Origin of the sequence: Polynucleobacter sinensis (genome assembly GCF_001595985.1) — a bacterium.
Taxonomy (GTDB): domain Bacteria; phylum Pseudomonadota; class Gammaproteobacteria; order Burkholderiales; family Burkholderiaceae; genus Polynucleobacter; species Polynucleobacter sinensis.
Window position 1 is genome coordinate 172,227 of record NZ_LOJJ01000009.1, and the last position, 52,489, is coordinate 224,715.

Here is a 52,489-nt window from a genome sequence, read left to right on the forward strand (position 1 = left end):
CATAAATCAGGGTGTTCAGCATTAGCGCCAACATCAGCGGTGTGATGCCAACAACGTCCGCACTTCTTGTATTGACTACTGCGCACCAATACCTCGAGACCTGCATTGCTGAGTTCTAAATTGGCGCTTGAGGTAATCGTCACAAAACGCAAGTCATCGGCTAAAGAGTGCAGGATGGCAAAGTCAACGTCACCTAGCTTGATTGTTAATTCGGCCTGGAGAGATGAGCCAACATTACCGGCTTCACGTTCAATTTCAATTGCCTTGGTGACTTCAGAACGAATTTCTCGAACACGATTCCACTTAGCAAGTAGTTCGGCTGCTTGTGCGATTTTGGGGAACTCGCCAAACTCTTCCATAAAGATGGATTCTTTGGCTTTGTTATTCGCGCCATGTTGGAATGACTGCCAAGCTTCTTCTGCTGTGAAGGAGAGGAAGGGCGCAAGCCACTTCAAGAGATTGCGGGTGATATGGAATAAGGCATTTTGTGCTGCACGACGTTCCTTAGAGTCAGGGGCGCTGGTATACAAGCGATCTTTGAGAATATCCAAATAAAAGCCGCCCAAATCTTCCGAGCAGAAGGTCAGCATACGAGCAACTGCAGGCTGAAACTCGTATGCTTTGTAATGCGCTTGAACTTCATTCTGCAATTCATTTGCAAGAGCTACAGCATAGCGATCAATCTCCAACCATTCATTTGCTGGCATGCTGTGCTTGCTAGGATCAAAGTCTGATAGATTGGCCAGTAAGAATCGCAATGTATTGCGAATGCGGCGATAGCTTTCCACTACCCGTTTAAGAATTTCATCGGAGATCGTCATCTCACCTGAATAATCAGTAGATGCCACCCAAAGACGAATAATCTCCGCACCTAACTTGTCAGCCACTTGTTGAGGGGCAATCACATTACCTACAGATTTACTCATCTTGCGGCCTTGGCCATCCACAGTAAACCCGTGAGTGAGAAGGGCTTTGTATGGCGGCTTGCCATCGAGCATGGCGCCAGTTAATAAAGAGGAGTGGAACCAGCCACGATGCTGGTCCGAACCCTCTAGATAAAGATCGGCTAAACGACCGTCAGATTTTTCTGCATCTGGACGATAGAGTTCATCGCGATGGGAGCCGCGAATGACATGCCAGTGAGTCGTGCCAGAATCAAACCAGACGTCGAGGGTATCGCGATTCTTTTCGTAATGCGCCGCCTCTTCACCAAGTAGTTCAGCAACTTCGAGTTTTTGCCAAGCTTCTATACCTTCTTTTTCAACGCGTTGAGCGATTTCTTCAAGAAGTTCGACTGTGCGAGGATGCGGTTCGCCACTTTCTTTATGAACAAAGAAGGCCATGGGAACGCCCCATTGGCGCTGACGAGATAGAGTCCAGTCAGGGCGATTCGCAATCATGCTATTTAAGCGTTGCTTGCCCCACGCTGGGAAGAATTCAGTGCTCTCGATGCCTGCCAATGCAGCTTCGCGCAAGCTCACTTTGCCATCCGATGGCTTCTGATCCATGCTCGCAAACCATTGCGAGGTCGCGCGGTAAATAATCGGTGACTTATGACGCCAGCAGTGCATATAGGAGTGCGTGTATGTTTTATCTCTGAGCAGGCTGCCTGCCTCACGCATTGCTTCTACGATCTTTGGGTTGGCTTTCCAAATGTATTCATTGGCAAAGAGTGGCAACCAGGATGCGTACACGCCATTGCCCATCACAGGATTCAGGATATCCTTATCAGCTAGTTTATTAGCCTTGCAAGATTTAAAGTCTTCCTCGCCATAGGCGGGCGCCGAGTGCACCACACCTGTACCCGTATCTAGAGTGACGTACTCAGCCGTATAAATTGGTGAGAGACGTTTATATCCTTCATGTAATGGCGCCAGAGGATGCCAGAAGGAAATATTGGCTAATTGACTGCCTAAACAGGTGCCAATAATTTTCCCCTCTAGGCCATAGTCCTGAAGACAGGTTTCAACTCTATCTTTGGCAAGAATCAAGAGCTTATCGCCAACATCCACCAAAGCATAATCGAGTTCTGGATGCACATTCATTGCCTGGTTAGCGGGAATGGTCCAAGGTGTGGTTGTCCAAATCACAATCATTCCAGGTTTTGCTGGAATGTCATTTAGACCAAATGCTTTTGCTAGTTGCGGGCGCTGAGCGTCATCAAAAGCAAAGCCTACGTCTACTGTGGGATCCGTTTTATCTTGGTACTCAACTTCAGCTTCTGCAAGAGCTGAGCCGCAATCAAAACACCAGTTCACCGGCTTTAAGCCGCGAAAGACATAACCCTTCTCCCAAATCTTTCCAAGCGCACGAATTTCATCGGCCTCATTGCGAAAGTTCATGGTGAGATAGGGGTTATTCCAGTCACCTAAGACGCCTAAGCGCTCAAAGTCTTTCTTTTGTTTATCTACTTGAACCTTGGCATAGGCGCGCGCTTTTGATTGCACTTCGGCCGTAGGGAGATTTTTGCCAAATTCTTTTTCAATCTGAATTTCAATTGGCATGCCGTGGCAATCCCAGCCGGGAATATAGACTGAGTCAAAGCCCATGAGCCAGCGGGATTTCACAATCATGTCTTTGAGAATCTTATTTACCGCATGACCAATATGAATATCGCCATTCGCATAAGGAGGGCCATCATGCAAAATGAACTTAGGCTGATTTGCATGGGCCGCACGAATCTTTTCGTAGAGTTTATTTTTTTGCCATTGCGCAACCCATTGCGGTTCACGTTTTGGTAAATCGCCTCTCATTGGAAACGAGGTCTCCAGTAGATTGACGGAGTAAGTATTTTCTTTTTCAGACATAATTTTTTTTCTGGAAATAATTTCTGGCATGCGCTGCATCAGATGCAATCGCTTGAGTTAGTGCGTCAAGGTTTGAATACTTTTCCTCATCACGAATTTTTTCTAGAAGCTCGACGGTAATGATTTTTCCGTATACCTCTTTATTAAAGTCAAAGATGTGCGTTTCGAGCAATACGCGGCCCTGATCTTCGACTGTTGGCCTCACGCCGAGACTTGCCACAGCGGGAAGTGGTTTATCGCTCAAGCCTAGTACTTGGGCTGTGAAGATTCCTGTGCAAGCTGGCTTTCGGTGATGCAGGTGATTTGCAACGGCTAAGTTTAAAGTTGGAAAACCTAGAGTTCGGCCGAGTTTTTGGCCGTGAATAATATGACCCGAAATTCCATAAGGGCGACCAAGTAATTTGGTGGCTTGTTCCATGTCGCCATTCGCTAACGCACCACGTAGTGCTGAACTAGAAATACGCTCTCCGTTTTCAACAACGGTATGAATGCTAGAGACCTCAAAGCCATATTTTTCACCAGCAGCTTTGAGGCTTGCGAAATTACCAGCGCGTTTCGCGCCGTAGCAAAAGTCATCGCCAATGAGGATCCATTTAGCATGCAGTTGCTTGACGATAATTTCAGAAACAAATTCATCTGGAGTGAGACGGGCAAATGCATTATTGAAATGCTCTACAACTACTCGATCGATGCCGATATTGGCAAAAGCGGCAAGCTTGTCACGTAAATTCAAAATACGGGGTGGGGCTTGTTCAGGGGAAAAGAATTCTTTGGGGTGCGGCTCGAAAGTCATCACGCAACTCGCCAAGCCTCGCTCATGCGCGCCATCCTTGAGTTGTTTCAATAGGGCGCGATGACCCCTGTGCACGCCATCGAAATTGCCGATGGTTAAGGCACAAGCTGGTCCTGCAGAAAACTGGGTCGGTCCACGGAATACGTTCACTAAATCGCTTTCAGGGTCGCTTTCGGGGTAACCATCAATTATATTGTGGGCATGCTATCAATCGTCACCTTAATCTCAGGCCGCGGATCAAATTTCGAGGCAATCTTTAAAACTGCTCAAAAAGAGCATTGGCCGGTCAAGTTTGCCGGGGTGATCGCTAATCACTCTGCGGCTAAGGGGCTTGATTTTGCTCGCTCCCAAGGGATTCCAGCCTTTGCTATTGAGCATCGGGAGCACTCCACGCGCGAATCCTTTGATGCTGCCCTTATCGAGAAAATCGATGAATTGGGCGCTAATTTAGTGGTTTTAGCGGGCTTTATGCGCATTCTGACCCCTGAATTTATTCGCCATTTTGAAGGACGCCTGATTAATATCCATCCTGCCTTACTCCCAGCCTTTCCGGGATTACATACTCACGAGCGTGCTTTAGAGGCTGGAGTTGCTGAGCATGGGGCTACTGTCCATTTCGTAACTGAGGGGGTTGATGAGGGGCCCATCATTTGCCAAGCCTCAGTTCCAGTGCTTCCAGGTGATGATGCCGATAGTTTGGCTGCACGGGTTTTGGCCGCTGAGCATCAGATTTATCCGCGGGCCGTAAAATGGTTCCTTGATGGACGATTGCGAATAGAAGGTAATCAAGTTCAGGTTCAACCCCCGGAGTCGCAATTAATAAAATTATGAGTAAAGAACGTTCATCCCGCGGTGCTAGCGCTGGCAGTAAATCTGGATCCAGATCTGGTTCACGCCTAGCCCCACAAAAGAGTTATGCCGCTAAATCCAAGGATCCATTGCGTCGTCCCGAGCGCCGTAATGCTAGCGGCAACATCATTGCGCCCGAAGGTCAAAAGAATTTTTCTAATGCAAAGGCATTGCCACAGCATGCTATTCACTTAGAGCGTTTGCTTCCTGAGCTGCTGAGTTTTGAGCAGCCTGCCGATCGCGTGGTTAGTCGCTATTTCCGCTCTGAGCCACAGCTTGGCAATCGTGATCGCGCTTTGATTGCTGAGAGTGCTTTTGCCATTTTGCGGCGTAAAAATGAGTTCTCTCAATTCGCCTCCAGTGGCGAGGGATCTCAGGCTAGACGCTTAGCCCTATTGGGTTTGCTGTCTGCTCTATCTGAGGGCGGTCTTGGTTCTGCCAACCGTGCAGAGAGCGCTATTGCAGACCTGGCTCACGTGCTAAAGACGGGTGAGTATGAATGGTTACAACGTTTTGCAACGGTCGATCCATCAGCCCTCAATCCCTTGGTTCGGAATAATTTACCCGAGTGGCTTTGGGATGCTTTTGGAAAATATCCTGGCGAAGAGTCACGTGAAGCATTGGCCAAATCATTAATGCATCCAGCCCTTTTGGATTTGCGCGCCAACACAATGAAGACTACTCGTGAGCAATTACTTGCGCAAATGAATGCCTTGGGCGGAAGGTATCAAGCGATCCCGACGCCTTATGCTCCTGATGGAGTTCGTATCATGGGTAAGCCAGCCTTGCAAAATACGGCGGGCTTTAAGGCGGGGATGTTTGAAGTGCAGGATGAAGGTAGCCAACTTTTGGCTTATCTGCTTGCCCCTAAACGTGGTGAGATGGTGGTAGATTTTTGCGCCGGCGCCGGCGGTAAAACTTTAGCGATTGGTGCCTTAATGCGCTCTACAGGGCGCTTGTACGCGCTGGATACATCTGAGCGTCGCTTGGCCAACTTAAAGCCACGACAAGCACGTAGCGGGCTATCAAACGTACATCCCGTATGGATTGATACTGAGAATGACACGAAGATTAAGCGTTTGGCTGGCAAAATTGACCGAGTTCTAGTTGATGCCCCTTGTAGTGGCATGGGTACTTTGCGTCGCAATCCCGATCTCAAGTGGCGTCAAACGCCGGCCGGAGTATTGGAGTTGAATCAAAAGCAGATGAGTATTTTGTCTTCCGCAAGCCGCCTGCTAAAGCCAGGGGGGCGCCTGGTCTACGCTACCTGCAGCCTATTGCCACAAGAAAACCAGCAAATTGCCGAGGATTTTTTGGCAAAACACCCTAATTTTGAAGTGGTACCTGCTGCCGAAGTTCTTAAGCCCTTGTTTCCTAAGGATAAAATTCCATTGGGATGTAGTCCAGATAATCCTTGGTGGCAGTTATGGCCCCATATTCATGGGACTGATGGCTTCTTTGGGGCAGTTTTCCAGAAAAAAGCTGCTGCTCCTGCAATAAGCCCTGAAAAAGACGGGGAAAAAGAGATCAAGGTCAAAACCAAGAAAGTTGTCAAAGAACTAAAATAGAAGCTTAGACATCTTCTCTTTAGGGACACCTTTTGAACACAGCTTCAAGTTTTGATTTATTCCTCAACTGGCTTTCCAGTGGCTATTTGAATTGGGCATGGTGGCAGATTTTGCTATTTACCCTGGCCGTTACCCACATCACGATTGCTGGGGTCACCATTTTTTTGCACCGCTGCCAGGCGCATCGCGCTTTAGAGCTTCATCCTATCATGTCGCATTTCTTCCGCTTTTGGCTTTGGCTAACAACGGGTATGGTGACCAAGGAGTGGGCTGCAGTTCATCGTAAACATCATGCCAAGTGCGAGACAGTGGATGATCCGCATAGCCCACAGGTATTGGGAATTGATACAGTTTTATCTCGTGGGGCCGAGCTTTATAAGATGGAAGCGGCCAATCAAGAAACTTTAGAGAAGTTTGGTCACGGCACTCCAGATGATTGGATCGAGCGCAACATTTATTCCAAGTTTTCTTGGCAAGGTGTTGCACTCATGCTCATCCTTGATGTGTTCTTATTCGGTGCGATTGGTTTGACAGTGTGGGCTGTGCAGATGTTGTGGATTCCGATTACGGCCGCTGGAATTATTAATGGTATTGGGCACTATTGGGGTTATCGCAACTTTGACTGCGAAGATGCTTCAACTAATATTTTCCCTTGGGGCATTTTGATTGGCGGTGAAGAGTTGCACAACAATCACCACACGTTTGCCACGAGCGCGAAACTTTCCAACAAATGGTACGAGTTTGATATTGGTTGGCTTTACATTCAAATGATGAGTGCGGTTGGTTTGGCGAAGGTAAAGAAGACTTCGCCCAAGCCAATGTTGAGCGACTTACGTCCCGCAGATCAAGGTACCTTAGAGGCCATCATCGCTAATCGCTATGAAATCATGGCTCGTTATAGCAAGACCCTGCGCAGCTTCTTTAATAACGAAGTTCAGCATATGCAGGTCTTGGCGGCCCACCTCAAGGACGCGCGAGTTTGGCTAGGCAAAGATGAATCGCGTTTATCTGCAGAAGAAAAAGCGAAGCTCGAGGAACTCATGGCAACGAATGCGCAGTTACGCAAGATGATTGAAATGCGTCGTGACTTACAGGCTATCTGGAGCCGCTCAAATGCAACAGGTGATCAGCTGGTATCTCAGTTGCACTCGTGGTGTCAACGCGCCGAAGAGAGCGGTCTGTCGAGCTTGCGTGACTTCTCTTTAAGGCTGCGCCGCTACGCTTAAAGATGCAAATAATGTGCTCAGGTAAATTACTGGGCAATAAAAAACCCGCTGATGTAGCGGGTTTTTTATTTGCTGCAATTCATAATTAAAAAATCATGAATTACTTCAGCTTTGTTTCTTTGTAAGCAACGTGCTTGCGAATAGTCGGATCAAACTTCATGATCTCCATTTTCTCAGGCTTTGTACGCTTGTTTTTTGAAGTTGTATAGAAGTGACCAGTACCAGCTGATGACTCTAATTTGATTTTTTCTCTGCCGCCTTTAGCCATTTATGCGCTCCTTAAATTTCGCCACGTGCACGGAGATCTGACAAAACAGCATCGATGCCATTCTTGTCGATAACGCGCAAACCAGCATTGGTTAAGCGCAAGCTAATCCAACGGTTTTCAGATTCCACCCAGAAACGACGGTTTTGCAAATTCGGCAAAAAGCGACGCTTCGTTTTGTTGTTTGCATGGGAAACATTATTGCCAACCATCGGCTTTTTCCCAGTGACTTGGCAAACTTTTGCCATGACATGACTCCATTAATTGCGAAAAAAGAAGATTGTATCAGTCTTGACCCTCTTTGAGCTAGCCTTAATTTGCTTTAGCTGAGGGGGTTTGGGCGTTTAAGGTGGGTAAGCGCTTGAAATTAATGAAAAAGTTAGTATTCACTCTTTATTTAAGCCATTTCTCATAAGGCCTGCATCAGAAAATGAGAAAAAACCGCTGCCACTGACAATGCAGTGATCTAAAAGTGGAATATCCACTAATTGGAGGGCTTCTGAAAGAGTCTTAGTCAGCGCTTGATCAGCGGAGCTGGGTAATGGATTGCCGCTAGGGTGATTGTGGGCCACGATAAGGGCGCTCGCGTTGCGAGAGAGAGCTTCCTTGAGGATTTCCCTGGGGTAGACGGCGGTATGGCTCAGGGAGCCTCTAAACAGCTCTTGGCACTCTATGAGATGCAGTCGAGAGTCCAAATACAGGCAAAGAAAGACTTCGTGTGGAAGGCGTCCAAACTTGGCCTGCAAGAATTCTCGGACATAGCTCGGTGAGGAAAAGATAGATTCTTGAGAGAGTTTCTCTTCCAGGCTGCGCTTCACCAACTCATACGCTGCTTGAATTTGTGCCCATTTAGATATTCCCATGCCATGAATGCGGGTTAATTCCTCTGGGGCACACGATAGTAGTCGAGGTAAGTTGCCGAAATGGTCCAAAAGATCTTGGGCGAGGGCGACAGCACTTTTCCCTTTGACCCCTACCCGCAGGAATATGGCAAGTAATTCCGCGTCACTTAGGGCACTTGCCCCGAGCATCCTCAATTTTTCACGGGGTCGCTCTAATTTTGGCCATTCCGATATGGGTGAGTGTGTCTTTTGATCTGGTCTAGATACAATTACCGTATGACTAAGCTTACGGTTTTGCCCAACTCCTTTTTGACCCTCAACTATCGACTTACTTTGCCCAGTGGTGAGGACTACATCAATACTTTTATTGATAGGCCTGCGACGGTTTTGATGGGTTCTGGACAATTTGCACCTTGTTTTGAAAAAGTGTTGATGGGGTTGGCGGTTGGCGAAAAGAAAAGTGCTTTACTGGCCCCTGGGGAAAGTTTTGGTGAGCGCAAAGAGGATCTGATTCAGTGGGTTTCCTTGGGCGCGCTTAAGGAGGGCCGCGACGATGATGTGGAATTTAATCCTGGAGATGTAATTGAGTTCAATGCACCTGGAGGTGCGCAATATGCTGGAGTATTGCAATCGATCAATGAAGAGGGTGCTTGGTTTGATTTCAACCACCCGCTTGCTGGCAGGTCTGTGACCTTTGAAGCTGAAATCATCGCCATTCTCTAACAGATGAAGACACAATCTATCGCCCAAGATTCCGCAGAAATTTTGATGGCCCAGCCACGCGGATTTTGCGCGGGAGTAGATAGGGCTATCAATATTGTGAATGAAGCGCTGGCTCGCTTTGGTGCGCCGATTTATGTTCGCCACGAAATTGTTCATAACGCCTATGTAGTTAATGGCCTGCGTGAAAAAGGCGCAGTATTTGTTGATGAATTGCACGAAGTGCCCAAAGGTGGAATTGTTGTCTTCAGTGCTCATGGTGTTTCTCAAGAGGTGCGAAGAGATGCCGAAGCGCGTGGGCTGCAGGTTTATGACGCAACTTGTCCATTGGTAACCAAGGTTCATCTGGAAGTTGCCAAGATGTGTAAAGAAGGTTTCACGGTGTTGATGATTGGCCATGCAGGACATCCTGAGGTAGAGGGTACGATGGGGCAGGTTAAGGAGGGTGTACATCTCGTCGAGAAGGTTTCTGATGTCGCCAATCTGCCTTTCTCTGAGAGCGAAAAAATTGCTTTTGTTACTCAAACCACACTCTCCGTTGACGAGACCAAAGAAATCGTTGATGCCTTAACTAAAAAATTTCCGAACATTGTGCAGCCACGCAAACAAGATATTTGTTACGCCACGCAGAACCGACAAGATGCTGTGAAATTTATGGCGCCTCAAGTTGAGTTAGTGATTGTCGTGGGCAGCAAGGCAAGCTCAAACTCGAATCGCTTGCGTGAATTGGCTGAAAAATTAGGTGTTCCTGCCTACATGGTGGATGCGCCCGAACAACTTGAGGCCGAATGGTTTGCGGGTAAGAAGAGGGTGGGTCTCACAGCGGGAGCATCTGCACCAGAAAGTCTGGCTCTATCAATCGTTGCAAAGATTCAAGAATTTGGTCCCCGCAGCATTCGCAACTTAGAGGGTGTGGTGGAGGATGTCACATTCTCGCTACCTAAAAACTTAGTCGATTAATTTAGTTGATTAACAACTACCTCAAAAAATAAAGCGGCTTAAAGCCCCTTTATTGATTTGAATGCGTTAATTATCAAACCACTTGCTTTAATAGCTCGCGCAAAATATTGCACATCTGATGAATTTCATCATTAGAAACATTGAGTGCTGGCATAAATCGCAAGAGATTAGGTCTTGGAGAGTTAATTAACAAGCCCTCCGGATTGCGATCGCGTGCAAGCTCAACCAACTTTCCACCAATATCGCTGCTGAGCATGAGGGCGCGTAATAAACCTTCGCCACGCTCACCATCGAGATTGAATTCTTGTGAGATGGAGATGAGTTCTTTGCTCAGCAATGCCCCTTTAATGCGAACGGACTCTAAAAATCCTGGTGCTAGGAGTTGCTCAATGACGCTAATACCCACTGCAGTCATGAGGGGATTGCCATTGTAGGTTCCCCCCTGATCGCCTGGTACGAAGCACGCTACGGCATCAGTTGCCATTAGCGCTGCCAAAGGCACGCCACCACCTATGCCTTTACCTAAAGTCATGATGTCTGGCTCGATTCCGAAATGCTGGTAGGCAAATAGTGTGCCGGTACGACCACACCCTGCCTGAACTTCATCCACAATCAACAGGATATTATTTTCTTTGGTGAATTTACGCAGACTTTGCATAAATTCTTTACTCGCTGGGATCACTCCACCCTCGCCTTGGACAGGCTCTAACATTACCGCAACAGTTTTGTCAGTAACGAGTTTTTTAACGGACTCCATATCGTTTAGATCTGCCTTTGGAAATCCTGGAACTTGTGGTGCAAACATCGTATCCCAGCCCGGCTTTCCGGAAGCACTCATCGTCGCTAGTGTGCGACCATGAAAACTATGATCAAAGGTAATGATTTCAAAGGCGCCAGGCTTATTGAGTTGCCCCCACTTACGTGCCAGCTTAATCGCACCTTCATTAGCTTCCGCGCCACTATTAGCAAAGAACACTTTATTGAAGCAGCTGTTATCTGTAAGTAGGTTGGATAAACGAATCATGGGTTCGTTATAGAAAGCAGGACTCGGGTTGATCAGCCTCTTAGCTTGCGAATTAAGCGCCTCAATCATGCCTGGGTTGCCATGGCCAAGACAATTTACTGCCCAGCCTTGCAAGAAGTCTAAGTAGCGCTTGCCGTTGTTATCGGTCAGCCACGAGCCTTGACCTTCGACCATGATGAGCTCTGGTCGTTGGGTAATAAACATCACTGAGTGTGCGTCTACGGATTGGGCTGGCTTGGTCATGTTCTTTAATGGCTTTGATCAAATAAGGTTTCTATTATCCTGCCAAGTCTGCTGCACTGGTAAATGAGTCGGCGAAGAATTCTTCCTCAGGCAGGTGGCACTGAGATACAAAGTCTTGCCGGGCCGCATTTACCATGACTGGCGCTCCACAGGCATAGACCTGAAAGCCTGCCATATCGGGGTGATCAGCAATGACGGCTTGATGTACGAATCCCGTTCTGCCAGTCCAATGGTCTTGGGGGAGAGCATCCGAAATGACTGGGATGTATTTAAAGTCAGGAATTTCTTTTGCCCAAGACTGGCAAAGGGTATCGAGGTAGATATCACTAGGACGACGTCCACCCCAATATAGGTGAATAGGGCGTTGAATTTTCTTGAACTGCATTTGCTCAACGATAGATTTAATTGGTGCAAAGCCCGTGCCCGCCGCAACAAAAATAATGGGCTTCTTAGAGTCTTCTCTTAAAAAGAAGCTTCCCAATGGACCCTCAAAACGCAGGATATCCTTCTCCTTGAGGGCGGGATCTTTTGCGCCAAAGACAAAATCAGTAAAGAGGCCTCCTGGCAAATGGCGAATATGCAACTCAAGAGGCCCCTCTTGTTCCGGTGCATTTGCAATTGAATAGGCTCGACGTTGACCATCTTTCAGAAGAAATTCTAAGTACTGCCCTGCCAAAAATTGAAAGCGTTCGGTTGCCGGTAGTTGTAGCTTGAGAATAGCTACATCTGTGCTGGGCTTGCTAATGGAGTTGACTCGGCATGGAACCTTACGGATCGCGATATCTCCAGCGCCTTGAACTTCACGGGCCTCAATGACGAGGTCTGATTTGGGGTATGCGCAACAAAATAAAGTGGCTCCCGCGGTTTCATCGGCCTTGCTAAGGGCGGCATCACTATGTTGACCATGCTCTACATTGCCTTCAACAATCTTGCCTTTGCAGGATCCGCAGGCACCATTCTTACAGCCATATGGCAAGGTAATGCCTTGCTGTAGAGCAGCCTCTAGCAACGTTTCATCTTTGCCGACAGTAAATTGTTTGCCGCTCGCTTTGAGCGTGACTTGATAAGACACTCTCATTCCTTTCAATAAATCGTTACGATGTTACTTATGCAATCTTTTGGTAAACCTCGAATCCTGATTATTGGCTGCGGCGACATTGGCCTGCGTGTAGCCAAACAGCTTTCGAAAAGTTGCCGCATTTACGCCTTAACTTCCCAGAAGAACCGTTTTCAGGAGTTGAGGGCGGTTGGCGCGATTCCAATTTTAGGGGATTTGGATAAGCCTGATAGCTTGTGGCGCTTGAGCGGACTGGCTCAAACAGTCATTCACTTGGCGCCGCCCCAAAATGTAGGTCATCGCGACTGCCGTACTCGCAATCTCATTCGAATTTTAGCCCAAGGCTCCTCTATCGTCAGGCGACTGATTTACATCAGCACTACTGGAGTTTACGGAGATCATGGGGGTGCTAGGGTGAGCGAGCTGACCCCTCCGAATCCTCAGAGTGAGCGTGCCAAGCGGCGAGTAGATGCTGAAAACTGTTTGCGTCTATGGGCGCCTTCACAGGGTGTGGCATTGACAATATTGAGGGTGCCCGGAATCTATGCTGAAGATCGCTTGCCGGTAGATCGTATTAAATCTAGAACGCCCGCTCTAAATCCTGCCGAGGATGCTTACTCAAATCACATTCAAAGTGATGATTTGGCAAGGTTAATTTGCGCTGCTGTTTATTACGGTAAGCCGCAAAGAGTAATTAATGCCTGTGATGGTGGCGAAACAAAAATGGGTGATTACTTTGATGAGGTGGCAGATGCATTTGGCCTAGAGCGCCCGCCCAGGTTGCCCGCGGCCGTGCTTGAGAAAATAGTCTCGCCTATGCTCTGGTCATTTATGCGAGAGTCGCGACGCGTCAGTAATGCGCGATTGAAAGAATTAAAAACCCCGCTTCGCTATCCCAGCGTAGCGGAATTTTTAAAGACTATTTCCAAGAATCCTTAAGGCCAACGGTTCGGTTAAATACCGGTTGGCCCGGTTTTGAATCTGCTTGGTCTGCAACAAAGTAGCCGTGACGCTCAAACTGAAAACGCGCTTCTGGCTTGACATCTTTCATGCAAGGCTCCAAATACGCAGTAATGGTTTGTTTTGAGTTTGGATTGATTGCGTCCAAGAAATTTTTATCACCGCTATCTGGGTGAGGATCATTAAATAAATAGTCATATAGGCGAACTTGAGCAGGCACGGCTTCTGCAGCACTTACCCAATGAATGTTACCTTTGACCTTGTAGTTATTCGAGCCAGGTGTGCCGCTTTTGCTATCAGGGAAATGGGTGGCGTTCACTTGAATGACATCGCCATTGGAATCTACTTCAAAGCCGGTGCACTCAATCACAAAACCATGACGCAGGCGAACCCGTCCACCAGGCTGATCGCCAGTGGGTGGATGCAGCCTGAAGAATCCTTTGACAGGCTCTTTCATAAAGTCATCCGCCTCAATCCATAATTCACGGGTGAAATTGAACTGGCGATTACCCCACTCTGGATGCTGTGGATGAAATGGCGCAGAGCAAGGTTCGCTAGCGGATATGTCGAAGTTTTGAATCACTAGTTTGAGTGGCTTTAGCACAGCAGTTGCACGTGGCGCCTTGGCCTCAAGATCATCGCGTAAGGCTTGATCTAAGGTGCTCATATCAATCCAACTATCCGCTTTAGAGACGCCAATGCGTTCGCAAAACAAGCGAATGCTCTCTGGGGTGTAGCCTCGTCGACGGATGCCCACGATCGTTGGCATGCGAGGATCATCCCAGCCATCCACATGTTTTTCTTCCACGAGCTGTAAGAGCTTACGTTTACTGGTAATGGTGTAAGTCAAATTCAGGCGTGCGAATTCGTATTGATGTGGAACTGGATTTTTGAAAATACCTAGCTCTTGCAATGAGCCCACGATCCAGTCGTATAGCGGTCGATTGTTTTCAAACTCTAAGGTGCAAATAGAGTGAGACACATTTTCAAGGGCATCTGAGATGCAGTGGGTGAAGTCATATAAAGGATAGATGCACCACTTATTGCCAGTACGGTGATGATCAGTGTGGCGAATACGGTAAACCACGGGATCACGCATCACGATATTCGGATGGGCCATATCAATCTTTAGGCGTAGAACATGCTCGCCATCTTGATATTTACCCTCACGCATTTCGCGAAAGAGCTGAAGGTTTTCTTCTGGAGTGCGGTCTCGATAAGGACTATTTTTTCCAGCTTGCCCGAAGTTGCCACGATTCGTATGAATATCTTCAGCACTTTGACTGTCAACATACGCTTTGCCATTCTGAATGAGGATTTCCGCAAACTCATAGAGGTGATCAAAGTAATCGCTCGCATGGTAAAGATGGGTGCCCCAATCAAAGCCCAGCCATTTCACCGCATCCAAAATGCTATCTGCATACTCAACATCTTCCTTGACGGGGTTGGTATCGTCCAGGCGCATATTGCAACGTGCACCACCCGCTTGTTGGTTGTAATCAGCGGCTAAGCCAAAGTTTAAGCAGATGCTTTTCGCATGCCCAATGTGCAAGTAGCCATTGGGCTCGGGCGGAAAGCGAGTAATGATGGAGGGAATAGGCTGACCATCTTGATTGGTTCTATTTTGGTAGGCGCCACTTGCCAGGTCATGGTCAATGATTTGACGCAAGAAATTAGAGGGCTCAGCAACTGTGCCGGCGGAAGATTTGGATGGTTTGCTATCTTGAGACATAACCTCATTGTAGAGAAAAGCCCCGCCCCTAAAGAAAAAGCCCGCAAACTGCTGCGGGCTTCTTTTCTTTGAGGGGTTTAATGAATATCAATCCTCCACGAACACCTCTTCGCGGCTCTTCTTCACAGAAGGGAGGGCTACAACAATCACCATTAACGCTGCCGCAATTAGGAGGCCTAATGATAATGGGCGTGTAATGAAGGTTGTAAAGTCACCACGGGAAAGGAGTAATGCGCGGCGGAAATTTTCTTCCATCATCGGTCCCAATACGAAGCCTAGGAGCAATGGAGGTGGTTCGCAACCGAGCTTGAAGAAGATGTAACCGATTACACCAAAGGCTGCAGTTACATAAACATCAAATACAGTGTTGTTTACGGTATAGACACCGATACAGCAGAACACCAAAATCGCTGGATAAAGGAGGCGGTAAGGGATCTTCAAGAGCTTTACCCAGATACCAATGAGGGGCAAGTTCAAGAGAATCAACATCACGTTACCAATCCACATGGAGGCGATCAGACCCCAGAACAATGCTGGGTTGCTGGTCATTACCTGTGGACCTGGTTGGATGTTATGAATGGTCATTGCACCAACCATCAAAGCCATTACTGCGTTTGGAGGAATACCCAAAGTAAGCAAAGGAATGAAAGATGTTTGGGCTGCAGCATTATTCGCTGCCTCAGGGCCTGCAACACCCTCAATAGCACCTTTGCCGAATTCAGCACTGTGCTTGGAGGACTTCTTCTCTACAGAGTAGGCGCCGAAAGCAGCCAATGCGGCACCGCCGCCTGGCAAGATTCCCAAAATAGATCCGATAGTAGTGCCGCGGAGAATGGATGGAACCATGCGCTTGATGTCACTCATGCTTGGGATCATGCTGGTGACTTTGTTGAGGAAGCCCTCATCATCACCTTTCTTCTCCAGGTTACCCATGATTTCAGCGAAGCCGAATACGCCCATAGCAACGCTGACGAAGCCGATACCGTCGCTAAGCTCAGGAATATCGAATGCGTAGCGAGACACGCCAGAGTTCACGTCAGTACCAATCAGACCCATAAGCAAGCCCAGAATGATCATACCGATCGCTTTAATAAGCGAGCCAGAGGCTAAAACTACCGCGCCAATTAAGCCTAGAACCATCAGCGAGAAATATTCGGCAGGGCCGAATTTAAACGCCAATTGAGACAATGGAGCAGCAAAAGCAGCCAAGATTAGGGTTGCAACACAGCCTGCGAAGAATGAGCCCATACCAGCAGTAAACAAGGCTACGCCGCCTCGACCATTTTTGGCCATTTGATAGCCATCAATCGCCGTCACCACCGAGGACGTTTCCCCCGGAATATTGAGCAAAATAGCGGTTGTTGAGCCGCCGTACTGAGAACCGTAGTAAATACCGGCCAGCATAATTAAAGCGGCAATTGGAGGAAGCGCATAGGTTGCTGGCAAGAGCATTGCAATAGTTGCTACAGGTCCCAAGCCTGGCAATACGCCGATTAAGGTACCTAAAACACAGCCAATAAAGCAATAAAGTAAATTTTGAAGCGTAAACGCCGTCTCAAAGCCGAGGGATAAATTAGCAAATAATTCCATTTTTCAGTGTCCCGGTTTTATTGTTGTAGGAAGAATGGCAGGAGGGGGAACTGAAGTTTCAGACCCAGCACAAATACAGAGTAGGTAAAGGCGATCAATACAGCAGAGTTAAGTAAAGCCACCTTCCAGTTGAATTCACGGCTGGCGCTTGATGCAACCATCACGAGAACCAATACTGCAACTAAAAACCCCATTTTTGGTAGGAGTATTCCGTACAGGCAGATCGAGCCGGTAATTAAGGCAATGATTTTCCAGTTGAATTTAGGAATTGCCTCGATTGCAGCTTTAGCACCCATTGATTTGACTAAAACTAGCAGGCCCAGTGCAGCCATTAAGAGTCCCAGCCAAAATGGGAAATAACCCGGCCCCATCTTAGCTGCCGTGCCATATTGGTACTGTCTAGCCACAATGGCAAAGAACAGGCCAATCAAGATGTACATGACACCTGCACCAAAATCTCGTTGATTACGAATTTTCAAGTTGCGCTCCTTATTTATCGACTTAATTGCCGATCTATTTATTGATGTTGTGAGATTGTATGTCAGGTTTGGGTTGATTTGCCAAGGGTTTGCCCTGAGGCAGTGCCAATGCGATAATTATTTGCATGAAAGTCACCCAAATTCGCCAGGCGTACCTGGATTATTTCGCCCAAAAAGGTCACCAAATTGTCCCCTCAAGCCCCGTCGTACCAGGGGACGACCCAACCTTGTTGTTTACCAACGCAGGGATGAACCAATTTAAGGACGTTTTTTTGGGTTTTGACAAGCGCCCATATACCCGCGCGACGACTGCTCAAAAATGTATTCGAGCTGGTGGCAAACACAACGATTTGGATAATGTCGGCTATACGGCCCGCCACCATACATTCTTTGAGATGTTGGGCAATTTCTCATTTGGGGATTATTTCAAGAAAGATGCCATCCAATTTGCCTGGGAATTGCTAACAGACGTTTTCAAGCTACCCGAAGAAAAGCTCCTTGTTACTGTCTATGCTGAAGACGATGAGGCTTATGAGATTTGGAATAAGCAGATCGGTGTGCCAGCGGAACGCATCATTCGCATTGGCGACAACAAGGGTGCTCGTTACGCCTCAGATAATTTCTGGATGATGGGTGACACTGGGCCATGTGGTCCGTGCACCGAGATTTTTTATGACCATGGGCCGCATATTGCAGGTGGGCCTCCAGGTAGCCCGGATGAAGATGGCGATCGCTATATCGAAGTCTGGAATAACGTATTCATGCAATTTAATCGCGACGAAGCAGGCAATATGCATCCTCTGCCAAAGCCTAGCGTTGATACAGGTATGGGTCTTGAGCGTATTGCTGCCGTATTGCAGCATGTCCACTCTAATTATGAGATTGATCTCTTTGTCAATTTACTCAAGGCGGCTAAGGAAGCGGTTGATGCTGCTGGCGCTGAGAACTGCGATGCTCAGAGTCCTTCGCTTAAGGTGATTGCCGATCATATTCGCGCCTGCAGTTTTATTGTTGTTGATGGCGTCATTCCCGGCAATGCTGGGCGCGGTTATGTATTACGTCGTATTGCTCGCCGAGCGATACGACATGGGTACAAGTTGGGTGCGCGTAAGCCATTCTTCTACCAACTCGTTCCAGCCTTGGTTAAAGAGATGGGCTTAGCTTACCCAGAGTTACAAGCATCAAAAGATAAAGTAAGCGAAGTTATTAAGCAGGAAGAAGAACGTTTTTTCCAGACCATTGCTAATGGCATGGAAATTTTGGAGAGTGCGTTAGCCGGTGGAGCTAAAACGGTAGATGGTGAAACAGCCTTTCGTTTGCACGATACCTTTGGGTTCCCATTAGATTTGACTGCCGACGTTTGTCGTGAGCGTGGTGTAACGGTTGATGCTGAAGGTTTTGAGTTGGCAATGCAAAAGCAGCGCGACCAAGCAAGAGCAGCAGGTAAGTTCAAGGTTGCACAAGGTTTGGAATACTCTGGCAAGCCAACCCAGTTTCATGGCTATGACACCCTAAAGCATGAGGGTGCCAAGGTCACGGCCCTTTATATTGATGGCTCCTCTGTTCAATCTATCAAAGCTGGCGATGCCGCTGTGATTGTTTTAGACCACACTCCCTTTTATGCGGAGTCCGGTGGACAAGTTGGTGATAAAGGTGAGTTGCGTAATGAGGCTATGCGCTTCAGTGTGGACGATACTTTCAAGATTCAGGCAGATGTATTTGGCCACCAAGGCGAAGTCCTTGAGGGTGAACTAAAAGTGGGTGATGCGCTTAATGCCTTGGTAGATGTACAGCAAAGAACTGAGACGATGCGCAATCATAGTGCTACGCATATCTTGCATAAAGCATTGCGTGAGGTCTTGGGAGATCATGTTCAGCAAAAGGGTTCTTTGGTTGATGCAAGTAAAACCCGTTTCGACTTTACTCATAATGCTCCAATTACTGCCGCAGAGATTCGTCGGGTTGAGGATATTGTGAATGCGGAGATCTTAGCCAATACAGCGACCTCTGGGAAAGTCATGTCTTTAGATGATGCGCAAAAAACGGGTGCCATGATGCTCTTTGGTGAAAAGTATGGCGATGAAGTGCGCGTCTTAGAAATCGGTAGCTCTAAGGAATTATGCGGTGGTACTCACGTTGCTCGTACCGGCGACATTGGTAGCTTGAAGATTGTTTCCGAGGCTGGCGTAGCTGCAGGTATTCGTCGTGTTGAGGCCGTCACCGGTAAGAATGCACTTCATTTCTTGCAAAGCCTGGAAGACAAGATTCATGAAGCTGCCGGTATTCTGAAAACCCATCCTGGCGACTTAGTCAATCGCGTTGCTCAGTTACAAGAAAGTTTACGTAACGCCGAGCGTGAGTTGGATAAGGTGAACTCTAAGCTCGCCGCAAGCCAAGGCGATGAATTGGCAACTCAAGCAATTGATATCAATGGCATGAAAGTCCTAGCTGCTCGCTTGGATGGTGCTGATGCCCAAGTACTGCGTGAGACCATGGATGCCTTGAAGGCAAAGCTAAAAACTGCCGCGATTGTTTTGGCTTCAGTGCAGGGTGATAAGGTGAGTTTGATTGCTGGCGTGACCGCAGATTCTGTTGCGAAAGTAAAGGCAGGCGATTTGGTGAACTTCGTTGCCCAGCAAGTTGGCGGTAAGGGTGGCGGCAAGCCAGAGATGGCGATGGCTGGCGGAACGGATCCTAGTAAATTAGGTGCTGCATTGGCAGGTGTCAAAGATTGGGTGGCTACTAAATGAGTGAAGCCATTCAATTTAATCTCGAGGTAGATGCAGTCGGAATGAATTGCCCATTACCTATTTTGCGCACCAAGAAAGCTTTAGCAACCATGCAATCGGGTGAAATTCTGAAGGTAAGGGCAACGGATGCTGGTGCTGCCCATGACTTCCCGGCATTTGCCAAGCAGACTGGAAATGAATTACTTTCGAGCACTACCGAGGGTGATGTTTTAGTCTTTTTCCTTAAGAGAAGGTAAAGCGAGAAGATAAAGCGCGTCTCAGGATTAGAGAACCCTGGTAGGAAATCAAAAAGGCAGAAAGTAATTTCTGCCTTTTTGTCATCAATCCCCAGAGAGAATGGTGCGGCGGTGCCTAGGTCAAAGAGCGACTCTTGAGATAGGCCGCAAATTCAGTACTGACTTCAGGGTGACGCAGGGCAAATTCCACAGATGCTTTGAGGTAACCCAGTTTGCTGCCGCAGTCATAGCGCACCCCTTCGTATTCATAGGCGAATACTGACTCTTCTTTTAGCAATGAGGCAATCGCATCGGTGAGCTGAATTTCACCACCAGCACCAGGCTTTAGGTTACGGATATGCTTGAAGATATCCGATGAGAGCACATAACGACCGACAACTGCTAAGTTGGATGGCGCATCCTTGGGTTGCGGTTTTTCCACAATTCCATTGAGGCGGTAAACCCCTTTGCTCACTTCAACACCATCCACAATGCCGTATGAACTACTTTTGGCGGGATCAATTTTTTCTACTGCCAATACTGAACCATTTTGTTCATTAAAGACTTTGAGCATTTGACTTAAAACTGGTGGCTGACCATCGAGCAAGTCATCAGCTAGGATGATGGCAAAGGGTTCATCCCGTACTAATTTCTCCGCACATAAAACGGCATGCCCTAAACCCAGTGCTTCTGGCTGGCGTACATAAACACAATCAACATGGCTGGGCTTTACGCTACGCACAATCTCTAGAAGGGATTGCTTATTTTTTGCCTCGAGTTCGGCTTCCAGCTCATAAGACTTATCAAAGTGGTCTTCAATCGCGCGCTTGCTGCGGCCAGTGACGAAAATCATCTCCGTGATGCCGGCGGCAATCGCTTCCTCAACCGCATACTGAATGAGTGGCTTATCCACCACATTGAGCATCTCTTTAGGGCTAGCCTTGGTTGCCGGTAGGAAACGTGTTCCTAGGCCTGCAACAGGGAAGACTGCTTTGGTAACGGCTTTAGTGCTTAATGGCATGTCATTTCCGATCGCTAGTATTTGAGGGCTTTATTTCAGTCGCTCTAATTGTGCAACAAGCTTCTCATGATTTTGCTCAAATCCCGCAAGCCGCTGTTTTTCTTGACTTACGACTTCTGCAGGCGCACGGGCTACAAAGCTCTCATTACTCAATTTGTTGCGCGCTTTGGTGATTTCATTCGCAAGCCGCTCAATCTCTTTGCTTAGACGAATTCTCTCTGCTGCCGCATCCACCTCAATTTTGAGTAGCAACTTGGAGTTACCGACCAGAGCCATTGGGGCGCCTGGAGCATCTTTCTCAAGCGCGGATTCATCATCGTAGACTTTGACCTCAGAGAGTTTTGCTAATGCAGTCAGATAAGGACTTGCCTTTTTCAAGAAATCTTGCGGACCGCTAATCCATAAAGGCACCTTGAGAGCGGGTGAGACTTGCATCTCGCCACGTAAGTTGCGGCAGGCGTCCACAATTGCTTTGATTTGCGCAACCCATGCTTCGCTCTGTTCATCAATCTTATCAAGTTGAGCAACGGGGTAGGGTTGCAGGGCAATCGTTTGTTTTTCTTGCTTAGCCAACTCTTTACCCACTTTAGGTCCAACAGTTTGCCAAAGCGTTTCAGTAATAAATGGAATGAGCGGATGAGCCATGCGCAAGATGGTCTCTAAAACACGCAAGAGAGTGCGACGCGTGGCGCGTTGTTGTGCTGGCGTGCCGGTTTGTAGTTGAACCTTGGCTAGCTCAAGATACCAGTCGCAATATTCGTCCCAAACAAATTGGTAAATGCTACTGGCGATATTATCAAAGCGATAATTCTGAAAGCCTTTGGCAACATCTGCCTCAGTTCTTTGCAATAGGGAGACGATCCATTTATCTGCAGGTGAAAAGTCTAGATAGCCTTCAGGTCCGCATTGGTTATCGCATGGAGCAAAACCATTGTCCTCATCATTCCCAGGGCAGTTCATGAGAACAAAACGAGTGGCATTCCATAGCTTATTGCAGAAATTACGATAGCCTTCACAACGTTTTTGATCAAAGTTGATATTACGTCCAAGTGACGCTAGTGATGCAAAGGTAAAGCGCAGTGCATCTGTGCCGAATGCCGGAATACCATCCGGGAATTCTTTTTTGGTTTTTTTGCTAATACTTTCAGCTTGCTTGGGATTCATTAAGCCAGTAGTTCGCTTAGCGACTAAGTCTTCAATCTTGATGCCATCAATTAAATCGATTGGATCCAAAGTGTTACCTTTGGACTTACTCATTTTTTGCCCTTCGGCATCTCGCACTAAACCATGCACATAGACAGTATTGAATGGCACTTTCCCGGTAAAGTGACAGGTCATCATGACCATGCGGGCAACCCAGAAGAAGATAATGTCAAAACCCGTTACCAATACCGATGATGGCAAGAAATGTTTTAGTGCGGGCGTTTCATCTGGCCAACCTAAGGAGCTAAACGGCACGAGTGCGGAGCTGAACCAGGTGTCGAGGACGTCCGGATCACGATTGAGTTTCCCGGTGTAACCTGCCGCCGCTGCTTTGGTTTTCGCTTCCTCTTCAGAGCGCGCAACAAAAATTTGTCCGTCATCGCCATACCATGCTGGGATTTGATGGCCCCACCAAAGTTGGCGAGAGATACACCAGTCTTGAATATTTTCCAGCCACTGGCTGTAGGTACTCATCCAGTTTTCTGGAACCAGTTTGATATCACCTTTGGTTACAGCATCTAAAGCTGCGCCAGCAATGGATGAGCCTGGTTGATATTTGTTGTCAGGACTAGGTTTGGATACCGCAACAAACCATTGATCTGTGAGCATTGGCTCGATAATGGTTTGGGTGCGATCGCCACGAGGCACCATCAACTTATGGGGCTGTACTTTTTCGAGTAATCCTGCAGCCTCCAGGTCGGCGACAACTTGTTTGCGAGCTGCAAACCGCTCCAAGCCTTGGTAGGCAGCTGGCGCATTCTCATTAATCTTGGCGTCAAGGGTGAGGATGTTGATAAGCGGTAGTTGGTGGCGTTGTCCAACGGCGTAGTCGTTAAAGTCATGCGCAGGTGTTACTTTGACTACACCGGTACCAAAAGCCAAGTCAACATAGTCATCGGCAATGATTGGGATTTCACGATTACAAAGCGGCAAAGTCACAGATTTACCAATCAAATGTTTGTAGCGCTCATCTTCTGGGTTGACCATAACCGCGACGTCACCGAGTAATGTTTCAGGACGAGTGGTGGCAACAGTCAGGTGTCCGGAGCCATCCGCCAATGGGTAGCGGATGTGCCACATCGAGCCATCTTCTTCTTCGCTAACCACTTCTAGATCAGAAACAGCAGTTCCCAAAACGGGATCCCAGTTCACCAGGCGCTTGCCGCGATAAATCAGACCTTGCTCATGCAGGCGAACAAATACTTCCACTACAGCTTTAGACATCTTGCTGTCCATCGTGAAATATTCTTTACCCCAATCAATCGAGGCGCCTAAGCGACGAATTTGTCGTGTGATGGTGTTGCCGGAAGTTTCTTTCCATTCCCAAACTTTTTCTAGGAACTTTTCGCGGCCCAGATCGTGGCGTGAAACTTTTTGCGCATCGAGTTGACGCTCGACAACGATTTGAGTGGCGATACCTGCATGGTCAGTGCCTGGCACCCACAAGGTATTTTTTCCAGACATCCGAGCATGACGAACCAAGCCATCCATGATGGTTTGGTTAAAGGCGTGCCCCATATGCAGGGTGCCGGTCACATTGGGTGGTGGCAATTGAATGGAGAAATCCTCTTTGCCATCGTCTAGGCTGGCTTCGGCAATGCCTCTGCGTTCCCATTCTGGGCCCCAATACGCTTCAATCGGGGCGGGTTCATAGGATTTGGCTAGTTCATCAAGTGAGCTGGCCGCTGGGGAATTGGGGGTATTCGAAGCATTTGGCATAAGAGGCAAATTATAATTGGGGCGATGTACTCAGACTTGCTCGCAAACCTTAATCCAGAACAACGCGAGGCAGTGACCCTCCCGCCGGTAAATGAAAATGGCCAGGCCCAGTCAGCCCTGATTTTGGCTGGTGCCGGGAGTGGCAAAACCCGCGTCCTCACCACCCGTATAGCTTGGTTGATCCAGACGGGTCAGGTTTCGCCTATTGGTGTCTTGGCCGTTACCTTTACCAATAAGGCTGCTAAGGAGATGATGGTACGCCTGGGGGCGATGTTACCCATTAATACCCGGGGGATGTGGATTGGCACCTTTCACGGTCTTTGTAACCGTCTATTGCGTGCCCATCACAAAGAGGCTGGCTTGCCATCCACTTTTCAGATCTTGGATACCCAGGATCAGTTATCTGCGATTAAGCGCCTTTTAAAGGGTTTAAAGGTGGATGATGAGAAATATCCCGCAAAACAGCTCCAATACTTCATTGCTCATGCCAAAGAGCGTGGTCAGCGCGCCAGAGAGTTATCGGCTGGGGATGATTTTCAGGCCAAGATGGCTCAATTGTATGAAGCATACGACGAGCAATGTCAACGCGAGGGCGTAGTGGATTTTGCGGAGCTTTTGTTACGTAGCTATGAATTGCTCAAACATAATGAAGCGATCCGCACGCATTATCAAGAACGCTTTCGCCATATCTTGATTGATGAGTTTCAAGACACTAATGCTTTGCAATACGCTTGGCTCAAATTGCTATCAGGTCATGATGCGAGTCGTGTCAATGTGAGTGGGGCTGGAAGAAGTGCGGTGTTCGCCGTAGGTGATGATGATCAAAGTATCTATGCATTTCGTGGTGCGGACGTTGAGAACATGCGGCTCTACGAAAAGCAATATCACCCGATCATGGTGAAGTTAGAGCAGAACTACCGTTCGCATGGACATATTCTCGATACCGCGAACTATCTCATTTCAAATAACACCGATCGTCTCGGCAAAAACTTGCGTACTGATGCTGGACATGGTGAGCCAGTTCGTATTTATGATGCGCCAAGTGATCATGCTGAAGCTGCATGGCTTGTTGATGAAATCAAAGCGTTGGTAAATAGTGGTATCAAGCGTACTGAAATTGCTTTGCTCTACAGAAGTAATGCCCAATCACGCATTATTGAGCACGCTTTATTTTCCGCTGGCATTCCCTATCGCGTTTATGGTGGACTACGCTTCTTCGAACGCGCCGAGATTAAACATGCTTTAGCCTACTTACGTCTTTTAGAAAATCCTAACGACGATACCTCTTTCTCGCGGGTAGTCAACTTTCCTACGCGCGGTATTGGAGCAAGATCTATTGAGGCCGTGCAGGATGCTGCACGCGCCCAGAATAGCTCTTTGTATTTGGCAGCCTCTACATTAGATGGCAAGGCTGGTGCCGCTCTAGGCGGTTTTGTGCGTTTGGTTGATCACATGCGTGAAGCGACGCGCCACAATACTTTACCCGAGACGGTTGAGTTTGTGATTCAGCATAGCGGTTTGATTCAACACTATCTGTCTGAACGTGAAGGCCAAGATCGTGTTGAAAACTTACAAGAATTAATTAATGCAGCGACAGCATTTATTGCTGAAGAGGGTTATGGCCAGGATGCTGCGGCCGCTTCGCTTCCGGGTGAGAATGCGCCTGGTGTTGTTGAGGTTTCACCTTTAGCAGCATTTTTATCTCACGCCTCATTAGAGGCGGGTGACAACCAGGCGCAAGCAGGTCAGGATGCGGTGCAATTAATGACAGTGCATTCAGCTAAAGGCCTTGAATTTACCTCCGTCTTCATTACCGGTCTTGAGGAGGGGTTGTTTCCTCATGAGAACAGCATCAATGAACACAATGGCCTGGAAGAAGAGCGACGCTTGATGTATGTTGCTATTACTCGTGCCAAAGAGCGCTTATATCTTTCGCATACCCAATCCAGAATGCTGCACGGTCAAGTGCGTTACAACATGCCTTCTCGCTTCCTAGAAGAATTGCCGTCGGATTCTCTCAAGTGGCTCACACCAAAAGCAAAAGATGCTCGTTGGGGTGGCGCTAGTGGTGGAAATAATGGTCGCTCGGGTTCTGCTTGGCAAGATGGGTATACCCGTCAGCGTGAGTATGAGTCTAATGATTTCTTTGACTCTGGTAGCGATCGTCAAAGGCCTGCTAAGCAGCTTGGACGGGTTGGTTCTGCCTCGACATCAGTTACTCGGATGGCCTCACCTCCACGTGGAAACTATCCATTTACTATCGGACAAAATGTTTTCCACACCAAGTTTGGCGAAGGGCGCGTTACAGGCTTAGAGGGAAACGATGCCGATGCACGCGCTCAAGTGAACTTTAAGCGCCATGGCGTGAAGTGGTTGCAGCTCAGCATTGCAAAACTGGCCGCAATCGACTGAGCATGCAATGACTTAAGCTAATAGGGTCGCGGTTTCTTTTTCAGCGAAACACGCTTTCCATGTGGCAAAGAATGAACAGTGCATTACTGTCAGCCCAGCCATTGAAATCGGTGCAATGATGAATGAGGCAATTTGCCCTAAATTTAGGGCATCCAGTATGGATCCAATCGTGAGGGGGATAGCGATTAAGATTGCGCCCCAAATCACGATGTAGATGAAGAATGCGCCACGGTTCGCCCAGCAAGCGATACAGCTGGAGAACATCGCTTGAGGGATTGGCATATCCGCCCACGCTACCAAGATAGGCGAAAACCACATCAACAGCGCTACCGGCACATAGAGCATGCCGCCAAAGAAGAGGATGAGATAAACCTGACGTATCGCTTCGGGAGTAATAGGTTTATCGCTAGTCATGAGTGGTAGTAGTAATTCAAAATCTACCAGCGTACTTAAGATGAAGCTAAGCGCAATGATCAGCCCTGCATAAACCAATCCCAATTGAAGGATGCGCTTGCGAACTAAGGGGCTTGATTGCAATGCAATTAAATAGACCGATGGGCGAATACGCTCTTTCTGAATAGCTTGTCGACAGGCAGTCATAAATCCAACTGAGAGCGTTGGTGTCAGCACCAGTACCGCAAACACCCCAATGACAGGCACCAGCACGGCTAATTGAGCCACAAAAACATACATGAATACCAACATGAGGAAACCCAAAGGATTTTGCTTAAACAGCCAAATACCCTGACGAATCCAGGTATAGCCTTCTTTGGGTGTAACGGTGTTGAGTTTCATATGGCTTTTCGGCTTACAAGAATATTCTCGAAATGGCGTGGATCGTGGGGTGTAAGCATTTGGGCATCTCGAGGTAAATAGAAATCCCATAAGCGAGAGATCCAAAAGCGTAATGCTGCTGCACGCACCATCAATGGCCAGCTTTGCTGCTCAACTTGAGTTAATGGACGAACCGATTGATAAGCATCCATCAAAGCCTTGAATCGAGCAGGATCTAAGTCTTGCTTATTTTCGGCCAGGCACCAATCGTTCACGGTCACTGCCAAATCAAACAACCACTTGTCTGTACCGGCAAAATAAAAGTCAAAGAATCCACCCAGTTGATCTTGGGAGCTATCGTTTGCGCTCTGAGGATCGAAAAGCACGTTATCCCTAAAGAGGTCGCAATGACTTGCTCCTTGAGGCAGGGAGGCATACGCTGTTGAGGCGAAAAATGCTTTTTGTGTGGCTAATTCTTGCGTAAGCAATTCTTTTTGGAAATCATTTAGGTATGGCAGAACTTGCGGGACGGTTTCTTGCCACCAAGAAAGGCTGCGAAGATTCTCTTGGTGAAGATTAAAGTCTGCACTCGCTAAATGCATTTTTGCCAACATCTCGCCAACTAATGCGCAATGCTTCGCTTCTGGTGTGAGCCTTGATAAGCCTGGGAGCTTACTAACAATTGCCGCTGGCTTACCTTTCAGTAAGAAGAGAATTTCACCATTCTTATTTTCTAGTGGCTTAGGCACGGGAATGCCTTTATTGGCCAGATGCCGCATCAACTCTAAGTAATAAGGCAGTTGCTCTGTCGATAATCTTTCAAAAATCGTTAAAACATATTCCTGTTTTTTGCCATCTTTGACGGTGTCTAGAAAAAAGTTGGAATTTTCAATTCCACCATGAATACCTCGAATATCTACGGCCTTACCAATCTCAAAGTCAGTGGCAATCCAGCTGGAGATATCGCTAAGTTCTATCGGGGTAAAAACGGCCATAGTGAATTAAGCGGTCATGTGCGAATGGTTTGCGGTATTGAGATTTAGAAAGGAATTTTGACGCTTGGTACGCTAATTAAATCTGTCTCTTTGGGCACTCCGGGCATTACGGTGGCAGGAGGCGCCATTTCATACGAGGTATACCGTGTTTTCACATCCACTTGGGTGGGCGCGTTGGCATCTTTATATTCAGTAACTTCAGTCCCGGTAACTTCTTTATGCTGAAAGCTGGGTTTGCGGGATTCTGGGGTATTGGTCACTTGTGAGGCGCTTACCGCTGGTGCAAGTGGCTGATTATTGATTTGTTGCAATTCTGACGGGCTCAGTGCTTGGCTATTGCTTTGTGCTTGAGCCGCATGCAGTCCAAAAGCACCAAAAGCCATCAAAAAGCTTATTAGAACAAGGGTGTGACTCATTGAAGAGTGGAGTAAGTTTGTTATTGCGTGCATCATTTTTCACCTTTTTAGGCCTATTTTGAAGGGGATTTAAAACCCGATCTGTAGGCAGTTAGCAACTAGATTGTACGATTGCGGTATGACTAAACATAGACTCTTGTTGGTAGACGGTTCTAGCTACCTTTATCGCGCCTTTCATGCCATGCCAGACCTCAGAAATGGGGCCGGCGACCCAACAGGGGCCATTTATGGGATGGTAAATATGATGCGCCGGGCCAGATCTGAGATCAAGGCAGACCATATTGCCTGTGTTTTTGATGCCAAGGGCAAGACGTTTCGGGATGAAATGTACCCTGAATACAAGGCCCACCGGTCTCCCATGCCTGAAGATTTGGTCAGGCAGATTGAGCCCATTCACTTGATGGTAAAGGCTTTGGGGTGGCCAGTATTGATGGTTTCAGGGGTTGAGGCCGATGACGTGATTGGTACCTTAGCTTGCCAAGCCACACAAGCGGGCTGGGAAACGATTATTTCTACTGGCGACAAAGATTTGGCTCAGTTAGTCAATTCCTCCGTTACTTTAATTAATACGATGACCGATGAAAAGCTGGATATCGAAGGTGTCATTGCCAAGTTTGGCGTCCCACCGGAGCGCATTGTGGATTACCTATCGATCATTGGTGATGCAGTCGATAACGTGCCTGGTGTGCCTAAGGCTGGCCCTAAAACAGCCAATAAATGGTTGGCTGAGTTTGGTGATTTGGATAACCTGATCGCTCATGCAGATCAAGTCAAAGGGGTTGTTGGAGAGAACTTACGAAATAGTTTGCAGTGGTTACCACAAGCGCGTCAGCTGATCACCGTGAAAACGGATTGCGATTTATCTCCTCATCTTCCTGGTTTAGATGATTTGCATGCGAAACCTGAAGATGCACCGCTGTTGCGAGAATTGTTTGAGCGTTATGCGTTTAAAACTTGGTTGCGAGATGTTGAAAAGCAATTGGGGGGCTCAAATACTGAAGTGGCATCTGGTGGCTTTGATTTGGCTGGTAGTCCAATTAAAGATACTGCAGCGTCAGACGAAAAAAAAGGTAGCAAGAAGTTTGGACCTACTGCGACATCCGCTACAACAGCACTATCCCAAGAAACAAGCGACCTTCAAGGCGCCATTACGAAAAACTATGAATGTGTTGTTGATGAATCTGCATTAGATCTCTGGATTAAAAAAATTGAGGCTGCGCAATTAACTGCTGTTGATACAGAAACAACGAGCCTTGATGCACTTGCTGCTGAATTAGTGGGCATCTCACTCTCAGTGTCTCCGGGCGAGGCCTGTTACATCCCAGTGGCGCATCGCAATGGTGAGTCGCAACTCAATCGTGAATTTGTCTTGGCTCGTTTGAAGCCCTGGCTCGAGAGCTCAACACACTTTAAGGTGGGTCAAAACCTCAAATACGACAGCCATATTTTTGCGAACTATGGCATTTGCTTGCAGGGCGTGAAGTTTGATACTTTGCTCGAGTCGTATGTGCTCGAATCTCATATGCCTCACAATATGGATAGCTTAGCTGAGCGACATCTTGGTATGAAGACAATTCGCTATGAAGAGGTGTGCGGCAAAGGCGTTCATCAGATCGGATTTGATCAAGTGGATCTCAAGGTAGCAACAGATTACGCTGCTGAAGATGCTGACATTACCTTGCGTTTGCATTTGGCTCTATGGCCGCAAATTCAGGAGAGTCCTGGCCTTCTTTATGTTTATGAGCAGATCGAAATGCCTGCAATGCGTGTCTTGGGAATCATGGAGCGCAATGGCATTCGGATTGATTCAGGATTACTCTCAAAGCAAGGTCAAGAAGTTGGAAAGCGTCTGCTGGCTTTAGAGGGTGAGATTCATCAACTGGCTGGGCAGCCATTTAATATTCAGTCGCCTAAACAAATTGCGGAGATTTTGTTTGGTCAGCTAGAGCTTCCTGTAATAAAGAAAACACCTTCAGGCGCCCCCTCTACTGATGAAGAGGTGTTGCAAAAGCTAGCGGAAGACTACCCTTTGCCAGCGCGGATTTTGGATTACCGCAGTCTTGCTAAATTGATGTCAACTTATATTGAGAAGTTGCCACGGATGGCTGACCCCAAGACTGGGCGCGTGCATACGAGTTTTTCTCAAGCAACCGCGGTAACAGGGCGCTTAGCTTCAAGCGATCCTAATTTGCAAAACATCCCTGTACGTACTGAAGAAGGGCGCCGTATTCGTGAGGCATTTATTCCAGCTGAGGGCTGTAAATTATTGTCCGCCGACTATTCCCAAATTGAATTGCGCATCATGGCGCATATTGCTGAAGACGAAAATCTGTTGGCCGCATTCGCAGCCGGAAAGGATATTCACCAAGCAACTGCTGCCGAGATTTTTGGAGTGCCTTTAGAGTCCGTTTCCTCTGAGCAGCGTCGCTATGCCAAGGTCATTAACTTTGGACTCATTTATGGCATGAGTGCTTTTGGGTTGGCTGGTAATTTGGGAATTGAACGGTCTGCAGCCCAAAACTATATTGCTAAATACTTTGATCGCTATCCTGGTGTGGCGCAATATATGGAGCGAACTCGTTTGGAAGCGCGTGAAAACGGATATGTTGAGACAGTCTTTGGAAGAAGGTTGTGGCTTCCCGAGATTAAGGGCTCTAATGGACCGCGTCGGCAAGGGGCTGAGCGGGCGGCTATTAATGCGCCGATGCAGGGGACGGCAGCCGACTTAATTAAGCTGGCGATGATTGCAGTGGAGAATTGGTTGGAAAAAGAGCAATTAAAGACCAAAATGCTACTGCAGGTGCACGATGAATTGGTATTTGACGTACCCTTGGACGAGATCGAACTTTTGCAAGCAAAGTTGCCAGACTTAATGTGTAAGGTGGCTGATTTGAAGGTTCCTTTGGTAGTTGGGATTGGGATTGGGGATAATTGGGAAGAAGCCCATTAATAACGGAGACAAGAGATGACTAAAGATCAAGACTCAAAAACTGTATCAGGCGATAGAAGAAGTTTTATGAAAGCTTCGGCCGTAACGGCAACGACGATCGGAATTGGTTTTGTAGCAGCTTCGGAGCCTGTAAAGGCTGCGGCGATTGAAACCGATTTCACTGGTATTAAAGCGGGCGAGCAAATGATCCCTGTGGGAAGCTTTCAATTGCCGGCGTATGTCTCACGTCCTGAAAAAGCAAAAGGCGCATTGCCAGTTGTCATTGTGGTGAGTGAAATCTTTGGTGTGCATGAGTACATTGCTGACGTCACACGACGTTTTGCGAAGCTGGGGTATTTAGCGATAGCCCCTGAATTCTTCGTTCGTGCAGGCGATCCTAATGCATTTGGTACTGTCGCTGAGATTCAAAAAAATATCGTGGCTCCCACTCCAGATGCGCAAGTGCTCAATGATTTACAGGCTGCGTTGGTGTGGGCTGGAAAAAATGGCGGTGATTTGAAAAAAGTCGGCGTAACTGGTTTTTGCTGGGGCGGTCGCATTACTTGGTTGGCAGCCACCTTGCCACAGGTTCGCGCCGGCGTTGCTTGGTATGGTCGCGTAATTGGTGAGAAAACGGAAAATAATCCACGGCATCCCGTTGATATTGCCGCTGAACTGAAGGCTCCTGTCTTGGGATTGTATGGCGGTGCTGACGCCGGTATTTCGCTGGAGAGTGTTGAGCAAATGCGTGAAGCGCTTGCAAAAGCTGCGCCTAAAAATCCAGCGGCTAAAGCCTGTCGATTTGAGATTTATCCAGATACGCCCCATGCCTTCCATGCGGACTATCGAGCCACTTATCGCGAAGGTCCTGCCAAAGATGGCTGGGCAAAGTGTGTAGCCTGGTTTAAGCAATACGGAGTTGTGTAATTTATATGTCGGTTCTGCAAAGCATTCTTTTGGTGACGGCCATGGCAGGCTCTGCCAGTGTTTTGGTTGCCGCTAGCTTTTCCTTGGCTTTGCTGTCTAAGATGGTTCACAACATGGTGAGTGTGTCTGTTGGCATATTGCTGGCAACAGCTTTATTGCATTCATTGCCCGAGGCATTCACCATGGAGGGAACTAGCCCTCAACTGCTATTTGCTACTTTGCTTGCAGGGCTTTTAGGATTTTTCTTATTAGAGAAAATCGCCTTATTGCGACACAATCATCACCATGAAGGCGATGGACATGGACATCACCATGGTCACGATGCTGAAGTAGCTGGACGAAGTGGTTGGATGATTTTAGTGGGTGATGGTCTCCATAACTTTGTGGATGGTGTGTTGATCGCCGCCGCGTTTATGGCGGATTATCAAGTAGGAATTTTCACTGCCATCGCCATCGTTGCTCATGAGATTCCACAAGAGATTGGCGATTTCATTGTGCTACTCAATGCAGGTTTCTCACGCGCACGCGCACTGTTTTACAACTTTGTCAGCGGTTTGGCTGCGGTATTGGGCGGGATATTGGCTTATTTCTTTTTGGAAAAAGCGCACGCAGCAATGCCCTATCTTTTGGTGATTGCTTCTAGTAGTTTTATTTATATTGCAGTGAGTGATCTCATTCCACAAATGCATCGCCGCCCCCATTGGGCGGAGTCATTGCGTCAAACTATTTTGATTGCCTGCGGCGTTGGCTTCGTGATCTCTCTATCGCTGCTCCATTAAAGGGCGACTGGTCTATTGGGATCGGAGCACCACTCGCTCCAGCTTCCCGCGTAAAGGCGCGAGCCTTTCAATCCAGCAATTTCCATGGCTAACAAGTTATGGCAAGCAGTCACACCAGATCCACATTGATGAATGACTTCAGCAGTTTTAGTCGTTCCTAAAAGGTCGACAAAATTTCTATAAAGCTGTTCTGGAGATTTGAAGAGTTTGCCGGTGAGATTATCCTGAAAGCAATGATTGATTGCACCAGGGATGTGCCCGCCAACAGGATCTAAGGTTTCATCTTGGCCATGAAAGCGATTGTTTGCTCGTGCATCAATGACGATATTTTTCTTGCTAAGCAGGTTTTCCATTACCTCTTCGACTGCAACTAAGCCAACAAATGGCATGACCTGAATAGCTGTATTGCTTGGTATGGGTTTAAGCGGCATGGTGCCAATCGGGCCATTCCACGCATCTAGACCGCCGTCTAATACTTGTGCCTTAGCATGGCCAGAGGCTTTGAGCATCCACCATAAGCGACTAGCATATACAGAGCCTTGATTGTCATAAGCGACAACCAATGTTTGAGGAGTGATGCCTAAGCGGATTTTAGTTTGCGCCCATGCTTCGGGAGTGGGGAGTGGGTGACGACCATTTTTTCCAGTCTTGCTACCGGATAAATCTTGATCAAGGTCGACATAGATCGCACCAGGAATATGACCTTCTTCATAAGCTTTTTTACCAGCCAGTGAATTGGCAAGATCAAAGCGACAATCACACAACAAAACATCCTCGCCACTATTAATGATTTCTTCTAGTTGATTTGCGGTGATGAGCGGCGTCATTTGATGCTCCTCTAAAAAGGCTTAGCTCAATTATGCGCCTTGATAATTCATTGCGCGACGGTACCATTCGTGAAAATGTTGCATGCCATCTTCCATGGGACTTTGATATGGTCCCACTTCATTTTGACCGCGCGCTAGCAAGGCTGCGCGTCCCGCATCCATGCGCTCAGCGATTTCATCATCTTCGATGCAGGTTTCCATATACGCTGCGCGCTCTGCCTCTACAAACTCACGCTCGAAGAGGGCAATTTCTTCTGGGTAATAGAACTCCACAATATTGCGTGTTTTATTGGGACCCAGTGGGTGTAAGGTGGATACGCACAGTACGCCGGGATACCACTCCACCATCACGTTTGGATAGTAGGTAAGCCAGATGGCGCCATGGCGTGGGGGCTTGCCATCGTGATGGCGCAATACAGCCTCATGCCATTTTTGATAAACCGGTGAGCCTGGCTTCTCTAAATTTTTATGGATACCAACGGTTTGAACGCTATGCCATTCACCGAATTCCCATTGCAAGTCTTCGCAAGAGACAAACTTGCCAAGTCCTGGGTGAAATGGAACAACGTGGTAGTCCTCAAGGTAAACCTCAATAAAGGTTTTCCAGTTGTAATTGCATTCATGTACTTCAACATGATCAAGAACGTAGCCATCAAATTTGAGATCATCGGCAACGCCAAGTTTTGCTAGGTCGGTGCGCACATCACGAGGGCCTTCGAAAAGGAGGCCTTGCCAATTTTGTAATGGAGATTTGCCAAGATTGAGACAAGGTTTATCTTCAAAATGTGGAGCGCCTAATAGACCCCCATTTAAATCATAGGTCCAGCGATGTAATGGGCAAACAATGTTGTCTGCTTTGCCTCGTCCATTGAGCATGAGTGCTTGACGATGACGGCATACATTTGAGAGCAGTTCTATTCCTTCATTATTGCGAACCAGTAGGCGACCTTCATTTTCTGAGGTCAAGGTCTGATAAGAGCCAATTTCAGGCACCATTAATTCATGGCCTACATAGCCAGGACCCTGCTTGAAAAGCAGTTCAAGTTCACGCTGATATAGCTCAACGTCAAAATATGCCGAAACCGGCAGTTGTAGATTGGACGGCGCAAGCTGCTGCGCGGTAGCCAGATTAGTCATTCTCCCCACCCCCGAAAACGTCAGCCGAAGCTAAGCGGAATAACCAATCCAACCATCGACGGATCGATATTGGAAAGGAAGCTGGGGATTATACCCATCTGACCCCCATCTCGCTTTAATATGTAGGGCTATATCTGTGTGAAATTTGAGGGAAATGAGTCAATGCCAGCCAAGAAATCTGAGAGTCAAAAGCCCGGTCTTGAGGTTCAGATCGACCCTAATTTGCGCTATGAGCAGGCAGTCAAGGAGTTGGAAAAGCTGATTTCAGATATGGAATCGGGCAAATTCTCTCTAGAAGAGACACTTTTAGCCTATCAAAGGGGCGCGGCTTTGTTAAAGCATTGCCAGAGCGTACTCGCACAAGTTGAGCAACAAGTTCGGGTATTTGAGGCGTAAGCCTCTTTACCACTTGACGTTTAGGTTATGAATCAGCAATTTACTTTCGACGACTGGCTTCGTGCCCATGGGCAAAGAGCAGAGAAGGCCTTAGATAGTCTGCTTGATGGTGCTGCTACTCATCCTGCGCGTTTGCATGAGGCAATGCGTTATGCCGCCCAGGGTGGTGGCAAGCGTATAAGACCTTTGCTGGTTTATGCAGCGGGGGAGTTAGGAAGTGCAAATCAAGATGTGTTGGATGCGGCTGCGGTGGCAATTGAATGTATTCATGCTTACTCCTTGGTGCATGATGACTTGCCATGTATGGATGACGATGATTTGCGTCGCGGGCGACCAACAGTACATAAGGCTTATGACGAGGCAACCGCATTGCTAGTTGGGGATGCTTTACAGACTAGGGCTTTTGAGGTGCTGGCAAATGCTCACTGTGATGCGCAAGTACGCCTCGCCATGATTAGTGCTCTAGCAGCAGCATCTGGATCACGCGGTATGGCTGGTGGCCAAGCGATTGATTTAGAAAGTGTTGGCAAGAAGTTGGATCTCGCTGGTTTAAAACAAATGCATGCGATGAAGACAGGGGCCTTACTCTCCTGCTCCGTTGCGTTAGGTGGAATCGCTGCGCAGTTAAATCATGCTCAAATGCAATGTTTATTCAATTACTCCGAGGCCTTAGGTTTGGCATTTCAAATTATTGATGACGTCTTAGATGCCACTGCTGATAGCCAAACCCTAGGAAAGACCGCAGGGAAAGACGCTGCGAACGACAAGCCAACCTATGTCACCCTGATGGGTTTAGACTATGCGAAGCAGGCAGCTAAAGAATTACAGGAAAATGCGATCGCTGGCCTGGAGAGTTTTGGTGATAAAGCCCAAGCTCTGAAAGATTTGGCTCTGTTGGTTGTCAATAGGGGCAAATAAGATTACTGAAGATTTGATGACTTTAAATTCCATTCACTCTCCCGCCGATTTAAAAAAGCTTCCTCGAGAGCAGCTTTCAGCACTCGCAGATGAGTTGCGTCAATTTGTACTGGACTCCGTTTCTAAAACTGGCGGCCATCTATCCTCCAACTTGGGGACCGTTGAATTATCAATTGCATTGCACTATGTTTTTGATACGCCCCGCGATCGAATTGTGTGGGATGTGGGTCATCAAAGTTACCCACATAAAATTTTGACTGGCCGTCGTGAGCGGATGAGCACTTTACGTCAGTTCAATGGCTTATCTGGTTTTCCGCGTCGCACTGAAAGTGAATACGATGCTTTTGGTACTGGGCATTCTTCAACCAGTATTTCTGCTGCGATGGGAATGGCACGGGCTTTCCAAACCAAAGGCGAGAAGCAGGTTGCAGTTGCAGTGATTGGCGACAGTGCTATGACCGGAGGTATGGCATTTGAGGCGATGAATAATGCTGGCGTCTACGATGACTTGCCATTGGTGGTGATCTTGAATGACAACGATATGTCAATCTCACCAGCGGTGGGCGCGTTAAATCGCCACCTTGCTAGATTATTGAGTGGCAATATTTACTCTGCGACTAAAAAAGGTATTGATAGCGTTTTATCAATTGCGCCCCCATTGCGCGAGTTTGCAAAACGACTAGAGGATCACGCCAAAGGGATGGTCTCACCATCAACGATTTTTCAGGAATTTGGCTTTAACTATTTTGGTCCGATTGATGGCCATGACTTAGATGCCTTAATTCCGATGCTGCAGAACGTCCGCCGTTTGGCTCTTGAAGGCCGAGGCCCGCAGTTCTTGCACGTAGTGACTCGCAAAGGTCAGGGTTATGAATTGGCTGAAGCTGATCCGGTTCTGTATCACGGCCCTAGCAAGTTCAATCCAGAAGAGGGTGTCAAGAAAGCCGTTGGCTCTTCTCAGAAAACATTTACACAAGTATTTGGTGAGTGGTTGTGCGATATGGCGCATGCGGATCCATTACTGATTGGGATTACCCCAGCAATGCGTGAAGGATCTGGGCTGGTAGAGTTCGAGCAAAACTTTCCTAAGCGCTATTACGATGTAGGCATTGCAGAACAGCATGCAGTCACTTTTGCAGCGGGCATGGCATGCGAGGGCATGAAGCCAGTTGTGGCGATTTACTCCACCTTTTTACAGCGTGCTTATGATCAGTTAATACATGATGTCGCTATTCAAGATCTTCCAGTTTTATTTGCTTTAGATCGCGCTGGTTTAGTTGGTGCAGATGGCGCAACTCATGCGGGCGCATATGACATTCCATTCTTGCGTTGTATTCCGAATATGTTGGTCATGACCCCTGCCGATGAGGCAGAGTGTCGAGATTTACTCACAACCGCATTTTTGCAGGCTCATCCCAGTGCAGTGCGCTATCCTCGCGGAGCGGGTGTGGGCACTATTCCATCAAAAGAGTTAAGAACAGTTCCTTTGGGCAGGGGTGAGTTGCGAAGAAAATCTAATGCTCCTGCTGGTCAACGTGTAGCAATTTTGTCGTTTGGTACCTTGTTGTATTCGGCCCTTGAAGTTGCTGAAGAGTTTGATGCATCGGTTGCCAATATGCGTTTTGTTAAACCTTTGGATGTAGATCTTCTGAAATCCTTAGCGCAGGATCATGACTATTTTGTAACGATTGAGGATGGCGCTATTCAGGGCGGAGCGGGTAGTGCATGCCTAGAGGCGCTTTCTGCCATGGGGCTTAATAAACCCCTGCTGCAATTAGGTCTTCCTGATGAGTTTGTAGAACATGGCGATTACAAGCTCTTGATGAGTAAGTGTGGCTTGGACTCAGCAGGTATTGCTAGGGCCATCTCCACGCGTTTTCCTATGGTTATTTCCGCAAAAGCAGGGTCAAATACTGCCATCGTAGGCAAATAAGTCATTTTTGCCGGAAAATAGAGTCATGAACGATATCAGCACAGCCTTTCTGAAACCACAATCAATGCCAGATGTGCAGTCCTCGCATGACGAGCGTGCATTGCCCATTGAGCGCGTGGGTATTCGTGGCTTGCGTCATCCCCTCATCATTCGCACGAAGACTGGCGATTTTCCAGCGGTGGGCAATTTTGAGATGGATGTGGCTTTACCTGCGCATGTTAAGGGAACGCATATGTCGCGTTTCATTGCTTTGTTGCAGGATCAAAAAAATCCGATTGATAGCGCAGCAGTTGTTGCGATGGTGCGCGCAATGTTACCTTTGCTCAATGCTACCGAAGGTCGCATTCAGTTTACCTATACTCACTTTGTCAAAAAAGCTGCGCCTGTTTCTGGGGTGGAGAGTTTGATGGACTATGAGGTTACTTGGATGGCAAAGGCCAAACAAAATGTTGCAGGCTCTATTGATGTTGAGTTAAATCTTTGTGCTCAAGTGCCTGTGATGAGTTTGTGCCCCTGCTCAAAAGAAATTTCCGAGTATGGTGCGCATAATCAACGCTCGCATGTCACGATGTCAGTGGAGCTCGACCCACAGACCAAGATGACTGTGGAAGATTTGGTCGCTGCCGCTGAGAGCCAGGCTTCTAGTGAGTTATGGGGCTTACTCAAGCGCCCTGATGAGAAGTGGGTTACCGAGCGTGCCTACGACAATCCGAAGTTTGTTGAGGACTTGGTTCGTGATGTTGCCGGTCAGCTCAAAGATGACCAGCGTATTCTGTCTTTAGTGGTTGAGGCGGAAAATTTTGAATCCATCCACAATCACAGCGCATACGCCAAAATTAGCTTAACTAAATAAGCCTAGCTTAGTAAGCTCAAGCGAGATTATTGCTTGCCAAATCCCATCGGGGTTTGACATCAAAGGCGCCAGATCTGGTTGAATCATTGTTTTGTGCCAACATCCGTAGTGCTCCTGCAAACGCAATCATGACGCCGTTGTCAGTGCATAGATTGATGGGTGGGTAATGCACTTCATAGCGTTGTTTTTTTGCGCTCGCATTTAATGCTTCTCGTAATTGCACATTGGCGCCAACACCGCCAGCTAGAACTAAATGTTTGCAGCCCGTTTGTTTGAGGGCTTTTTCAGCTTTACTCACCAATACCGCTACTAAGGAATCTACAAAACCTCTCGCCAGATCCGCATGAAATGTTGCAATTTCTGTGGCGTCTGAAAGTCCGAGCGCCTCAAATTTTTTAACTTGATTGAGGACTGCGGTCTTCAGCCCCGAGAAAGAAAAATCTAAATCTCCGGAGTGCAGCATAGGTTTAGGTAGTTCAAAGCGCCCTGATTGTCCTTTTTCTGCCAGTTTGGAGATGGCGGCACCTCCTGGATAGTCTAGGCCGAGCAATTTGGCGGTTTTATCAAATGCCTCACCTGCGGCATCGTCCAAGGTTTCGCCTAGCAGTTGGTATTGACCCACCCCGCTTACCAACATGAGTTGGGTGTGTCCCCCCGAGACTAAGAGGGCGATAAAGGGAAATTCAGGGGCAGAAGTCCCTAAAAGCGGGGAAAGTAGGTGGCCTTCAAGATGGTGCACCCCAATTGACGGCAAATTGAGGCCTTGTGCAAGGGATTTGGCAAAAGCGCTGCCCACCAGGAGGGCGCCAGCCAGCCCGGGCCCTTGGGTATAGGCAACGGCGTCAATATCCTTTAATTCGAGCTTTGCCTCCTCTAATGCCTCATCTAGGAGGGGTAAAACCCGCCGAATATGGTCCCTGGAGGCCAATTCGGGGACTACGCCACCATATTCCTGGTGCATGGCTATTTGGGAGTGCAAAGCCTGCCCTAAGATGCCTAGATGGGCTGGGGCACGGTTTTCCCAGGGGGTGGTGTTGTATAAAGCCACCCCAGTCTCGTCACAAGAAGTTTCTATCCCTAAAACAATCATTTTTGGCTTGGTCGTGCTAGAATCCGTGATTCAGTTAATTTTTCGATATTTTTCGAGCATATACGAGTTAAACAAGTATGACTACAGTCCGCCTCCGTGAGAACGAACCATTTGAAGTGGCATTGCGCCGTTTCAAGCGCACCATTGAAAAAAATGGTCTTTTGACAGATTTGCGTGCCCGCGAATTTTACGAGAAGCCAACGGCTGAACGTAAGCGCAAGAAGGCAGCTGCTGCTAAGCGCCACTATAAGCGTATTCGCAGCCAAATGTTGCCTAAGAAGCTTTACTAATCGAATTTAAAAGCTCTCCTCACCGAGAGGCTTTGAAACCCGCTGACGGTGAAACGCAGCGGGTTTTTGCTTTTTAATCTTTAGAAATATTTAATATCAGGAATACAGCCATGAGCTTAAAAGATCAAATCACCGAAGATATGAAAAACGCAATGCGTGCAAAAGAAGTGGCCCGCTTGGGGACAATTCGTCTATTGTTGGCAGCGATTAAGCAGCGTGAAGTAGACGAACGCATTGTGCTTGATGACGCAAGTGTCATCTCTACTGTTGAGAAGATGATTAAGCAACGTAAAGATTCTATTTCTCAATTTGAAAAAGCGGGGCGCGATGACTTGGTTGCAGTTGAGGCTGCTGAGATGGTGATTTTGCAAACCTATTTGCCAGCACAGATGTCTGATGCTGAAGTTGAAGCGGCTGTTGCTGCTGCTGTGGTATCGACTGGCGCCGCTGGTCCGCAAGACATGGGGAAAGTAATTGGTGTCCTCAAGGGGCAATTAGCTGGTAAGGCTGATATGGGTAAAGTTTCTGGCTTGGTTAAAGCTGCTCTCGCGAAGTAATTGAAGAACTCCGAAAACAGTTTCATACTGGCTTAATGGCGCTGATTCCCCAATCCTTCATAGCCGATCTATTAAATCGGGTCGACATCGTTGATGTGGTTGGACAACATGTGAAGCTAAAAAAAGCGGGTGCGAACTATCAAGGTTTGTGCCCTTTTCATTCGGAGAAGTCCCCATCATTTTCAGTTTCTCCTACTAAACAGTTTTATCACTGCTTTGGTTGTGGTGCACACGGCTCAGCCATTAGTTTTCTGATGGAGTATTCCGGTCTTGGTTATGTGGATGCTATCGAGGATCTAGCGCGTTCCGTAGGCTTGGATGTACCACGCGAAGAGCGCACCGCAATGGATGCGGTACGTCAACAACAAGCTATGGCTTTAAGCGAGGTGATGAGTTCTGCAGCCGATTGGTATCGCCAGCAACTCAAGGGAGCTCCCCGCGCAGTCGAATATCTCAAGGGGCGCGGTCTCACTGGTGAGATCGCGAAGCGTTATGCCTTGGGTTACGCCCCTGATGGTTGGCAAGGTCTCGAGGCTGTTTTTGGTACTTACGCAAATGATGAAGTTGCCAAGACTTTATTAGAGGGTGGTTTACTGATTCAGAGTGAGCAAGGCGATAACGCTCAGACTGCGCGTCGCTATGACCGCTTTCGTGATCGCATCATGTTTCCAATTCGCAATCCCAAGGGTCAAACGATTGGCTTTGGTGGGCGCATCTTGGATCAAGGTGAGCCAAAGTACCTAAATTCTCCAGAGACGCCATTGTTCTCTAAAGGCAATACGCTCTACGGCTTATTCGAAGCAAGGCAAGCAATTCGAGCGCAAGAGTATGTGCTGGTATGCGAGGGTTATATGGATGTGGTGGCGCTTGCGCAATTAGGTTTCCCAAACGCAGTCGCGACATTGGGTACCGCTTGTACAGCAAACCATGTGCGTATGTTATTGCGTCAAACAGATCGTATTGTTTTTTCCTTTGACGGAGACTCAGCTGGTCAGCGTGCGGCACAACGTGCATTAGAAGCATGTCTGCCATTGATGTCTGATGACAAGGAGATCCGCTTCCTTTTCCTGCCGACTGAGCATGATCCTGATAGTTATGTCCGCGCTTATGGCGCGCCTGCATTTGAGAAGGTGATTAAAGAGGCAATGTCGCTGTCGAGCTTCTTCTTTAAGATCGTGAGTCAAGATCATGAGCTCACTACTCCTGAGGGTAGAGCGCAGACTCATCATGCGGCTAAGCCGCTACTGCTCTCTATGCCGCCGATTGCTTTGCGGACGCAAATATTGCGTGAGTTAGCGATTCGTACGAATTCTACGCCCGCAGAATTAGAGTCATTTTGTGGATTAACGGTAGCGCCCGCTCCAGTACAGCAGGGATCTTATGCGAGCACAAATCAGCGCGCTCCCAATCTGGCTCAAAGCAATGCCGGTAATCGAGCTCAAGGCGCCCCTTGGCAAGCATCTAGAGGGTCCGCTAAAAGAGTCGCCTCGCAAAATATCGCACCCCCTCAAGCGCCAACAGATTTGGCAGAGCAGATGTTACGAGTATTAATTCAGTTTCCGCATTTGGGTAAAGCCTTGGATGCAAATAAGCGAGCACTTGCTCTGCACGCTTCTGAGCTGCGTTCAGAAAAAGCGTTACAGCTCATGAAAGATTTGCTGGCTCAGTGTGATTTGGTCGAATTGATCCCTGGCGAGAATGGTAAGCCGCCCACTGTGGGTGCTGGTGCATTTGCATTGTTTCAGGATCAATTGTCTCGAAGTGAGTTAGCCCCTTTGTACGAGGTTCTTAGAAAGCGGGTAATGGGCTCAGATTTGGATCTCGATGGGGCGGTTGCAGATCTAGAGGGAGCCTTCAAAAAGCTGGAATTGATCAATCTAAAAACAGAAATGACCGAAATCGCCAAAAAGATCGCCGGTAGCACCGCTACTGAGCAAGATCGGGCTCGCTACAGGGAATTAGGCGAGCGTTTGAAATTTACCTAAGAATTTTCTGATTTAACCCTAGAAAAACCCGAAATTTACCCCATATTTTTAGTGCTGGAGGGGGTAAAAAAGTCGCAATCGACTATAATCCTCTATTCCCAGAAAAAAACCGATTTAATTCAGCCACTTGCGCTTTATTTTGATGAAATTTGGGGCAAGTGGACAACGTGACTGTTTTTAATCAGTCGAGATCAATAATCAGTAATGTGAGTAAGTGCTAATAAATGCCTAATACCAAGAAAAAACCAGTTAAATCCGCTAAGCCAGTAGCAAAGGCGAAAACGCCTGCAAAACCAGTAGCGAAAACAAAAACACCGGCAAAGGTCTCTAAGGCGCCTGCAAAAGCGGCAGCTAAGACCACTACTAAGTCAGCACCCAAGGCAAAAGCACCTGCAAAACCAGCAGTAAAAGCAAAAACACCAGCCAAGCCTGCTAAACCTGTTGCTAAGGCGCCTGCAAAAGCAGCAGCTAAGACCACTACTAAGTCAGCACCCAAGGCAAAAGCAACCGCAAAAGTAACCGCAAAAGCACCTGCAAAACCAGCGGCGAAAGCAAAAGCACCAGCAAAACCAGCAGCGAAAGCAAAAGCACCAGCTAAGCCTGTAGCAAAAGCACCAGTTAAGGCTGAAAAGGTTGAAGTTTCTAAAAAAGGTAAGGCTGCCGTACCCAAAGTTGAGGTGGTAAAGGAAGTAAAGCCAGCAAAAGAAGCTAAAGAACCCAAGGGTAAAAAAGTTAAAGCCGAAGAAGTAGATGAAGTAGCTACTGAGGAAGTGAAAAAAGGTCGCAAGCCAAAGGCAGATGTAGCTGAGGGTGTAGAGCCAGTATTAACTGATCGCCAAAAGGCGCGTGAGCGTAAGGCAAAAGAGAAGGCGCTCTTAAAAGAATTCGCAGCACAGCAGTTAGGTTCCGAAGAGCAACAAGAACTGCGCCGTACTCGCCTGAAAACCTTAATCAAGATGGGTAAGTCCAAGGGTTATTTGACTCATGGTGAGATGAATGACGTGATGTCTGACGAGTTATCTGATGCTGATGCATTGGAGACTTTGATTGGATTGCTAAATGACATCAACATTACTGTCTATGAGCAAGCTCCTGATGCTGAAACACTTTTATTGAACGAAAACACTTCTGCCGCTACTACAGAAGAAGAGGCTGAAGAGGAAGCGGAAGCCGCTCTCTCAACGGTGGACTCAGAGTTCGGTCGTACAACTGATCCTGTGCGTATGTATATGCGCGAGATGGGTACTGTTGACTTATTGACTCGCGAAGGCGAGATCGTGATTGCGAAGAAGATTGAAGCCGGTCTCAAAGATATGGTGATGGCTTTAGCCGCCTGCCCAGTCACGATTGCAGAGATCTTGGGTAATGTGGACAAGATTGCTAGCGGTGAGATGGAGATTGATCAGTTCGTTGATGGATTGGTTGATCCAAATGCTGAAGATATCAAACTAGGGCCAGAAGAGCCAGAGGTTGATCCAGATGCAGAAGAAGGTGATGAGGATGGTGGTGAGGATGAAGGTGGCGGCGGAGGCGGCGGTGCAGCTACAGCTAATGCTAAGCAATTAGAAGAGTTGAAGCAAATTTCCTTGGAGAAGTTTGCAATTGTTCGTGCGCAAGCCGACAAAATGCGTCGTGCCTTTGATAAGGATGGTTACAACTGCCCAGCCTACATTAAGGCGCAAGAGGCGATTCGTGCTGAGTTGCTAGGTTTCCGTTTAACAGCAAAGAGTGTCGAGAAGTTATGCGACACCATGCGCTCCCAGGTAGATCAAGTCTGGAAGCTCGAGCGCGGCATTGTGAGCTTGCTAGTGGATAAGGTTGGCGTCAATCGTGGTGAAGTATTAAAAGACTTCCCGAAGATGTCAATGAACTTAGAGTGGACTGCTAAGCTTCTAAAAGAAAACAAGCCTTACACAGCATTATTACAACGTAACGTTCCGGCTATTCAAGAACTTCAGCAGAAGTTGATTGATATTCAGACTCGCGTAGTCTTGCCACTTCCAGAATTAAAAGAAGTGAATAAGCAAATGATCGCCGGCGAGAAGCGTGCTCGCGAAGCAAAACGTGAAATGACCGTTGCTAACTTACGTTTGGTAATCTCAATCGCTAAGAAATACACGAACCGTGGTCTACAGTTCTTGGACTTGATTCAAGAGGGCAATATTGGTTTGATGAAGGCGGTAGATAAGTTTGAATATCGTCGTGGCTATAAATTCTCTACTTATGCAACTTGGTGGATTCGTCAGGCGATTACCCGTTCTATTGCCGACCAAGCACGTACGATCCGTATTCCAGTGCATATGATTGAGACAATCAACAAGATGAATCGTATTAGTCGTCAGATCTTGCAAGAAACTGGCCATGAGCCAGATGCTGCAACCTTGGCGCTCAAGATGGAAATTCCTGAGGACAAGATTCGTAAGATTATGAAGATTGCTAAAGAGCCAATCTCCATGGAGACGCCAATTGGTGACGATGAAGATTCTCATTTGGGTGACTTCATTGAGGATGGCAATACCTTAGCGCCAGCGGAAGCAGCTTTGCACGACTCTATGCGCGATGTGGTGAAAGATGTTCTTGATTCATTAACACCGCGCGAAGCAAAAGTATTGCGTATGCGCTTCGGGGTTGAAATGAGCACTGACCATACCCTCGAAGAAGTGGGTAAACAGTTTGATGTAACCCGTGAGCGTATCCGTCAGATCGAAGCTAAGGCCCTGAGAAAAATGCGTCATCCTAGCCGTAGCGACAAGCTCAAAACCTTCCTTGAGGAAGATTGATTCAAAGACTAACGGGCCCATAGCTCAGTTGGTTAGAGCAGAGGACTCATAATAAAGAAGCCCTAGGGGTCTTGTAACAAAGACCTCAATAGATTCAAGAGGTTAGTGGTGAATTAGGCGGTATAAATTCACTACACACCGCTTACACACCAGAGCAAAAACCGAGGTGTGTAGTAAATGCGGTTTTTATGTGGTTTTGAAGTAGTAAACACCGGTAAAAAGGTGTGTAGTGAATGTAAAGTTTTAGGGCCTATAGCTCAGTTGGTTAGAGCAGAGGACTCATAAGAAAGAAGCCCTAGGGGTCTTGTAACAAAGACCTCAATGATTTCAAGAGCTTAGTGGTCGATTAGGTAGTTAAAATTGCTTACACACCGCTTACACACCGGAGCATTTTTCATGGTGTGTAGTAAAAGCGGTTTTAGTGTGGTTTTGAAGCGGTAAGCACCCCTCAAAAGGTGTGTAGTAAAAACAGTTTTAGGGCCCATAGCTCAGTTGGTTAGAGCAGAGGACTCATAGCGAAAGTTGTGCCTTATGCGTGGAAACTGCATAAGGGATGGTGTCAAATTCGGAGAAAGCTAAAGGTAGCCAAAAGCTGCACAAGCTAACGCCGAGCGAAGCTTAGTAGAAATACTTTGAACGTGTAGAGACTAGACGGCACCCATCTAAGTCGAGCAATCGATATGATGAAGGCATAGTCCAGGGAGTTAGGAAACTAACACAAACCGGAATCCTTTGGTCCCAGGTTCAAGTCCTGGTGGGCCCACCAGAAAAGCAAACCCTCATCAGCAATGGTGGGGGTTTTGTCTTTTGAGCGTTACTTTGAGTAATGATTGTGGGGCTGCTTTCGGTCAGTTTGAGACGCCTAGTCATGCTTTAATGTAGTGCATGAAGCTAGTAGACATATGCTACCCCCTAGGTAATAATTCTAAGAATTAGCAATAACTAAACTCACTATCTCTTTATGAATTCATTGGGTCAGAATCAATCATGAAGCGACTCATTATCCTGAGCATCATTCTTGGCGGGTTTGTTTACGCTTGGAATGCCGTTGATGTGATTACTCTCAAAGTTGTTGGACAGCCATCGATGACAGGACCCATCCAAAAGAACTTAGAGCAACCATTCTTTGAATTCCTCGAAGAGAAAACTGGCCTACCTATAAAAGTTGACTATCGTACAGTCGATAAGTTGGGGTTTAAAGATAACTATCAGCTTGCCATGTTAAAGAGCGGTATGTTTGATATTGTCTCTTTGAGATTTTTACAGAACGGTCAAGAAGAGCCCAGCATTATCGGGGTTGACTTGCCTGGGCTTAATCCTGATTTCCAAACAGCGCGCAAGGTAAGTGAAGCTTATGGGCCCGTCATTGATGAGAATTTACAGCAACGATTTGGGGTGAAGCTTTTGGGTTTATGGACATTTGGTCCGCAAGTAATCTTTTGTAATAAACCAATCCATCAACTTTCTGATCTGAAAGGACGCAAAGTGCGGGTGGGATCTTCGGCTTATGATATGTTGATAAAGTCACAAGGAGGCATTCCTGTAGTGATTCCTTTTGATCAGGTGGCAGAGGCCTTATCTTCAAACATGGCTGATTGTGCCATCACTAGTCAAACCTCAGCCTATTCAGCTAAGTGGCCTGCATATTTAACGTATGTATATCCTATCGCCACTCAAATGGGAACGAATGGCATAGCGATTCGACTAGATACATGGAATAAGTTTAGTGAAAGCCAAAAACGGCAATTACAAGGTGCTGTCTATGCCTATATTGATCAGGCTTGGATCTATTCTGAGCAATTAAATACCCAATCATCAGATTGCTTGCAAGGCAATGGTACTTGTGACTTGGGTGTTAAGTACAGCCTGATTCAGACTCCCGTTACTGAAAGCGATAAACTCTTCATGCGAAAGTTTGCACTGGAGCAATCATTTCCAGTCTGGGCCGCTAATTGTGACAAATTAAATCCCAGTTGTTCTGTGCGGTGGAGGGCGGCTGTAGATCCTATTCTGAAGCAGGCAAATCAGCACCCATGAACCCAAAACTCTCAACCTCTTCATGGCAAAGTGGTATTCAACTCAATATTGCTTCACGTCCATTGCAGTTCATTGCAGGGTTATCGGCCCTCGTTTTTGTTCTTAACTTTACTTTAGAGGTTCTTGTTTCCTATGGGGCTTCTTATGTCCATCTTGTGCAAGTACTGTGTCTTATTGGCATATTGAGCGCCTGGGTTTTAGTAGAGGACCTACTGATTTTAAGACTTCACGATTGGAGCCCTTTTCGGATCTTAACATTCCTGCTAATTATTCAGGTGGCGATGCCAGTCCTAAGATTGGCTTTCTTGATTTTTAATTCTCAAGCCGTTAGCTCCGATTGGTTGCCACATACTCAGGAGCGGGATAACTGGCATTACCTATTCTTAGTTCCTTATAGCTTAATTTTTATGGGAATTCATCGGTCGATCGTCAGCCTATTTACATTGAATGAAAAGGTTCACGCCCAGAATACTGAAAAGCAAATGCTCATGACGCTTAATGCTTTGGCATTAGCGCGTGATAATGAAACAGGAAATCATATTATCCGCACTCAAAACTACGTCAGAAGTTTAGCCTTAAGACTTAGGATGATGGGTCACTATGCAAAAGAGTTAAATGATCAATGTATTGACACTTTATATAAGGCAGCTCCTTTGCACGATATAGGTAAGGTAGGTATACCCGATAGTATCTTGAATAAGATGGGGCGTTTAAGTGATGAAGAGTGGCAAATAATGAAGTCTCATGCCGCCATTGGTGAGGCGGTTCTATCGTCCGCGGATATTGAGGTTGGGGGTGATCAGGGCGTTGTGAAGAAGGCCATCCAAATTGCTGGTGGACATCATGAAAAATGGGATGGAACAGGTTACCCACGGGGCTTAAAGGGCAATGAAATCCCACTATCTGCTCGCATCATGGCACTTGCAGATGTTTACGACGCCTTGGTAAGTGAACGGGTTTACAAGTCTGGGTGGAGCCATGAAGATGCCGTTAAAGAGATCGTGTCGAAGAAAGATATCCATTTTGATCCTTTGGTCGTAGATGCTCTCATCGCAGAACAGTCCAATTTTCAAGAAATAGCGAATAAATATCGAGACAACTAGGTGTCCGCTTCGGATCGTTAGCTGCCCCACGGATATAGTCAGCAAGAGTAGATCCCACAATCGCAACTCCTAGATCCAGGTTCAAGTCCTGGTGGGCGCACCAGAAAAGCAAACCCTCACAGTAATGGTGGGGGTTTTGTCTTTTTAAGTATGCTATGCGTATGAGTAATTCAAAGCCTCTCACTAAGCATGAGCGTATAAGACGCGTAACTATACTGTGTTGCCACGCCATGAGAAATATTGCATTTTATCGAGCCGGCTGGAGAGGGAAGCAAATCAGAGTAAAAGAGCAATATGACGTAGCAGCCAACAGTAATTTTTTGGATGTAGCTATATTGGATTGGTGCAAACTCTTTGCCGATAAAGATGGAAAACACCATTGGAAAAAAGTAGTTGAGGATAGGGCAGGATTTGAGGTGGGTTTATATAGCCACTTAAAAATTAGTAAAAAAGAATTTAAGGTATATGTTCGTGATGTACTGAAATATAGAAATAAATTCTTAGCTCACTTAGATGATGAGAGGGTTATGTATCCTCCAAAGCTTAGACTTGCAAGAAATGCAGCTTTGTATCTTTATGATTATTTACGCTGTGATCCAGTTGCATCTGGAAGTATTGTGAATGTTGAATTAACTGGAAAACGATTTTATGCCGCCCTTTATGCGCATGCATTATTTGTTGGTGTAAAAAAATGACTAAAGCGAAAATGACTGTAGGAGATTATGTTAATGATTCTTATGCCCTACATGCCTGGATTTTAGATAATCTCAATGAATTAGATATTTCAAAGGATAAGCGGTCGTTATTATCAGTTTGCGCATTTGATACCGTTATTGAACACTTCTTGGGAGCAATTACTTTAATAAAAAGCAAGATATATGGATCTGCTTTTAGTTTAGTGCGACCTATTTTCGAAACCTTCGTTAGAGGTGTTTGGTTAAAGAATTGTGCCGAAGACGCTGAGTTGGTTAATTTCCAAAAAGATAGGGTAAAGAAAGAATTTGGGGAAATATTGAAGCTGGTTGAAGGTCTTGAGGCATTCAAAAGCGGATCGCTATCTTCTTTAAAAAAGCAGGCATGGTCAGCAATGAGCAGCTATACCCACGGTGGATTTCAACAAATCTCAAGAAGGGTTAAATCCGGAAATTTGTATCCAGATTTTGAGGATGAGGAAATTATTGAAGTATTAAAAATTTCTCAGATGTTTGCTCTGTTGGCTTTTATTCAAGTGGCGATTGAGGTTAAGCGAGATGACTTGGTGCAAGTTGCTATAGGTAAACTATATTCAATGGGCCTATTTAAAAAGAAGAATTGAATCCCAAGCGTTACTTAAAGTAACGCTCATTCCTTCATATCTCCCCATTCATCCCCACTCTTAGCCACAAGTTCTTTTGGCTAAATTGTCCCCAGTGATTCCTCCAACTGGGTTGTCTTAGCCTGGCTCTACAAGCCATTAACAAACTTGATTTGAATGGATTGTTTATCCGAAAAGTAGGCTAAAACGCCTATCGTACGTATATGGGTTATCGATATTGATAGCCCCATATATACGGGAGAAGCAAATGAATCAAAGCAATCTAGCAGTTAATCAAGTGATCTCTTTTGACACTTTAAAAACGTCAGCATATGCCAGTGCCAAGATTAACCTTGGCGATGAATTGGATATGGATGACTTGGGTGCGTTGTTCGCTGTAAATGACTATTTCCAGCAAAGATTGGGGCATTCAGTGTTTTCTAGCATTGAAATGGCAGCTATTGGCGATGCACTAGAAAAGCACGGGATTATGTATTTGGAGGCGCAATGAGTGCTTGCATAGATCAGGCGTTACTTCAAGTAACGCCGCGATTACCAAGAGAACACCATGAGATTCCAAGAATTGCCATTAATCAGTCAGTCTGCTTTGGGCGTATTGACCAGGTAATTTTCCCAATACCGGTTGTCCTAAGCCGCCATCAGAAACTAAAGTACATATATGTCAATTAAAAGAAAAGATACCCATCAACTGATACACCGTAATCTAACTCTCTATCAGCGTGAGCGTAGTGCCGTATGGCAATGTCGCTATAAGGTGGACAACAAGTGGATACGCTCTACTACAAAAGAAACTAACTACGACTTGGCTGTTAATAGGGCTAAAGAGCTATTAGTAGAAGCAGAAATACGTAAGCGCTCTGGTATTCCAGTGGTTACCAAACGTTTTAAAGATATCGCCATGCTGGCAATTGATAGGATGGAGCGAGACTTAAAAGGCGGCTTAGGTAAGTCAATCTACAAAGATTACATCCGTATTATTAAGGAGCATTTCATCCCCAGTCTTGGGCAAAGGCTTATTACCAATATTGATTACGATGCCCTTCAGCAGTACTACGATGACCGAGAAGCTAGATATGGCTTGGCAATATCGAATAGTAATCGTAAGACTCAAAATGCCGCTTTTAATAGAGTGTTTGATGAAGCTATTGTGCGGGGTTATTTAACTGAAAGTAATCGTCCTAAGCTAGATGGCAAGACCAAAGAGAGTGTTCGTCGCCCAGCATTTGAGTTACATGAGCTTAGAGCTTTATTAAAACTTCTAGGTCCATACATAGAATCAGGCCGAACTCGAGATGTACGTGAACGCCGTGAAATCCTTAGAGACTATGTAGAGATGCTAGTGGATACAGGAGCAAGACCAGGTATTGAGCTATTAGATATGAAATGGAAGCAAATCCGTTTCATGATGAACCCTATTAGTACAGTCACAGACCAGTTGGATGAAGAAGGTGAGGTTATTGAAGTGCATAGCCTAAACCGTAGTTGCGAGATGACAGTAAAAGGTAAAACAGGGCAAAGACAGATTATTGGACGACTGCCTAGTGTCAGAGTTTTAGAACGTATTGCCTTACGTAACTATGGAGTGGCTAGCTCAATTAAAGATCCCTTGGCTGAACTGATTAAACCTACTAATGATGACTATATCTTCAGAACCAAAGAAGGTAGGGATCTAAGTGATGTGCTCAATCATATGTTTGACGGTTTCTTAGCTGACCATGGTTTACTCATAGATCCCAAAACTAATCAAAAGCGGGTGTTCTATAGTCTGCGTCATACCTATGCCACGTTAGCACTTACTCACGATATGGTGCCTATTCATACGCTAGCTAAACAAATGGGTACTAGCGTCTTAATGATTGAGCGGCACTATAGCCACTTACAGGCTTGAATTCAACCGATCGATGCAACACACTACAAACTGCGTAAGCGCAAGGAGTGTTGCTCATGAAACAACGACCTCGAATCTATTACACGGCCACCCAGAAGGCTTTAATGTGGGAGCGGTGGCAAAAA

At 46.9% G+C, this 52,489-nt stretch carries 44 protein-coding genes (1 of these 44 running past the window's edge); 26 read left to right on the forward strand and 18 right to left on the reverse strand.

The annotated features are described in order from the left end of the window. Together ileS and AOB49_RS09605 are read right to left on the reverse strand one after the other, a co-directional pair. Nucleotides 1–2,825, reverse strand: the 5' portion of a protein-coding gene (gene ileS, locus AOB49_RS09600) for an isoleucine--tRNA ligase (protein ID WP_407070235.1). 55 nt of this gene lie to the left of the window's left edge; 2,825 of the gene's 2,880 nt are visible here — the first part of the coding sequence; the start codon lies at nucleotides 2,823–2,825; the stop codon falls past the left edge of the window. After that, nucleotides 2,800–3,750 (reverse strand): bifunctional riboflavin kinase/FAD synthetase, encoded by a 951-nt coding sequence (locus AOB49_RS09605; RefSeq protein WP_062310453.1) that lies wholly within the window; start codon nucleotides 3,748–3,750, stop codon nucleotides 2,800–2,802. The genes ileS and AOB49_RS09605 overlap by 26 nt, the downstream gene beginning before the upstream one ends. Before the next feature lie 51 nt (nucleotides 3,751–3,801). Here AOB49_RS09605 and purN point away from each other — a divergent pair, with 51 nt between their 5' ends. From purN to AOB49_RS09620, 3 genes are read left to right on the forward strand one after another with little or no spacing between them, the layout of a single operon-like run. Beyond that, nucleotides 3,802–4,431 carry a phosphoribosylglycinamide formyltransferase gene (gene purN, locus AOB49_RS09610; protein WP_062310457.1) on the forward strand — a complete coding sequence of 210 codons (630 nt, stop codon included), beginning with the start codon at nucleotides 3,802–3,804 and terminating at the stop codon, nucleotides 4,429–4,431. Beyond that, nucleotides 4,428–6,017: an RsmB/NOP family class I SAM-dependent RNA methyltransferase gene (locus AOB49_RS09615; RefSeq protein ID WP_062310460.1), complete on the forward strand. Its 1,590-nt coding sequence runs from the start codon at nucleotides 4,428–4,430 to the stop codon at nucleotides 6,015–6,017. The genes purN and AOB49_RS09615 overlap by 4 nt, the downstream gene beginning before the upstream one ends. Before the next feature lie 32 nt (nucleotides 6,018–6,049). After that, a complete protein-coding gene (locus tag AOB49_RS09620; protein ID WP_062310463.1) occupies nucleotides 6,050–7,243 on the forward strand; it encodes a DesA family fatty acid desaturase in 1,194 nt (397 codons plus the stop codon). Nucleotides 7,244–7,343: 100 nt separating this feature from the next. Here AOB49_RS09620 and rpmG read toward each other — a convergent pair whose 3' ends face one another. The 3 genes from rpmG to radC all read right to left on the reverse strand — a co-directional run bounded on the left by rpmG (nucleotide 7,344) and on the right by radC (nucleotide 8,674). Then, the gene (gene rpmG / locus AOB49_RS09625) at nucleotides 7,344–7,511 is read right to left on the reverse strand and encodes a 50S ribosomal protein L33 (protein ID WP_015421876.1); all 168 of its coding nucleotides are present in this window, start codon (nucleotides 7,509–7,511) and stop codon (nucleotides 7,344–7,346) included. An 11-nt stretch (nucleotides 7,512–7,522) separates the two neighbouring features. Beyond that, nucleotides 7,523–7,756 carry a 50S ribosomal protein L28 gene (gene rpmB, locus AOB49_RS09630; RefSeq protein WP_011903570.1) on the reverse strand — a complete coding sequence of 78 codons (234 nt, stop codon included), beginning with the start codon at nucleotides 7,754–7,756 and terminating at the stop codon, nucleotides 7,523–7,525. A gap of 138 nt (nucleotides 7,757–7,894) precedes the next feature. Continuing rightward, complete coding sequence (radC, locus tag AOB49_RS09635) at nucleotides 7,895–8,674, reverse strand: RadC family protein (RefSeq protein WP_342667203.1); 780 nt, start codon at nucleotides 8,672–8,674, stop codon at nucleotides 7,895–7,897. On the opposite strand from radC, the gene AOB49_RS09640 reads away from it, so the two are divergent. Together AOB49_RS09640 and ispH are read left to right on the forward strand one after the other, a co-directional pair. Further along, nucleotides 8,627–9,073 (forward strand): FKBP-type peptidyl-prolyl cis-trans isomerase, encoded by a 447-nt coding sequence (locus tag AOB49_RS09640; protein WP_062310469.1) that lies wholly within the window; start codon nucleotides 8,627–8,629, stop codon nucleotides 9,071–9,073. The genes radC and AOB49_RS09640 overlap by 48 nt on opposite strands. A 3-nt stretch (nucleotides 9,074–9,076) precedes the next feature. Continuing rightward, nucleotides 9,077–10,030, forward strand: coding sequence for a 4-hydroxy-3-methylbut-2-enyl diphosphate reductase (ispH, locus tag AOB49_RS09645; RefSeq protein ID WP_062310472.1), 954 nt, complete (start codon nucleotides 9,077–9,079; stop codon nucleotides 10,028–10,030). Nucleotides 10,031–10,103: 73 nt separating this feature from the next. Here the strand turns inward: ispH and AOB49_RS09650 are convergent, their stop codons facing one another. Together AOB49_RS09650 and AOB49_RS09655 are read right to left on the reverse strand one after the other, a co-directional pair. After that, entirely contained in the window at nucleotides 10,104–11,297 is a 1,194-nt protein-coding gene (locus tag AOB49_RS09650) for an acetylornithine transaminase (RefSeq protein ID WP_062310475.1), read from the reverse strand. Nucleotides 11,298–11,331: 34 nt separating this feature from the next. Beyond that, nucleotides 11,332–12,369 (reverse strand): CDP-6-deoxy-delta-3,4-glucoseen reductase, encoded by a 1,038-nt coding sequence (locus tag AOB49_RS09655; RefSeq protein WP_062310605.1) that lies wholly within the window; start codon nucleotides 12,367–12,369, stop codon nucleotides 11,332–11,334. 36 nt (nucleotides 12,370–12,405) lie between these two features. On the opposite strand from AOB49_RS09655, the gene AOB49_RS09660 reads away from it, so the two are divergent. Further along, nucleotides 12,406–13,293 carry an SDR family oxidoreductase gene (locus AOB49_RS09660; protein WP_062310608.1) on the forward strand — a complete coding sequence of 296 codons (888 nt, stop codon included), beginning with the start codon at nucleotides 12,406–12,408 and terminating at the stop codon, nucleotides 13,291–13,293. On the opposite strand, the gene AOB49_RS09665 is transcribed toward AOB49_RS09660, so the two are convergent. From AOB49_RS09665 to AOB49_RS09675, 3 genes are all read right to left on the reverse strand, one after another. After that, the gene (locus AOB49_RS09665) at nucleotides 13,274–15,046 is read right to left on the reverse strand and encodes a glutamine--tRNA ligase/YqeY domain fusion protein (protein ID WP_062310478.1); all 1,773 of its coding nucleotides are present in this window, start codon (nucleotides 15,044–15,046) and stop codon (nucleotides 13,274–13,276) included. The two genes, AOB49_RS09660 and AOB49_RS09665, sit on opposite strands and share 20 nt — an antisense overlap. An 87-nt stretch (nucleotides 15,047–15,133) precedes the next feature. Further along, a complete protein-coding gene (locus tag AOB49_RS09670) occupies nucleotides 15,134–16,636 on the reverse strand; it encodes a tripartite tricarboxylate transporter permease (protein ID WP_062310480.1) in 1,503 nt (500 codons plus the stop codon). A 17-nt stretch (nucleotides 16,637–16,653) separates the two neighbouring features. Then, nucleotides 16,654–17,115 carry a tripartite tricarboxylate transporter TctB family protein gene (locus AOB49_RS09675; RefSeq protein WP_062310483.1) on the reverse strand — a complete coding sequence of 154 codons (462 nt, stop codon included), beginning with the start codon at nucleotides 17,113–17,115 and terminating at the stop codon, nucleotides 16,654–16,656. 125 nt (nucleotides 17,116–17,240) lie between these two features. Between AOB49_RS09675 and alaS the strand changes: the two genes are divergently transcribed. Together alaS and AOB49_RS09685 are read left to right on the forward strand one after the other, a co-directional pair. After that, nucleotides 17,241–19,865, forward strand: a complete 2,625-nt coding sequence (gene alaS / locus AOB49_RS09680) for an alanine--tRNA ligase (RefSeq protein ID WP_062310486.1) — start codon at nucleotides 17,241–17,243, stop codon at nucleotides 19,863–19,865. An 8-nt stretch (nucleotides 19,866–19,873) separates the two neighbouring features. Then, nucleotides 19,874–20,101, forward strand: a complete 228-nt coding sequence (locus AOB49_RS09685; RefSeq protein ID WP_062310611.1) for a sulfurtransferase TusA family protein — start codon at nucleotides 19,874–19,876, stop codon at nucleotides 20,099–20,101. Nucleotides 20,102–20,216: 115 nt separating this feature from the next. Here the strand turns inward: AOB49_RS09685 and galU are convergent, their stop codons facing one another. Together galU and AOB49_RS09695 are read right to left on the reverse strand one after the other, a co-directional pair. Then, on the reverse strand, nucleotides 20,217–21,101 hold the full coding sequence (galU, locus tag AOB49_RS09690; RefSeq protein WP_062310489.1) for a UTP--glucose-1-phosphate uridylyltransferase GalU: 885 nt from the start codon (nucleotides 21,099–21,101) through the stop codon (nucleotides 20,217–20,219). 30 nt (nucleotides 21,102–21,131) lie between these two features. Continuing rightward, nucleotides 21,132–24,023 carry a valine--tRNA ligase gene (locus AOB49_RS09695; protein ID WP_062310492.1) on the reverse strand — a complete coding sequence of 964 codons (2,892 nt, stop codon included), beginning with the start codon at nucleotides 24,021–24,023 and terminating at the stop codon, nucleotides 21,132–21,134. Between the two features lie 24 nt (nucleotides 24,024–24,047). On the opposite strand from AOB49_RS09695, the gene AOB49_RS09700 reads away from it, so the two are divergent. Continuing rightward, nucleotides 24,048–26,435, forward strand: coding sequence for a UvrD-helicase domain-containing protein (locus AOB49_RS09700; protein ID WP_062310496.1), 2,388 nt, complete (start codon nucleotides 24,048–24,050; stop codon nucleotides 26,433–26,435). Between the two features lie 12 nt (nucleotides 26,436–26,447). Here the strand turns inward: AOB49_RS09700 and AOB49_RS09705 are convergent, their stop codons facing one another. From AOB49_RS09705 to AOB49_RS09715, 3 genes are read right to left on the reverse strand one after another with little or no spacing between them, the layout of a single operon-like run. Beyond that, complete coding sequence (locus AOB49_RS09705; protein WP_062310500.1) at nucleotides 26,448–27,230, reverse strand: BPSS1780 family membrane protein; 783 nt, start codon at nucleotides 27,228–27,230, stop codon at nucleotides 26,448–26,450. Continuing rightward, nucleotides 27,227–28,204, reverse strand: coding sequence for a homoserine kinase (locus AOB49_RS09710; protein ID WP_062310502.1), 978 nt, complete (start codon nucleotides 28,202–28,204; stop codon nucleotides 27,227–27,229). The genes AOB49_RS09705 and AOB49_RS09710 overlap by 4 nt, the downstream gene beginning before the upstream one ends. A 44-nt stretch (nucleotides 28,205–28,248) precedes the next feature. Beyond that, entirely contained in the window at nucleotides 28,249–28,620 is a 372-nt protein-coding gene (locus tag AOB49_RS09715) for a hypothetical protein (RefSeq protein WP_245640660.1), read from the reverse strand. Nucleotides 28,621–28,738: 118 nt separating this feature from the next. Here AOB49_RS09715 and polA point away from each other — a divergent pair, with 118 nt between their 5' ends. The 3 genes from polA to AOB49_RS09730 are packed head-to-tail and all read left to right on the forward strand — an operon-like array spanning nucleotide 28,739 to nucleotide 33,255. Continuing rightward, a complete protein-coding gene (gene polA, locus AOB49_RS09720; protein WP_062310506.1) occupies nucleotides 28,739–31,570 on the forward strand; it encodes a DNA polymerase I in 2,832 nt (943 codons plus the stop codon). 15 nt (nucleotides 31,571–31,585) lie between these two features. Next, nucleotides 31,586–32,476, forward strand: a complete 891-nt coding sequence (locus AOB49_RS09725; protein WP_062310509.1) for a dienelactone hydrolase family protein — start codon at nucleotides 31,586–31,588, stop codon at nucleotides 32,474–32,476. Nucleotides 32,477–32,481: 5 nt separating this feature from the next. Further along, the gene (locus AOB49_RS09730; RefSeq protein WP_062310512.1) at nucleotides 32,482–33,255 is read left to right on the forward strand and encodes a ZIP family metal transporter; all 774 of its coding nucleotides are present in this window, start codon (nucleotides 32,482–32,484) and stop codon (nucleotides 33,253–33,255) included. Here the strand turns inward: AOB49_RS09730 and AOB49_RS09735 are convergent. Continuing rightward, nucleotides 33,252–34,082, reverse strand: coding sequence for a sulfurtransferase (locus AOB49_RS09735; RefSeq protein ID WP_062310516.1), 831 nt, complete (start codon nucleotides 34,080–34,082; stop codon nucleotides 33,252–33,254). The genes AOB49_RS09730 and AOB49_RS09735 overlap by 4 nt on opposite strands. 30 nt (nucleotides 34,083–34,112) lie before the next feature. Further along, nucleotides 34,113–35,219, reverse strand: coding sequence for an aromatic ring-hydroxylating oxygenase subunit alpha (locus AOB49_RS09740; RefSeq protein ID WP_062310519.1), 1,107 nt, complete (start codon nucleotides 35,217–35,219; stop codon nucleotides 34,113–34,115). Nucleotides 35,220–35,381: 162 nt separating this feature from the next. On the opposite strand from AOB49_RS09740, the gene xseB reads away from it, so the two are divergent. The 4 genes from xseB to folE2 are packed head-to-tail and all read left to right on the forward strand — an operon-like array spanning nucleotide 35,382 to nucleotide 39,319. Continuing rightward, nucleotides 35,382–35,615, forward strand: coding sequence for an exodeoxyribonuclease VII small subunit (gene xseB / locus AOB49_RS09745; protein ID WP_062310521.1), 234 nt, complete (start codon nucleotides 35,382–35,384; stop codon nucleotides 35,613–35,615). Between the two features lie 27 nt (nucleotides 35,616–35,642). Beyond that, nucleotides 35,643–36,533 (forward strand): polyprenyl synthetase family protein, encoded by an 891-nt coding sequence (locus tag AOB49_RS09750; protein WP_062310523.1) that lies wholly within the window; start codon nucleotides 35,643–35,645, stop codon nucleotides 36,531–36,533. Between the two features lie 16 nt (nucleotides 36,534–36,549). Then, entirely contained in the window at nucleotides 36,550–38,466 is a 1,917-nt protein-coding gene (dxs, locus tag AOB49_RS09755; protein ID WP_062310524.1) for a 1-deoxy-D-xylulose-5-phosphate synthase, read from the forward strand. Between the two features lie 25 nt (nucleotides 38,467–38,491). Then, the gene (gene folE2, locus AOB49_RS09760) at nucleotides 38,492–39,319 is read left to right on the forward strand and encodes a GTP cyclohydrolase FolE2 (RefSeq protein WP_062310526.1); all 828 of its coding nucleotides are present in this window, start codon (nucleotides 38,492–38,494) and stop codon (nucleotides 39,317–39,319) included. Nucleotides 39,320–39,335: 16 nt separating this feature from the next. Here folE2 and tsaD read toward each other — a convergent pair whose 3' ends face one another. Continuing rightward, entirely contained in the window at nucleotides 39,336–40,409 is a 1,074-nt protein-coding gene (gene tsaD, locus AOB49_RS09765; protein WP_062310528.1) for a tRNA (adenosine(37)-N6)-threonylcarbamoyltransferase complex transferase subunit TsaD, read from the reverse strand. A 77-nt stretch (nucleotides 40,410–40,486) separates the two neighbouring features. Between tsaD and rpsU the strand changes: the two genes are divergently transcribed. The 10 genes from rpsU to AOB49_RS09825 all read left to right on the forward strand — a co-directional run bounded on the left by rpsU (nucleotide 40,487) and on the right by AOB49_RS09825 (nucleotide 52,364). Then, entirely contained in the window at nucleotides 40,487–40,699 is a 213-nt protein-coding gene (gene rpsU / locus AOB49_RS09770; RefSeq protein WP_011903537.1) for a 30S ribosomal protein S21, read from the forward strand. A gap of 110 nt (nucleotides 40,700–40,809) precedes the next feature. Further along, a complete protein-coding gene (locus AOB49_RS09775) occupies nucleotides 40,810–41,256 on the forward strand; it encodes a GatB/YqeY domain-containing protein (protein ID WP_062310531.1) in 447 nt (148 codons plus the stop codon). A gap of 41 nt (nucleotides 41,257–41,297) precedes the next feature. Beyond that, complete coding sequence (gene dnaG, locus AOB49_RS09780) at nucleotides 41,298–43,241, forward strand: DNA primase (protein WP_062310617.1); 1,944 nt, start codon at nucleotides 41,298–41,300, stop codon at nucleotides 43,239–43,241. A gap of 224 nt (nucleotides 43,242–43,465) precedes the next feature. Continuing rightward, the gene (gene rpoD / locus AOB49_RS09790) at nucleotides 43,466–46,021 is read left to right on the forward strand and encodes an RNA polymerase sigma factor RpoD (RefSeq protein ID WP_082784140.1); all 2,556 of its coding nucleotides are present in this window, start codon (nucleotides 43,466–43,468) and stop codon (nucleotides 46,019–46,021) included. A 987-nt stretch (nucleotides 46,022–47,008) separates the two neighbouring features. After that, nucleotides 47,009–48,058: a TRAP transporter substrate-binding protein gene (locus tag AOB49_RS09795; RefSeq protein ID WP_062310541.1), complete on the forward strand. Its 1,050-nt coding sequence runs from the start codon at nucleotides 47,009–47,011 to the stop codon at nucleotides 48,056–48,058. Then, nucleotides 48,055–49,161, forward strand: coding sequence for an HD-GYP domain-containing protein (locus AOB49_RS09800; protein ID WP_062310544.1), 1,107 nt, complete (start codon nucleotides 48,055–48,057; stop codon nucleotides 49,159–49,161). Before AOB49_RS09795 ends, AOB49_RS09800 begins: the two co-directional genes overlap by 4 nt. A 230-nt stretch (nucleotides 49,162–49,391) precedes the next feature. Continuing rightward, the gene (locus AOB49_RS09805) at nucleotides 49,392–49,856 is read left to right on the forward strand and encodes a hypothetical protein (protein ID WP_062310547.1); all 465 of its coding nucleotides are present in this window, start codon (nucleotides 49,392–49,394) and stop codon (nucleotides 49,854–49,856) included. Further along, on the forward strand, nucleotides 49,853–50,476 hold the full coding sequence (locus AOB49_RS09810) for a DUF6988 family protein (protein WP_062310551.1): 624 nt from the start codon (nucleotides 49,853–49,855) through the stop codon (nucleotides 50,474–50,476). The genes AOB49_RS09805 and AOB49_RS09810 overlap by 4 nt, the downstream gene beginning before the upstream one ends. Nucleotides 50,477–50,723: 247 nt before the next feature. After that, nucleotides 50,724–50,966 carry a hypothetical protein gene (locus AOB49_RS09815; protein ID WP_062310554.1) on the forward strand — a complete coding sequence of 81 codons (243 nt, stop codon included), beginning with the start codon at nucleotides 50,724–50,726 and terminating at the stop codon, nucleotides 50,964–50,966. Between the two features lie 168 nt (nucleotides 50,967–51,134). Continuing rightward, a complete protein-coding gene (locus AOB49_RS09825) occupies nucleotides 51,135–52,364 on the forward strand; it encodes a tyrosine-type recombinase/integrase (RefSeq protein ID WP_062310560.1) in 1,230 nt (409 codons plus the stop codon). Nucleotides 52,365–52,489: the final 125 nt, after the last annotated feature.

Excerpts from the sequence above, each read along its gene's own strand:
- purN (WP_062310457.1), top strand. The coding sequence starts at position 3,802 with ATGCTATCAATCGTCACCTTAATCTCAGGCCGCGGATCAAATTTCGAG.
- AOB49_RS09615 (WP_062310460.1), top strand. The coding sequence starts at position 4,428 with ATGAGTAAAGAACGTTCATCCCGCGGTGCTAGCGCTGGCAGTAAATCT.
- rpmG (WP_015421876.1), bottom strand. The coding sequence starts at position 7,511 with ATGGCTAAAGGCGGCAGAGAAAAAATCAAATTAGAGTCATCAGCTGGT.
- rpmB (WP_011903570.1), bottom strand. The coding sequence starts at position 7,756 with ATGGCAAAAGTTTGCCAAGTCACTGGGAAAAAGCCGATGGTTGGCAAT.
- AOB49_RS09640 (WP_062310469.1), top strand. The coding sequence starts at position 8,627 with ATGACTAAGCTTACGGTTTTGCCCAACTCCTTTTTGACCCTCAACTAT.
- ispH (WP_062310472.1), top strand. The coding sequence starts at position 9,077 with ATGAAGACACAATCTATCGCCCAAGATTCCGCAGAAATTTTGATGGCC.
- AOB49_RS09650 (WP_062310475.1), bottom strand. The coding sequence starts at position 11,297 with ATGACCAAGCCAGCCCAATCCGTAGACGCACACTCAGTGATGTTTATT.
- AOB49_RS09660 (WP_062310608.1), top strand. The coding sequence starts at position 12,406 with ATGCAATCTTTTGGTAAACCTCGAATCCTGATTATTGGCTGCGGCGAC.
- AOB49_RS09665 (WP_062310478.1), bottom strand. The coding sequence starts at position 15,046 with ATGTCTCAAGATAGCAAACCATCCAAATCTTCCGCCGGCACAGTTGCT.
- AOB49_RS09670 (WP_062310480.1), bottom strand. The coding sequence starts at position 16,636 with ATGGAATTATTTGCTAATTTATCCCTCGGCTTTGAGACGGCGTTTACG.
- alaS (WP_062310486.1), top strand. The coding sequence starts at position 17,241 with ATGAAAGTCACCCAAATTCGCCAGGCGTACCTGGATTATTTCGCCCAA.
- galU (WP_062310489.1), bottom strand. The coding sequence starts at position 21,101 with ATGCCATTAAGCACTAAAGCCGTTACCAAAGCAGTCTTCCCTGTTGCA.
- AOB49_RS09695 (WP_062310492.1), bottom strand. The coding sequence starts at position 24,023 with ATGCCAAATGCTTCGAATACCCCCAATTCCCCAGCGGCCAGCTCACTT.
- AOB49_RS09700 (WP_062310496.1), top strand. The coding sequence starts at position 24,048 with ATGTACTCAGACTTGCTCGCAAACCTTAATCCAGAACAACGCGAGGCA.
- AOB49_RS09705 (WP_062310500.1), bottom strand. The coding sequence starts at position 27,230 with ATGAAACTCAACACCGTTACACCCAAAGAAGGCTATACCTGGATTCGT.
- AOB49_RS09710 (WP_062310502.1), bottom strand. The coding sequence starts at position 28,204 with ATGGCCGTTTTTACCCCGATAGAACTTAGCGATATCTCCAGCTGGATT.
- AOB49_RS09715 (WP_245640660.1), bottom strand. The coding sequence starts at position 28,620 with ATGAGTCACACCCTTGTTCTAATAAGCTTTTTGATGGCTTTTGGTGCT.
- polA (WP_062310506.1), top strand. The coding sequence starts at position 28,739 with ATGACTAAACATAGACTCTTGTTGGTAGACGGTTCTAGCTACCTTTAT.
- AOB49_RS09725 (WP_062310509.1), top strand. The coding sequence starts at position 31,586 with ATGACTAAAGATCAAGACTCAAAAACTGTATCAGGCGATAGAAGAAGT.
- AOB49_RS09730 (WP_062310512.1), top strand. The coding sequence starts at position 32,482 with ATGTCGGTTCTGCAAAGCATTCTTTTGGTGACGGCCATGGCAGGCTCT.
- AOB49_RS09735 (WP_062310516.1), bottom strand. The coding sequence starts at position 34,082 with ATGACGCCGCTCATCACCGCAAATCAACTAGAAGAAATCATTAATAGT.
- AOB49_RS09740 (WP_062310519.1), bottom strand. The coding sequence starts at position 35,219 with ATGACTAATCTGGCTACCGCGCAGCAGCTTGCGCCGTCCAATCTACAA.
- xseB (WP_062310521.1), top strand. The coding sequence starts at position 35,382 with ATGCCAGCCAAGAAATCTGAGAGTCAAAAGCCCGGTCTTGAGGTTCAG.
- AOB49_RS09750 (WP_062310523.1), top strand. The coding sequence starts at position 35,643 with ATGAATCAGCAATTTACTTTCGACGACTGGCTTCGTGCCCATGGGCAA.
- dxs (WP_062310524.1), top strand. The coding sequence starts at position 36,550 with ATGACTTTAAATTCCATTCACTCTCCCGCCGATTTAAAAAAGCTTCCT.
- folE2 (WP_062310526.1), top strand. The coding sequence starts at position 38,492 with ATGAACGATATCAGCACAGCCTTTCTGAAACCACAATCAATGCCAGAT.
- tsaD (WP_062310528.1), bottom strand. The coding sequence starts at position 40,409 with ATGATTGTTTTAGGGATAGAAACTTCTTGTGACGAGACTGGGGTGGCT.
- rpsU (WP_011903537.1), top strand. The coding sequence starts at position 40,487 with ATGACTACAGTCCGCCTCCGTGAGAACGAACCATTTGAAGTGGCATTG.
- AOB49_RS09775 (WP_062310531.1), top strand. The coding sequence starts at position 40,810 with ATGAGCTTAAAAGATCAAATCACCGAAGATATGAAAAACGCAATGCGT.
- rpoD (WP_082784140.1), top strand. The coding sequence starts at position 43,466 with ATGCCTAATACCAAGAAAAAACCAGTTAAATCCGCTAAGCCAGTAGCA.
- AOB49_RS09795 (WP_062310541.1), top strand. The coding sequence starts at position 47,009 with ATGAAGCGACTCATTATCCTGAGCATCATTCTTGGCGGGTTTGTTTAC.
- AOB49_RS09800 (WP_062310544.1), top strand. The coding sequence starts at position 48,055 with ATGAACCCAAAACTCTCAACCTCTTCATGGCAAAGTGGTATTCAACTC.
- AOB49_RS09805 (WP_062310547.1), top strand. The coding sequence starts at position 49,392 with ATGAGAAATATTGCATTTTATCGAGCCGGCTGGAGAGGGAAGCAAATC.
- AOB49_RS09810 (WP_062310551.1), top strand. The coding sequence starts at position 49,853 with ATGACTAAAGCGAAAATGACTGTAGGAGATTATGTTAATGATTCTTAT.
- AOB49_RS09815 (WP_062310554.1), top strand. The coding sequence starts at position 50,724 with ATGAATCAAAGCAATCTAGCAGTTAATCAAGTGATCTCTTTTGACACT.
- AOB49_RS09825 (WP_062310560.1), top strand. The coding sequence starts at position 51,135 with ATGTCAATTAAAAGAAAAGATACCCATCAACTGATACACCGTAATCTA.